The sequence below is a fragment of the Phycisphaerae bacterium genome (assembly GCA_035275405.1).
Taxonomy (GTDB): Bacteria; Planctomycetota; Phycisphaerae; order UBA1845; family UTPLA1; genus DATEMU01.
The window spans coordinates 288356-346026 of sequence record DATEMU010000007.1 but is presented as its reverse complement, the minus strand read 5'-3'; the positions used below and the strand labels follow the sequence as shown (position 1 = coordinate 346026).

47 protein-coding genes (2 of these 47 running past the window's edge) are annotated in these 57671 nt (G+C 62.8%); 24 read left to right on the top strand and 23 right to left on the bottom strand.

What is annotated here, in order from left to right; genetic code table 11:
• Window positions 1–922: the 5' portion of a nucleotide sugar dehydrogenase gene (locus VJZ71_10635; protein HKQ48516.1), read on the bottom strand. 425 nt of this gene lie to the left of the window's left edge; only the first 922 of its 1347 coding nucleotides appear in the window; the start codon lies at window positions 920–922; its stop codon lies off the left edge, out of view.
• A 99-nt stretch (window positions 923–1021) separates the two neighbouring features.
• Here VJZ71_10635 and VJZ71_10630 point away from each other — a divergent pair, with 99 nt between their 5' ends.
• Window positions 1022–1717 (top strand): MgtC/SapB family protein, encoded by a 696-nt coding sequence (locus VJZ71_10630; GenBank protein ID HKQ48515.1) that lies wholly within the window; start codon window positions 1022–1024, stop codon window positions 1715–1717.
• Window positions 1718–1880: 163 nt separating this feature from the next.
• Window positions 1881–2333, top strand: a complete 453-nt coding sequence (locus VJZ71_10625) for a hypothetical protein (GenBank protein ID HKQ48514.1) — start codon at window positions 1881–1883, stop codon at window positions 2331–2333.
• A 67-nt stretch (window positions 2334–2400) separates the two neighbouring features.
• Here the strand turns inward: VJZ71_10625 and VJZ71_10620 are convergent, their stop codons facing one another.
• Window positions 2401–3711 carry a DUF4198 domain-containing protein gene (locus tag VJZ71_10620; GenBank protein ID HKQ48513.1) on the bottom strand — a complete coding sequence of 437 codons (1311 nt, stop codon included), beginning with the start codon at window positions 3709–3711 and terminating at the stop codon, window positions 2401–2403.
• A 923-nt stretch (window positions 3712–4634) separates the two neighbouring features.
• Here VJZ71_10620 and VJZ71_10615 point away from each other — a divergent pair.
• A complete protein-coding gene (locus VJZ71_10615) occupies window positions 4635–5462 on the top strand; it encodes a protein kinase (GenBank protein ID HKQ48512.1) in 828 nt (275 codons plus the stop codon).
• Between the two features lie 215 nt (window positions 5463–5677).
• On the opposite strand, the gene VJZ71_10610 is transcribed toward VJZ71_10615, so the two are convergent.
• The 7 genes from VJZ71_10610 to VJZ71_10580 all read right to left on the bottom strand — a co-directional run bounded on the left by VJZ71_10610 (window position 5678) and on the right by VJZ71_10580 (window position 16728).
• Entirely contained in the window at window positions 5678–6700 is a 1023-nt protein-coding gene (locus tag VJZ71_10610; protein HKQ48511.1) for a type II secretion system protein, read from the bottom strand.
• Window positions 6701–6889: 189 nt separating this feature from the next.
• A complete protein-coding gene (locus tag VJZ71_10605) occupies window positions 6890–10903 on the bottom strand; it encodes a hypothetical protein (protein ID HKQ48510.1) in 4014 nt (1337 codons plus the stop codon).
• A gap of 170 nt (window positions 10904–11073) precedes the next feature.
• Complete coding sequence (locus VJZ71_10600) at window positions 11074–12471, bottom strand: hypothetical protein (GenBank protein HKQ48509.1); 1398 nt, start codon at window positions 12469–12471, stop codon at window positions 11074–11076.
• The gene (locus tag VJZ71_10595) at window positions 12468–13565 is read right to left on the bottom strand and encodes a prepilin-type N-terminal cleavage/methylation domain-containing protein (protein HKQ48508.1); all 1098 of its coding nucleotides are present in this window, start codon (window positions 13563–13565) and stop codon (window positions 12468–12470) included. Before VJZ71_10595 ends, VJZ71_10600 begins: the two co-directional genes overlap by 4 nt.
• A 1-nt stretch (window position 13566) precedes the next feature.
• Entirely contained in the window at window positions 13567–14529 is a 963-nt protein-coding gene (locus VJZ71_10590; protein ID HKQ48507.1) for a prepilin-type N-terminal cleavage/methylation domain-containing protein, read from the bottom strand.
• Window positions 14526–15374 (bottom strand): type II secretion system protein, encoded by an 849-nt coding sequence (locus tag VJZ71_10585; GenBank protein ID HKQ48506.1) that lies wholly within the window; start codon window positions 15372–15374, stop codon window positions 14526–14528. The genes VJZ71_10590 and VJZ71_10585 overlap by 4 nt, the downstream gene beginning before the upstream one ends.
• Window positions 15375–15414: 40 nt before the next feature.
• Window positions 15415–16728: a type II secretion system F family protein gene (locus tag VJZ71_10580; protein HKQ48505.1), complete on the bottom strand. Its 1314-nt coding sequence runs from the start codon at window positions 16726–16728 to the stop codon at window positions 15415–15417.
• A 357-nt stretch (window positions 16729–17085) separates the two neighbouring features.
• On the opposite strand from VJZ71_10580, the gene VJZ71_10575 reads away from it, so the two are divergent.
• The 11 genes from VJZ71_10575 (at window position 17086) to VJZ71_10525 (ending at window position 27397) form a co-directional block, all read left to right on the top strand.
• Window positions 17086–17940, top strand: a complete 855-nt coding sequence (locus tag VJZ71_10575; GenBank protein ID HKQ48504.1) for an NAD(+)/NADH kinase — start codon at window positions 17086–17088, stop codon at window positions 17938–17940.
• 42 nt (window positions 17941–17982) lie between these two features.
• Entirely contained in the window at window positions 17983–19671 is a 1689-nt protein-coding gene (locus tag VJZ71_10570; GenBank protein HKQ48503.1) for a hypothetical protein, read from the top strand.
• 32 nt (window positions 19672–19703) lie between these two features.
• On the top strand, window positions 19704–20807 hold the full coding sequence (locus VJZ71_10565) for a tetratricopeptide repeat protein (GenBank protein HKQ48502.1): 1104 nt from the start codon (window positions 19704–19706) through the stop codon (window positions 20805–20807).
• A gap of 32 nt (window positions 20808–20839) precedes the next feature.
• Window positions 20840–21340: a hypothetical protein gene (locus tag VJZ71_10560; protein HKQ48501.1), complete on the top strand. Its 501-nt coding sequence runs from the start codon at window positions 20840–20842 to the stop codon at window positions 21338–21340.
• 17 nt (window positions 21341–21357) lie between these two features.
• Window positions 21358–21780, top strand: coding sequence for a hypothetical protein (locus VJZ71_10555; protein HKQ48500.1), 423 nt, complete (start codon window positions 21358–21360; stop codon window positions 21778–21780).
• A 107-nt stretch (window positions 21781–21887) separates the two neighbouring features.
• A complete protein-coding gene (ndk, locus tag VJZ71_10550) occupies window positions 21888–22358 on the top strand; it encodes a nucleoside-diphosphate kinase (protein ID HKQ48499.1) in 471 nt (156 codons plus the stop codon).
• Between the two features lie 157 nt (window positions 22359–22515).
• Window positions 22516–23013: a transposase gene (locus VJZ71_10545; GenBank protein ID HKQ48498.1), complete on the top strand. Its 498-nt coding sequence runs from the start codon at window positions 22516–22518 to the stop codon at window positions 23011–23013.
• A 171-nt stretch (window positions 23014–23184) separates the two neighbouring features.
• Window positions 23185–24402 (top strand): threonine synthase, encoded by a 1218-nt coding sequence (gene thrC, locus VJZ71_10540; protein HKQ48497.1) that lies wholly within the window; start codon window positions 23185–23187, stop codon window positions 24400–24402.
• A 150-nt stretch (window positions 24403–24552) separates the two neighbouring features.
• Window positions 24553–24846: an endonuclease domain-containing protein gene (locus VJZ71_10535; GenBank protein ID HKQ48496.1), complete on the top strand. Its 294-nt coding sequence runs from the start codon at window positions 24553–24555 to the stop codon at window positions 24844–24846.
• A gap of 831 nt (window positions 24847–25677) precedes the next feature.
• A complete protein-coding gene (locus VJZ71_10530) occupies window positions 25678–27126 on the top strand; it encodes a pyridoxal-phosphate dependent enzyme (GenBank protein HKQ48495.1) in 1449 nt (482 codons plus the stop codon).
• A gap of 76 nt (window positions 27127–27202) precedes the next feature.
• Complete coding sequence (locus VJZ71_10525; protein ID HKQ48494.1) at window positions 27203–27397, top strand: hypothetical protein; 195 nt, start codon at window positions 27203–27205, stop codon at window positions 27395–27397.
• A gap of 234 nt (window positions 27398–27631) precedes the next feature.
• On the opposite strand, the gene VJZ71_10520 is transcribed toward VJZ71_10525, so the two are convergent.
• From VJZ71_10520 to VJZ71_10505, 4 genes are all read right to left on the bottom strand, one after another.
• A complete protein-coding gene (locus VJZ71_10520; protein ID HKQ48493.1) occupies window positions 27632–28213 on the bottom strand; it encodes a MarR family transcriptional regulator in 582 nt (193 codons plus the stop codon).
• A 96-nt stretch (window positions 28214–28309) separates the two neighbouring features.
• Window positions 28310–29047 (bottom strand): DedA family protein, encoded by a 738-nt coding sequence (locus VJZ71_10515; protein HKQ48492.1) that lies wholly within the window; start codon window positions 29045–29047, stop codon window positions 28310–28312.
• A 58-nt stretch (window positions 29048–29105) separates the two neighbouring features.
• The gene (locus VJZ71_10510; GenBank protein ID HKQ48491.1) at window positions 29106–29888 is read right to left on the bottom strand and encodes a hypothetical protein; all 783 of its coding nucleotides are present in this window, start codon (window positions 29886–29888) and stop codon (window positions 29106–29108) included.
• Window positions 29889–29929: 41 nt separating this feature from the next.
• Window positions 29930–30856, bottom strand: a complete 927-nt coding sequence (locus VJZ71_10505; GenBank protein HKQ48490.1) for a ParB/RepB/Spo0J family partition protein — start codon at window positions 30854–30856, stop codon at window positions 29930–29932.
• A gap of 247 nt (window positions 30857–31103) precedes the next feature.
• Between VJZ71_10505 and VJZ71_10500 the strand changes: the two genes are divergently transcribed.
• Together VJZ71_10500 and VJZ71_10495 are read left to right on the top strand one after the other, a co-directional pair.
• Window positions 31104–31568, top strand: coding sequence for a hypothetical protein (locus VJZ71_10500; GenBank protein HKQ48489.1), 465 nt, complete (start codon window positions 31104–31106; stop codon window positions 31566–31568).
• Between the two features lie 137 nt (window positions 31569–31705).
• Window positions 31706–32041: a hypothetical protein gene (locus VJZ71_10495; protein ID HKQ48488.1), complete on the top strand. Its 336-nt coding sequence runs from the start codon at window positions 31706–31708 to the stop codon at window positions 32039–32041.
• An 81-nt stretch (window positions 32042–32122) separates the two neighbouring features.
• Here VJZ71_10495 and VJZ71_10490 read toward each other — a convergent pair whose 3' ends face one another.
• Complete coding sequence (locus VJZ71_10490) at window positions 32123–34354, bottom strand: thiamine pyrophosphate-dependent enzyme (protein HKQ48487.1); 2232 nt, start codon at window positions 34352–34354, stop codon at window positions 32123–32125.
• A 58-nt stretch (window positions 34355–34412) separates the two neighbouring features.
• Window positions 34413–36947, bottom strand: coding sequence for a protein-disulfide reductase DsbD domain-containing protein (locus VJZ71_10485; GenBank protein ID HKQ48486.1), 2535 nt, complete (start codon window positions 36945–36947; stop codon window positions 34413–34415).
• A 665-nt stretch (window positions 36948–37612) separates the two neighbouring features.
• On the opposite strand from VJZ71_10485, the gene rny reads away from it, so the two are divergent.
• The 4 genes from rny to VJZ71_10465 all read left to right on the top strand — a co-directional run bounded on the left by rny (window position 37613) and on the right by VJZ71_10465 (window position 42279).
• Complete coding sequence (rny, locus tag VJZ71_10480) at window positions 37613–39199, top strand: ribonuclease Y (GenBank protein ID HKQ48485.1); 1587 nt, start codon at window positions 37613–37615, stop codon at window positions 39197–39199.
• A gap of 16 nt (window positions 39200–39215) precedes the next feature.
• Window positions 39216–40205, top strand: a complete 990-nt coding sequence (locus tag VJZ71_10475; protein HKQ48484.1) for a dienelactone hydrolase family protein — start codon at window positions 39216–39218, stop codon at window positions 40203–40205.
• A gap of 41 nt (window positions 40206–40246) precedes the next feature.
• Entirely contained in the window at window positions 40247–40810 is a 564-nt protein-coding gene (locus tag VJZ71_10470; protein HKQ48483.1) for a hypothetical protein, read from the top strand.
• 260 nt (window positions 40811–41070) lie between these two features.
• A complete protein-coding gene (locus tag VJZ71_10465; protein ID HKQ48482.1) occupies window positions 41071–42279 on the top strand; it encodes a right-handed parallel beta-helix repeat-containing protein in 1209 nt (402 codons plus the stop codon).
• 18 nt (window positions 42280–42297) lie between these two features.
• On the opposite strand, the gene VJZ71_10460 is transcribed toward VJZ71_10465, so the two are convergent.
• Window positions 42298–42630: a DUF935 family protein gene (locus tag VJZ71_10460; protein ID HKQ48481.1), complete on the bottom strand. Its 333-nt coding sequence runs from the start codon at window positions 42628–42630 to the stop codon at window positions 42298–42300.
• Between the two features lie 251 nt (window positions 42631–42881).
• Between VJZ71_10460 and VJZ71_10455 the strand changes: the two genes are divergently transcribed.
• Window positions 42882–45245 (top strand): FG-GAP repeat protein, encoded by a 2364-nt coding sequence (locus VJZ71_10455; GenBank protein HKQ48480.1) that lies wholly within the window; start codon window positions 42882–42884, stop codon window positions 45243–45245.
• Between the two features lie 29 nt (window positions 45246–45274).
• On the opposite strand, the gene VJZ71_10450 is transcribed toward VJZ71_10455, so the two are convergent.
• On the bottom strand, window positions 45275–46612 hold the full coding sequence (locus tag VJZ71_10450; GenBank protein ID HKQ48479.1) for a DUF935 family protein: 1338 nt from the start codon (window positions 46610–46612) through the stop codon (window positions 45275–45277).
• A gap of 213 nt (window positions 46613–46825) precedes the next feature.
• Window positions 46826–48130 carry a terminase family protein gene (locus VJZ71_10445; protein HKQ48478.1) on the bottom strand — a complete coding sequence of 435 codons (1305 nt, stop codon included), beginning with the start codon at window positions 48128–48130 and terminating at the stop codon, window positions 46826–46828.
• 375 nt (window positions 48131–48505) lie between these two features.
• On the opposite strand from VJZ71_10445, the gene VJZ71_10440 reads away from it, so the two are divergent.
• The 3 genes from VJZ71_10440 to VJZ71_10430 all read left to right on the top strand — a co-directional run bounded on the left by VJZ71_10440 (window position 48506) and on the right by VJZ71_10430 (window position 51567).
• Entirely contained in the window at window positions 48506–49774 is a 1269-nt protein-coding gene (locus tag VJZ71_10440; protein ID HKQ48477.1) for a hypothetical protein, read from the top strand.
• Window positions 49775–49871: 97 nt separating this feature from the next.
• Window positions 49872–50288, top strand: a complete 417-nt coding sequence (locus VJZ71_10435; GenBank protein HKQ48476.1) for a hypothetical protein — start codon at window positions 49872–49874, stop codon at window positions 50286–50288.
• A 133-nt stretch (window positions 50289–50421) separates the two neighbouring features.
• Entirely contained in the window at window positions 50422–51567 is a 1146-nt protein-coding gene (locus VJZ71_10430) for a dockerin type I domain-containing protein (GenBank protein ID HKQ48475.1), read from the top strand.
• Window positions 51568–51618: 51 nt separating this feature from the next.
• On the opposite strand, the gene VJZ71_10425 is transcribed toward VJZ71_10430, so the two are convergent.
• The 5 genes from VJZ71_10425 to VJZ71_10405 form a co-directional block, all read right to left on the bottom strand.
• Window positions 51619–53571, bottom strand: coding sequence for a hypothetical protein (locus VJZ71_10425; protein ID HKQ48474.1), 1953 nt, complete (start codon window positions 53569–53571; stop codon window positions 51619–51621).
• A gap of 54 nt (window positions 53572–53625) precedes the next feature.
• Window positions 53626–53982: a P-II family nitrogen regulator gene (locus VJZ71_10420; protein HKQ48473.1), complete on the bottom strand. Its 357-nt coding sequence runs from the start codon at window positions 53980–53982 to the stop codon at window positions 53626–53628.
• A gap of 78 nt (window positions 53983–54060) precedes the next feature.
• Window positions 54061–55308, bottom strand: a complete 1248-nt coding sequence (locus VJZ71_10415; GenBank protein HKQ48472.1) for an ammonium transporter — start codon at window positions 55306–55308, stop codon at window positions 54061–54063.
• A 33-nt stretch (window positions 55309–55341) separates the two neighbouring features.
• Entirely contained in the window at window positions 55342–56586 is a 1245-nt protein-coding gene (locus VJZ71_10410; GenBank protein ID HKQ48471.1) for a thrombospondin type 3 repeat-containing protein, read from the bottom strand.
• Window positions 56587–56625: 39 nt separating this feature from the next.
• On the bottom strand, window positions 56626–57671 hold the 3' portion of the coding sequence (locus VJZ71_10405; GenBank protein ID HKQ48470.1) for an SBBP repeat-containing protein. It continues 421 nt past the right edge of the window; the window shows 1046 of its 1467 coding nt (coding positions 422–1467); its start codon lies beyond the right edge, outside the window; the stop codon is at window positions 56626–56628.

Sequence of the window (57671 nt, the reverse complement as noted above, 5' to 3'; positions counted from 1 at the left end):
CCGCCAGCTCAATAAACCGTGTCGGCTCGCCGTACTGCCGGGCCTTCCATGTCAGGTAGAATGGATCGATCGGAATGCAGTGCCCGCCAAGACCGGGGCCGGGGTAGAAGGCCGAATACCCGAATGGCTTGGTCTTGGCCGCGTTAATGACCTCCCACACGTCAATGCCCATCTTGTCGAAGAGTACCTTCAGCTCGTTGACCATCGCGATGTTCACGCACCGGTAAACGTTTTCCACAATCTTCGCCGCCTCGGCGATCTCGCAGGTCGAGACCGGGACAACGCGGCTGATCGCGCCGGAGTAGAGCGCGACGGCCAACCGGCGACTCTTAGGTTCGAGCCCGCCGACGACCTTGGGGATCGTCTCCGTCGAATAGTCCTTGCGGCCGGGGTCTTCGCGCTCCGGGCTGAAGGCGAGAAAAAAATCGCGACCAGCCTTTAGTTTGCCGCCGCTTTCCAGAATCGGCTTGACGAGTTCGCGCGTCGTGCCGGGATAGGTCGTCGATTCGAGGACGACGAGCTGTCCGCGCCGCAATGTCTTCGCGACGGCCCGCGCGGTCGATTCGACGTAGCTCATGTCCGGATCGCGCGACTTGGAGAGCGGCGTCGGGACGCAGATGATGATCGCGTCGGGCTTGCGCAACTCCTTGAAGTTCGCCGTCGCGCGAAACCGCTTCGCCCGCAGGAGGCCTTCGATCATCGAGTTCGGGATGTGCTTGATATAGCTCTTGCCCGCATTGAGCATCCGCACCTTGGCGGGGTCGATGTCAAAGCCAAGGCAGCGGAAACCGGCGTTGGCGAATGTGCGGACGAGCGGAAGCCCGACGTAGCCCATGCCCATGATGCCGACGAGGGCCTTCTTGCTGCGAATCTTGCTTTCCAAGGCGGCGATATCCAATGGCGGCTCCTCCAATATCCTCATGTACGCGATGACGCGGGTGCAAGATTAGAAAGGACGCGCGAAGGGGAAGCAAGCGGCACGGAATCAAGTCGCCCTCGCCGCCCTGCCGACGATCCACGTATGTCCGATCGTCTCTGGCCCTATCTCGGCGACATCCATGAAGTCGTGCCCGCCCACTGGGCTGGCGTCATCGTCACGATCGCCTCCGTCATCTGCGGTGGGATCATCGGCGTCGAGCGCCAGCGTGCCCAAAAGCCGGCCGGCATGCGCACGCTCATCCTCATCTGCCTGGGGTCCGCGATTTTCACCCAGGCCTCCATCCTCCTGGGTGGCGACTGGCCCGGCGCCGACCGCACCCGCGTCGCCGCTCAGATCGTCACCGGCATCGGCTTTCTCGGCGCTGGCGCGATCATCCGCGAACGCGGCCTGGTCATCGGCGTCACGACCGGCGCCAGCATCTGGGCGACGTCGGCCGTCGGCGTCATCATCGGGAGCGGCCACGTCGCGGCGGGCGCTTTCTTCTCTCTGCTCATTTATTTCGTCCTCAGGGCGTCGAAGTTAATCGATCGCCTGGCGCTGGGCGCCTGTCAATTCGCGACGCTGCAACTGGAATATGAGCCGCACGGCTGCCGGACGCGACTGGCGATCGAGTCCGTCATGGAAGATCATCACCATTTTGTAAGGATGCGTTTCGATGAGCCCCCCAATGGACCGGGCCGGGCCTCAATCGAATACTGCACCGTTCACCCGGATCACCGCCCCTTCATCCCCAATCTCCTCGACTTGCCGGCCATCACGCGCATCTCGCAAGGCTGACGAGGGGCCTTGACCCCGTTTATTGAGGCTGATAACGGCGGTCGCCCTCACGAGCCGGCCGTCGCATCAACGGGTTGGACTCCGCCCGTCGGGCAAACTCCGCCGATGGATTATCCCGTGGGTGCACGGGCACGCCTTGAGCAGATCTTTCAGGAGCCGCGACATGTCAACGCCGAGATTCAACGGAGGCGAGCGGCATTCGGAGGGAATGGAGAGCCGTATTCGAAAAGTCCCGAGGTCGGCTGCTCTGGCTTTCTATGGGCGGCTCGCCGCGGCGCTGGCGGCGGGGTGCGTTTTCGCGATGCTGGCGTACCAATCGCCGGCCAGTGCGAAGCGCGAGGCAACGAATGTGATTCAAGCGGCCGACCGGCAGGATGCCGTCACGGAGGATGGCGTCCTGCCGCTACTGGATGAGCGCCGGGCGCGGGTTGCGACGGAGGATGCCGTCGGACTGGTGCGCCCAAAAAACCGGGATTCGTCACGGATGGCGAACGACGGCGCGGGCGATCTTCCCTCGGACGGCCGGGGGCGGAGCCTGACCCGCGCCGATCAGGATGACGAGCTGGGCCGCCACACGACCGCGGCTCCGCACTCGCGCGGACCGCCTGGAGAATGAGGAGGGAACGGGGAATGACGAATGACGGATTACGAAAGTGGGCCTGGCCGCCCCCCTTTGTAATTCGTCATTTCTTTTTTGGGATGCTCACGCCGTTATTCGCCAGTCTGAATTCCTCTCGAACGTCGATGTCGAACAGGTCGGTATCCGGAAGCGTCGCTAATCGCATTGCCTGCTCTTCGAGCGGTCCGGCTTCCGTGGAAACGATCATCCCCCGGCAATCCGCCGACAAGCGAAATACCAGACGCTGCCCCGTTGCTCGATTGGCCACGATCGTCTCAACGGCGTCGTCTTCGACTTCTTCCACACGCAGGTTGAGCCGCCCGATCGTCGCGCCGGTCGCAGCCTGAAGGCCGTCGAGCATGGCGGCGAGCTGCGGATGTCGCCCCGCACGATGCACCGCCAGCAATTCTTCGGCGCCGGCCGTCAAACCGAGTTCCGCCAGGGCTCGCTTTCCGATCCGATAGCCCGCGACGGCACCGGGGTCGATACGGCCGTGAACCGCGCGGATCGATTGCAGGCCGCGGTTCAATTCGACCTTACCGCCGACGCGAAACGTCAGGCTGGCCCAGAAGCTTTCCCATTTCACCTTGCCCAGACCGTCCGTCGGGCGGATGACGTGTGCTTTGATGAACCAATGACCGGGACGGGCCAGGGAGATCGACGCCATTCCTTTGGCGTCGGTCCGCGTCTCGGCGGTGTAGTCGTGCGCCTTGCGATCATCATGTCCGACAAAAACGCTGACATCCTTCCAGGCATAGCCGTCGAGCAGGACCTTCACCTGTACGGTCTGACCGGCCTTCCAGCGGCAGGGATTGGATTGCGGGATGATCTCGAGGCGATGGCCGAGCGGGACCGCATAACCATCATCGTCCTCGTCGGTCGGCGCAACTTCGACAATCGTTTTGGCGAACTTGGTGTACTCCTCGACGATTGGCTTATCCTTAAACGCATCGGCACGACTCGTCCTCTGAAATGCGGCGAGCGCGGTCTCCGCGCGTTCGGAGCGGAGATACTTTTCGAAATCCTCCGGCTTCATCTCGATCAGGTGCGGTGACAGCGCGCAGCCGATGACATGCAGGCCACCACCGGCGATCGGCCGTCGGACCGAGAGACCCTTATCCTCCGGCTTGAAGCCGGTGACGTCCGCGGATTTGTCGTCCAGGCGATCCACAAACTGCGCGACGCGGCCGGGCTCCGTCGCCTTTTCGCCGAAGGGAAAAACCTCACCGGTGACAAAGGACAGCCACACGACATCGCCGTCGTTGGCGGTGTTTTTGTCGGCAATCAGCCAGGTGTCGTGGGAGTGGGCCAAAGAGGGGGCGATCGTCCCGATGGACAATCCCCACAGGACGGCAAGTCGCGGTTTTCTCGGCATCGTGCGCGTCCCTCTCGTTCGCGGCCACGATGTATTTTACCGGCGCTTATCCCCCGGGTCGCACACCGGACGACCTGGACCCCTCCGGCCGGCCCGCGCCGGGTCGAAAGGAAGAACCAGAAATCTGCACTCTGTGCGGAAGTTCAAAAAATGGCGCTTACTGGCCCTGTCACTCCACGTGGTAACAGGCCGGGCAGGCGTAAGCAGCCCGATCCGATACACGAGAGGCCGGGCGGCTGTTTGGTCCGGCGGAGCGCCAGATCCAACGAAAATAGGCGACGGCCCGGCGGATCGTCCGCTTGGCGCCGTTTTGACGCTGTCTTACATGCGTAGTCATCGAAAAATCCCCCGGCCGGTGAACCCATGCACCGACCCAGCCGCGAGGCCAAACACCGCGTTGAGCAAGCCCTGTACCAGGGCGGAAAATTGCGGAAAACACGCCTTTCCAGACAGCTACGCGGCAACCCTGCCCAAAAGCCGCAATAGCGGGTGGGGGTAAATACCCATATCTCATAGCCCGAGCCCTACCGTCCGAATTGGTGGAAAGACACTTGGGGAATTGTTATTATTGAGAAGAAGTGGAGTGCGGGCACCTGAAGTTGCAACGGCTGGCGCCAAAGTTTGCCTTTTTCCCAAGTCCGTCATCAACGCCGCGCCGGCAACACGGCTGCCCATTTCAAGATAAACGCGGATTCGCTCGGCAGGTCGCCGGAGATATGAAGCCTCGCCCGGGAAATGGTAGATTGTTTCAGGGACAGGCTTGGCAGGCATTCTTGATTCAATGGGTGCCGATAAAATACTCGGCGTATCCGAATTCCGCCGCACCGGGATGGCGAGTGAGAATGGCAGACCGACCGGAACATCGGCACAAGTGCCGCCGCGGCCGCGTCCTCCCGGCGGCACGGTGATGGCAGACTGGCAACATGGCCAAGCGTCTTGAAAATCTGATGTTTGTTCGCGAGTTGGGGACCGGGGCGGGCACCAAGGTGGCCCTGATGCGCGACGCCCGCGACGGGACGCAGTACTGCAAGAAATACGTCTCGGTCAACGCCCCGAATTACCAATCCCAGATCCGCCAGCTCAAGAACGAGTTCGACGTCGGCGTGCAGAACACCCACCCCGTCCTGCGCAAGAGCGTCGAATACGGCATCGTCAAGCGCAAGCTCCGGGCGATCGAGGCCTACAACATCCTCCAGTTCGTCGAAGGCATCCCCCTCGACAAGTTTGCCGAGAGCAACCCGCTTTCGCTGATCATCAAGACCTTCTGGCATGTCGCCGATGGTCTGCACGACCTGCACCGCCGCGGCTTTATCCACGCCGACCTCAAGCCGCACAACATCCTCTGCGCCAAGAGCGGCCGGCCGACGATCATTGACTTCGGCCAGGCCTGCCCGATGCTCACGCGCAAGGAGCGGATCCAGGGAACGAAGGATTTCATCGCCAAGGAGCAGGTCGATCGCCAGGCCCTCGACCAGCGGACCGACATTTTCGGCCTCGGCGCGACGATGCACCGCATCTTCCTGGGCCGCTCCGTCGAGACGGAGTTGAACAGCGCGGCCGTCACCAAGGGCGGCATCAATCTCGACTTCTGGCGCGACCCCAACACGGATCAATCGCAAAAGCTTGATCCGGCCCTGCTCAAGCTCATCGAGGACTGCTGCCAGGCGGAACGGGCCGACCGGCCGGACACGATGCAGATTGTCAAGGACCGGCTGGAAGTGTCGTTCGATCGCGTGGCGAATACGGCGTAGCATCCGCCGTCCCGGCGGACGTCGGCGCGGGCCATCGTCTCGAGTCTCGCGGTGATCGCATTCAGTACGATGGCACTCGACAACGCGCTCCTCGGCCCCCGAGACGGGGGCCGCTACTCAGGGCGTTCTATCATCCAAAAAAATCGGGTAGGACGCGCCGTTGTGGCCAATCCTACCCGATGGTGTTTTGCACGAAATATATGGCGAGCCGTCGATTACCGCTCCGTCGACAATGCCGCGAAGTTGGCAATGTCGTCCAGAGTACCGTAAATGCCGTCCTGCCCCGCAGACAGCAGGATGAAGCGGTCGGATTTCACCGGGCGGGGCTTGAGAATCAAGTCGGGGTTCGTCGTGTCGTAGGTCGATGAACGAATCGAGCGGATGTACTCGGCAAACCGGTTGTTCAAAACAGAGCCGTAGTTACCGGCTGGAATCGGAAAGTCCAGGTGCGCATCGTTAATCCGATGGGCCGACGCGGGAGGAGGAGTTGCGTCATAGCTGGTGAATCCCGCGTTATCCATGCCGTCATACACACCGTTTCCATAGTTCGCCCCCGGCGGAGGAGTGCCATTGCCCGCCGTGATAATCGGAGTGTTCTGGTTCTTCGTGAGGCTGGCGCGATAGTAAAGGATTGGGAAACCGAACTTGTCGCGGAATACCCGACACAAAAGTTGCTCGCTACCACTGCCAGTGATCAGCGGCTGGGGTTCGAATGTGACGCCATTCACTGTGGCAGATTGAAGCGTGCCAAACCCATCCTCCGGCGGCTTTTGATCTGATGTAACGTCCACGCCGTCCACCGGGATATAAGGTTGTCGGCGATCGTTCGTATTCTTCCAACGGTCATAAACTACCCCGTTCGTCGGCTTGGGGTCATAGCCGAGGAAGTCGCGGCCCACTAACGCATCAACCAGGAGATGGGCACCCTGGAGAATATTGGTCGCGGTCGACCCAACCTCCCAATCCGTGACGCTGCCGGGAGAGTTCCCAGGATTATTGATGTCATTGGCGTAAAGCACGGCATTTGACGGCGGAAACTGGCCCTCCGCGTCGGGGGCAGAGAAGAGCTCCAGCCCGGCTTCCATCGCGTTAAGCTGTGCCCGGATCGTCGTCGCCTTCGCCCGGTTACGCGCGGCGCTCAGCGCCGGCGTCAGAATGCCGATGAGCAGCGTGATGATCGCCATCACGGTCAGCAGTTCGATCAACGTAAAGGCCGTTCGTGGCGAATGACGATTCATGATATTATTCCTCCGCTTTAAGCGTTGTGCGGCGTGGCCCTGACCGCGTTCTATTGTAGGGCCGGAAGGGGGTCGATCCCAACCCCTTTTCTTCTTAATTATTCGGCCCCACCACCTGTCCGGCGAGCCGTTTTCTGCATATCGAGACCAAGGCCTGACCGCTTCGCGACCAGACCGTGCCACCTGAGGTTAGTGGACCTCTTCCTCATAACTGCCGTCCGTCCGCGTCACGATCCGCGGTATGACCATCGATCCCGGGGCGGGCGGCAGGGGGGCTCCGGCCACAAACGGCCGCTCCGGCCGCTCGCGGAAGCACTCGCTGCGATCCAGGGTTACCTGGCTCCGCTGTACGTAATGCCCCTGGTCGTCGATCAGGGCGATGTACGCCGTGAACACATCCGAGCGCACGGTCAGCATGTTCGCCCACCGCGCGAGATAAATGTCGCGGGCGCGGATGCCCGGGTAGGTGTATTCGCATTCCTGGTCACCCAACGGGATGACGGGAACGCCGCCCGCCATCGGCATCACGGGAACGTAATCGGCGACGTAGTCGTCTACCGTGCCATCACCATCGGTATCTACGCGGCGATAGCGGAAGTCCGGCGAGAAGACCTCGGATGTGCCCAGGTCGGGATCACCGGCGATGAGCTTGTGGTTGTACACGGCCAGCGCGGAGTTGTTGGGCTGGAAACTAAGGCGATCCGCACGGAACAACTGATCGTTGCCGGCGACCGCATCGACGACATGCGTCAAGCGATCCAGATCGGAGACGGACGCGAAGTAGCCATTCAGCGCCGGCATCCCCTGCGCGAGGATGGCCGCGCGCTCGGCCGTCGCCACGTTCTGCAAGGCGCCCGAACCGTCGGGCAGTCGCACGGGCACGCGGCGGTTCTCCCGCGCCGCGACGATCGCGGAGGCCAGATCATAAAAGAGCCCTGTCCCGCCGGCGAAGTCACTGACGGGATTGCCCGACGGCGTGCCGAAGTCGAGAAACTCGACCGAATTGGGCAAAAGGCCCATGAACGGCACCGCGCGCAGCACCGAGACCGGCGCGGTGTTGATGTTGATCCGCCCGGCGACGCGGTTGAGCACGCGCACGCCTTCCGTCGGACCCAGAATCGGATCGGCAAGATCGGTCGAGCCGTCGCCGTCGTTGTCGATGCCGTCGAAGAGGGGGCTCGTCGTCGTGAACCACGAAAGCAGCTTCGTCGGCCACGGGCTGGCCGAGGGCGGGGGTTTCACAAAGTCTAGGCGGCCGGCGCTGATGCGTTCGGGCGTGATGCTGGTGAGGTCGCTAATCGAATTATTGGAGAGAATCTCGGCCAGGAGGAGCGTAACCGGAATATCCACGCCGACGCCGTAGGGCACGCCGCTGCGATTGAGCAGGTAGGGGGGCTCGGCGGCCAGCGCCCGGCGAATGGGTCCGAACATGTACAGGCGATTGATCTCCGCGGGCGAATCGAAGGCGTCGAACGGCTCGCCCGGGCCAAAGCTCTCCGGCGGATTGTTGCCGTTCAGGGCCACGCGGCCGGGCCAGACCGACGGCGGGATATTGTCGTCCAAACTGTCGCTCGTGTTGTTCGCCGCGCCGAGTGATTCCCGCACCGGCGGGGGCGTGGGGATGAGTGACGGAGCCTTGGAATAGACCTGCCATCCGGTCGTGAACCGCCAGCCCTTCGTGCTGCGAAGCAGCGAGAATTCGTGGTTGGAGCCGATTCCGAAGCCGTTGTTCTTACCGAATTTGCCCCCGCCCGACGTCGAGCCGCCGGCCAGCGTGCCTCCCGAATAGTCCGCACTCAGCACGTCAATCGTATGGGTAAAAGGATCCGCGACGGAGCCGGTTGCTGAAAAAACCAGTTCGATCTCCGCGTTGCCGGTGTCCGCGAACTTGAAAGACGGATGGCGGTAAAAGCCGTTGACGTTCATGCCGACCGGCGCGTCGCCCGTCGGGCCACAAAAGACGTAGTAGGTCCCGCCGGTCGCCGGATCGCCGTACAGCTCGTTCAGCGTCGCGCCGCCCGGAATCTGCTGGAACGTATTGATCGGGATCAGAACGTTCGGCGTAACGTTGCGCGAATGCAGATACAGGATCGGCTGGCCGGGGTTGTTGGGATCGACCGTCGGAATTCGCCAGTAAGGCGGCACATACAATTCCACCGCATGGAACCACTCATCTCCGGGCAGGCCGATCGGAGCGGGCCCCGGAGTATTGTCTCCCGCCGTGAGATAGGCGTAGGCCTCGGTAATGAACGGTTGTTTCTCCGTGCCGTACAGGTGGTGTCCGGAGCCGGCCGGCCATTCGAGAATCGTCGGAATGTTGTCGGCGTCGCGATAATCGGCGGCGTTGACGGCGAACTGCCAGGCGAAATACTCGCGGTTCAGCGTCTCATCATACGCCGTCGCGCCATTGCAATCGTCCTGGACACAGTTTCCCTGATAGGTCCCGACGCCTTCCAGCGCCCGAAAAACCGCCCCGGCGAGATAAGTGATGTAGGTTTCCTTCATCGCCTGGATATCGGCAAGGACCTGTGTCCGCATGTTCAGATCGATGGGCAATACGCGCATCCAATCGGGTACGGCCGGCCAAGTGACACGGTCTAGCACCGGCCAGTTCATGGTTGAGAGGTTATTTGAACCGCTGGCGAAGCGCGCCTGTGTCAGCGGCAGGCCGATGATGCGATCGCCCGGCGGAGACTGATCGAAGAGAATGCCGGGCGGCGGGGGGGAGGCCTCGCGGCTGATTGTCGTGAGCAGTTGGCGTCGGATGGCGTAGAGTTCGTCCTCGCGGAGCATCCAGCGCCAGCCTTTTTTGAAGGGAGGACCGGCGTCGTCGTACCCTTCGTCGACAGGCGCGCCCGCGACGAAATTCGAGTTCAACCGGGTCCACCGGGCGCTGGCCCCGATGTAATTGCCATTCGTGGTGTCAATCTCCCGCGACCACGCCAGTGTCCCGCGTAGCGCCCGGTCGATCGTACGCTTGTCGGTGGGCAGCGCGGCGGCCTCCAGTCGCCGGTCATACGGCGCCATCATGCCGCGATGTCGCAGTGAGGCCTCGTCCGACAGCCCGTACAGGAAGTAATCCGGCGGCCCGGCGTACGAGCCGCCCGCAAGCAAGCGCCGGATGATATTGGAGTCGTACACCACGGGATCATCGCCCGAGCGGGCGTTGACCATTTCGCGCGCCCGTGTGAACCGATCCGACGGATGCAGGACATCGTCGAGCAGCAGTTCGGTCATCCGCCGTCCGCGGCGCTGGAGGCCCGGTAGAAGTTCATCGAACATCGGTTCGGTGCCGGAGCCCGAGGGCAGGCGCATGCTGGAGGCGACGTTGACGTTGAGCATGCTCGCGTGATCGACGATGCGGATCGCGGCGTAGAGCTGCCGCGGCGAGTTCGGATCGGCCGTGTCCATCGGTACGATGAAGCTGATCGGCGAATCGGGCACGCCGTCGCCGTCCGCGTCGTAAAGATCGACCGCGCCGTCGGAGTTGGTGTCGAAGTAGGGGAAACGAGGCGACTGCCCCGCCAGCAGGGGTTGAAGCGCGGCGAGTTCCGTGTCCCATTGCAAGCGAGCGTTGGCAATCGTCACATTGGTCGTCGACCCGGGGATCAGGTCGCCGGTTATTCCAGGGGGCGGCGTCTGGAGTATTCTGACATTTTCGAGCGCCGCGGCCGTATAGCCCACCGGAGTGGGTATTGCCACTCGTGAATTCGCCAACCATGCAAACGGTTGCAAGTCATCGGGGCCGTTCGTGTCCAGCAGATCAATCCCAAGATACGAGACGTTTCTCCACACCAGCACGCCATTCTCCAGATCAAACCCTGGTGTGGTATTCCCTGTCGGTACCAGATCGGGATTTCCATCGCCATCCTCGTCAAACATGTACGGCGTCGTCGACGCCAGCCAGCGATCGGAGAGGCCCGGCGCATCCCACGGCTCGTTCGTCTCGCGGAGATTTCCTGCGGCTTGACTGTTGAGCGGGATTGGATAACCCTGAGTTGCGGGATCGTCGGGATCAGGATCAGGCCCCCAGATATCCTGACGCAGCCGCTCCTGCACCGTCTGGATGATGCCGTCCATCACCGAGCGCGAATTCGCCGCGACCGAGTCGATCTTCAACCGCCGCGATTCGCCGTGCGTGCGGGCGATCATTACGAGTCCCACGAGCGCGAGCAGCGTCAGCACGCCGAGGACGAAGACCATGATGGTGCCGCGGCGACGCGGAGGAATGACGAATGGCGAATAGCGAATAGCGAAACCAGAAGGGGACTTCGCGCACTGGGCTGCCTTTTGCTGGAAATCTGGCGAGCCCTCCGCCATAGAGGGGGGACGCCGACCACTTAATTCGCTATTCGCTATTCGCCATTCGCTATTCATGGCACTGGCACCACAATTGAGAATTCCTGCCCATACCGCGTCACGATAAACGGACTGGTAGGGTTCGCCGGATCGGGATCGGCCGTGCCGTCTTCGTCGAAATCAACGGACGTCGGCTGCTTCAGCCGCCGCGTCGCGTCGTAGATGCGATACGTGAACCGCAGGGCCTTGGGCCGGAACTGCCACGTGCCTCTCCGCCACACGGCGCGATAGTGCGCCCCGGGGTCGGCCGTGATGCCGGATTGAGACCACTCAATGGAGTCCCAGATTCCAGGTGATGGATTAGGATTGTCAATGTTACTAGGATTGGGGTTGGCGTGATTTGTTGCGCCCGGCCTTCCACGCATTTGCGCTAGATACCTCATCGAGTTTAGAGAGTTCAAATCGGGCAGTTCATCTCGATCGGGTACCAGGCCGAACCAGCGCGTGCGAAGGTCCTCGTCGCCCGTGCCCGGCAAATCGTCCGGTCCAAGCAGGTCAACGCTTCCTCCGTCCGTCCACTCGATGCGAAAATCCACCATCCGCGGCTGGAACGTGAAACCCGATCGCGTGAAATAGTCCGCATCCGCCGGATCAACCAGGCTCGTCGTGATCGGCGTCAGATTCGGCTGCCATAGGTCTGACAGTTGCACCGGCGGCGCGGCCAGGTTCGTCCAGACCACATCGAGCCAGTTGCCCAGCGCCGCGACCGGATTCATGCCGGTCACAATCGCATCCATCCGCGCTTCGAACATGCCCGTCGTATTCGGCATCAACAGTCCGGCGTCGAAGTCGGCCTTTGTCGCCGGAACCCAGCCCGCCACGCCCGGGTCCTCGACCATCAGAAGGATCGCCCGATGCGCGAACATCCACTCCGACGCCGTCAGGATCGCCGGGTCATCGAACGGCGTGCGGATTCCCGCCGCCGTGCCGTTGCCGGCGACGGGGATGCCCGGGCCGTAATAGATGAGCGCTTCGGGACTGCTCGCGGGTGTTCGGCGTGTCTCCGCGTCCGTCAGATCCGGCCTGGCCCGCGTCGGGTCGGTGAACGATTGGTACGCGCCCTCCGTCCCCTTCGAAGAAATGAAGACGAGCCGATCGTGGCGCAGGCGGAACACCCGTGGACCTTCGGACACCTCCGCGCGGACCAGCGTCGGCGGCGGACTCTCGATGATTAAGAGGCCGTCCGGAACGATCCGCGACAACTCGTCGGCGACGGTCTGCTGAAACGCAGCCGATGCTTCGAGGACTTCCGCGTGCGCCTCGGTGCGACCGGCGGCATCGGAGCTGATGCTGAACACCGTCGCGACGGCGATCATCGTGGCGGTCAGGATGCCCATCGAGACGATGAGTTCGACGATGGTGAAGGCTCGGGCCCGATCGCCAACAGGCTGAATTGCCCAGCGCTCGATCATTGCAGCACCTTCCAATCCAGCAGCGGAGATTCCCTGCCCCAGTCACCGTTCTCGACGCTCGGCGGAAAGACCCAGACGTCGAACGTGAAGTTCGGAGGCCCCGCCGGGGCTGTGTCGTAAAGCGGCAGACCGGCGCGATCGCCGACGACTTCGACGGTAAAGTCGTCGATAGAGTCCGAAACGGTCAGGATCGTCCCCGCGGGGACAATGGCGGGGCTTGCGCCGTCGGCATAGCTGCCGCCGCTGAGCATGATTTTGGTACCGACAGGCGCGAGCCGGGCCAGTCCCAGCGTCCCGCCCAGGAGCGGAGGCGCGGAAGCATTGGAAAGAATATTCCCACCGACATAACCGACGGAGACGCGCCAAGGGACGGGCAACCGGCGACGATTAGCCGCGTATGCCGGATTGGCGAACGGTGCACCGACGGTGAGATCCTGTTCGACAAAAAGCTGGTTCCGCCGCTGTTTGCAGATCGCCGTGGCAAATGTCGTCGTCCCCGCGGCCTCACGGCGATAGAAACCGTACCATACCGCCCGATTCGGCGCGGTCATGAGATCGCTATCTGTGGCCGGCGCAATTCGATCGCTGAGGATATCGGGAGGGAAGAGCACCAACGGATTCAGCGGGTTGTTGATCGGATCGGAGCCGGTGACTCCGTTGATGGCATCGGCATACCCCACCATGGGATCCCACACGCCCGTGACTGCGTTCATGTTCACCGTCGGGAGCAGATACCACGGCGAATCCAAGCCGGGTACTGACGAAACACCGGGATCGACCCATAGCGACGTCCGTTGGAAGCGGCTGTTCAGCAGCGCCTCCGCCTTCGAAACCAGTTCCGCCGCCCGGGCCTGCTCCACGCTCATGCGATGCTGCGTCAGCGCGGCGGGAAAGACCGCCGCGACCATGATCAGCCCGACGCCGAGGATGCCCACGGCGATCGTCGTCTCCAGCAGCGAAAAGCCGCGAGGTCGTCTGCGGGGTGGCACGGTCTGACCCGCTTCGGGGCAGGCCGTGGTCGAAGCTTGAGCCACGGCCTCGCCTGGGGCGAGACCGTGCCACACGACGCGCAAATTGTGATGAATGCGCGTCATGTCAGGACCCCTTCCTGGCCAGTTCGTGACCGGAGAATCGATTGAGGACCACCGTGTCGGCGAAGCCCGCGTAGGGTTGGCTGGGGCGCGTCTTGAGCAGCCACTCGGTCACCAGCACGGAGGGGTCGACGATCACCGCGCTGCCCAGCACCTGGTGCATCTTCGCAGCGTCGGAGATGACGAATCCGCGGGCGGAGGTGATGGCGGTGTCGCCGTCGGCGCCGTTGGTAACCATCAATCCCGGAGGATTGGTCAACACCGACAGGTCTGGCGATTCGTCGATGAGGCGGTTACGCCCGCCGGCGGAGTTGGGCAGCGGCCGCGCCGTCCCGTCGCGGCGCGTGTACGTCCGCGTGGCGATGCGCCGGGTGCGCGTGACGAGTTCGCCGTTCTTGTCAAAGCAGAAGGCGGCCCAGGTAAAGTTGTCGATGTTGCGCTCGGCGGCGTCAGCGCCCTGTGGCCGCGTCGGCGTCGGCGGTGCCGGCGGCGGCGGCACGGCGTCGTAGTCAATCGGGTGGACCGCGGCGAGCGGCCGGCCACGGGCATCCGTTGGCAACCGCGCGCCAGAATCGAGCACCGGCGCGTACGCGTAACCATCCGTCAGCGGCACCTCGGACAGCGGGTCCCACGCACCGCCGAGCGGCGCGGGATTGGCGTGCCAGATCTCGAAGCGGCCGTTGAACGGATTGACCACCATCATCGTTTCCACGTGATTGGCGACGGCGTAGCCGCGGGCGATCTTTGCATAGGTGAGCACGGCGTTCTTGGACTGCGCCAGCAGGTTACTCTCGGCGATCTTGCGAAAAGCCAGAGCGCTGATCGTCACCAGCACGGAGATGATGGCGACGGAGACGAGCATTTCGATGAGGGTAAAGGCGCGCCGCCACGTCTCCCTGTCCCCATTGGGGAGAGGGTCGGAGTGAGGGGTAGAACTGAGCAGCACAGCCTTCATTGCATCACTCACGGTGAAGTCACCATGTTGTCCTCGGCGTCCTCGATCTCAGTCGCGCTCGGATTCACCTTCCACACGTTGCCGAATTTCTTGTCATGACCGGCGGATTCCAGAACAAATCCGATCGCTATCTTCGGTATATAGCTCCCCCCTGAGGGATCGGCGTCGAAGGCCCCGTTGTCGCCGAAGTCGGCCGCAATTGGGGCAACGTCGACCGGCAAATACCCGCGATAGGCGTTCGGATCGCGATAGACCCAGAAATAACGCAGCGGCGTCCCCCATGGATCCGCACAGACTTCCGCCGCCCGGGCCGCGCCGCCCCCGCCGGGGACACAAGTGTTATCAAAGCCGGGATACATCACACGCGTGCCGCCGGAAAATTCCGCCCCGTCGCGAAGATTCGCCCCAGCGCGATCGCCAAGAAATGGGCCCTTGCCCGATGTCGACATCAGCTGATACGCGAGACAGGTATTGGCATTGAGCACATGGTTGTTCACGTCCAGCCAATTGACCGGCAATACCAACGTATCGTTGAAACTGGCGATCTCCTCGAAATCACCAATATTGTCCGGGCAGGAACCGAATACGCGCCCAGGGATGGCATCCGGCCAGCCCTTCTCCGCAACAACGACCGATCCGACCTGCCACTTCGGCCAGAAGCTCGCATACTGATTGATCGCCGCCCCCAACAGCGCAAGCTGCTGCGTGGCCGTCGCGCCGTTGCGGGCGTTGCGGACCGCCCGGCCGCCGAAGAGCAGTGCCCCGAACAGGATGGTGAAGATCCCGATCGCGGCCAGCAGCTCAATGAGCGTCCATGCCGATCGGCGCGCTGTCAATCTGAAATGACCCTGGGTCATGGCCATCTTCGCACCTGTCGTCGCCGCCGACGAAAAGGACTTACTCCATGCCGCCGGCGTCGCCGCCGCCGCCCGTCAAGGCGTTGACCAGACTCACCATCGGCAGGAACAGCGAGATCACGATGAAGCCGACAATGCCGCCCAGCACGATGACCATTACCGGCTCCAGCAGGCTGACCAGACCGGCGACGAGCGTCTCCACCTCGTCGTCGTAGTTGTCGGCGACCTTGATAAGCATCTTGTCCAGATCGCCGGTCTCTTCACCGACGTCCACCATGTTGACGACGAGGTTGTCCACGACTTTGGTGGCCTTGAGCGGGGCGGCAAAGGACTCGCCCTCGCGGATAGAGTCATGCACTTTGCCGAGCGCCTTGGCGTACACCTCGTTGCCCGATGTGTCTTTCGTAATCGTGAGCGCTTCAAGAATGGGAACGCCCGCGGCGACAAGGGTGCCCAGCGTTCGAGTGAAACGGGCGACGCCGGATTTACTGAGGATCGTGCCCAGAATCGGAATCTTCAGCTTGACGATGTCCAGGAACATGCGTCCGCCCTGGAATTTTCGAATCGTCTTGTAGGCGACGATGAAGACGACTGGCGAGAACATGATGAACGCCCAGCCGGGGATCAGCATGCTCGCCTCTTTGCCCTGGGCGTCGGTCGTGGTGCCGATCATCCAATCGGAAAGCCCGAGCAGCATCACGGTCATGCCGGGCAACTCCGTGTCAAAGTCGGCGAAGATCGTCTTGAACTTCGGCACGACGAAATACATGATGCCGGACACGATGAGCAGGGCGAAGCTGATGACGCAGACGGGGTAGATCATCGCACCGACGACCTTGCGCTTGAGCTTCTGGGCTTTTTCCATGAAGTCCGCCAGGCGCTGCAAGATAACGTCGAGCACACCGCCCGCCTCTCCCGCGGCGATCATGTTCGAATACAAGCGGTCGAAGACCTTGGGGTGCCGGGCCATCGCCTCGGAAAGCGTCGCGCCGCCTTCGACATCCTCGCTGACATGGCGCAGGGCGACGCGAAGTACGCCCGGTTTTTGCTGCTGCTCAAGGATGCGCAGCGATCGAAGAATCGGCAGGCCGGCATCCATGAGCGTCGAGAGTTGACGCGTGAACGACGTAAGCTGCTTCGTCGAGACGCCGCCCAGGCCGCCCGCGCCTTTTCGCTTGGCGCCGGTCGCCGCGGCCGGGGCCGCCTTCTTGGCGCCGCCCTTTTGCCGGACCTTGGTCGGGAAATAGCCGAGGCCGCGGATCTTGGCGATCGCCTCTTCCGAATTCGGCGCATCAACCTCGTCTTTGACTTCCTGGCCGGCGGCGTTCATCGCCTCGTATTGAAATTTTGGCATCGCGACACTCCATCCAAACAGACGGCAAAAGCGGCGTCGTCAGGGTCGTCGCTCGACCCCCTCCGCCGTTCCAAGCCGTCGATGTCGTCCTAATCCGCCGAATTATTCGCGCAGGCAAGGTGTCCGCCCAGCCCCACCTTTGGTTATCCGGGCCAGGCGAAGTTTCTGCACGAATACCATAAATCATTAACTGACAATAGTTTATGTATTGCAAAGACCTTGACCCGGCTCAGGTAAGAGCAAACGGAGACGGGAGCGCCTTGAGGGTCTTGCTGGGTCCACGCAGGGCCTTCGGGGATTCGCACTTATAATGCCTGCCGACCGAATCACGTTCGATCCGTTCAACAAAAGGCCTCCATGCCCCCAGCCAACACCAAGCCGCGGGTCTTTCTCATCGGCAACGCAGAGAAGTCTGAAGTCCCCGAGCCCTTTCGCCGCCTCTCGGATCTGCTTTCCTCCCGCGGCCTGCTCGCCGGATCCGACCTGCAATGCCAACCGGAGAACATCAATCCCGCCGAACCGGATTATGTCGTGGCGCTCGGCGGCGATGGCACGATCCTCGCCGTCGGTCAGGCCATGCAGCATCGCCAGGTGCCGATCGTCGGGGTCAACCTCGGCAAGCTTGGCTACCTCGCCGATTTTTCCGTCGATGAGTTGGAACGCGATTTCGGCCGGATCCTCGGCGATCCCGACCTCGTCAGCCGCCGCATGATGCTCGACGTTCGCCTCGACGCCGCGGCAGGCGACAAGCCCTATGACGGCATCGCCCTCAACGACTGCGTCATTCGCGTCGCGCAGCCATTCCGCACCGTCGGCCTGGCCGTCGATATCGATGGCGACCCCGTAACGACGATCATCAGCGACGGTCTCATCGTCTCCACGCCGACCGGCTCGACCGCGCATAATATGTCGTGCGGCGGGCCGATCGTGCAGCCCGACGTGGACGCGATCATTCTCACGCCGCTCTGCCCGCACTCGCTGACGCACCGGCCCGTGGTCGTCGGGCCGCAGGCCAAGCTGGGCATCACGGTCCGCGCGACCAGCACCGGCGCAGCGCTCGTCCTGGACGGTCAGTTCATCCGCGCACTGCCCGGCGGTTCGCGTCTGGTCATCACGCGCTCAAAGCAGAGTTTCCAACTGGTGCGCAACCCGGCGCGTAAAGGCTGGGATACGCTTGTGCAGAAACTCAAGTGGGGCCAGGGCCTGACTTAGTGGGGCGGGCGTCCCTGCCCGCCATCGGTTAACTTTCTCTGCGTGTCCTCGCCACTGCGTCTCAATCTCCTCGTCTCGTTTCCTTTTTTTTCGCTGATAGTCGTATTCGGCCTGCTCTCCAACGGCGTTTATCACGACGACGATCTGACCCACTACCTCATGGCTCGATGGGCGGGCTGGTATCCCTCCTATCTGCTGCACATCTGGGGACGTCCGGGGCTGACACTACCACTCGCCGCGGTTGCCTGGATCGGTGACCGCGAGATCGGCTGGCACGCGGCACGCCTGCTTTCCGCCATCGTCACCACCGCATCAGCGCTACTGGCCGCCCATGTCGCGCGCCGATTTGAAATTCGTCCGGCATGGCTGGTCGTCGTTTTTCTTTTTTTGCAGCCGCTCGCCACTCTGCTTGGCTTTACGACGCTCACCGAGAACTTCGCAGCGCTGTATCTCATCGCCGCCGTCGCGCTCTTGCAGGGCGGTCGGCCGCTATTCGCCTCGGCCGTCTTCTCGCTCGTCTTGGTCACGCGCCACGAAACCGCCGCCTTCCTGCCAGTCTGGTGCATGGCGCTATTTCGAAGTGGGGCGGGCGTCCCTGCCCGCCGTGATCGCATCACGGCGCTCGTCCTCTCCCTCTGGGCGCCCGTCGCGCACAACATCGCGTATTACGCCGTCTTCGACTCCTGGCCGCTGCGCATCTTTTTCCAGGCGCGCGGCTCGACGCAGTACACGCCGCAGGCCCTCTGGTCCTACCTCCCCGACGCGCTCTACGCCGTCCCACCGGCTATCGCCGGTCTGGCCATCGTCGGCACAGCCGTCATGCTGCGCCGAAGAGCATGGCTGGTCCCCGCCATCGCCGCGACCTTTTTTCTTACGCAAGTCGCCATCAAGGCCCTCGGCGTCTACGGGAGCGGCGGCTATGGGCGATTCCTGGTCGTCATTGCGCCGTTCATCGCCATTCTCGCGGTCGCAGGCGTCGCCGAACTCATCGCGCGCCTGCGGGAGCGCCGACCGATCGACTTGTTGACACTGATCCTCGCGATCGTCTGGCTGGTGGGGTTGATCGCGTTCGAACTCGAGCGAATTGAGCGGCGTCAGGAATGGCGGGAAGATACGCTCTGGTTGATGCGCGGAACCGTCGTTGCGATTCTCTTTCTCTTGCTCGCATGGGCCGTCTTCGGCCGCCGGGGCGGCAATCGATATGCCTCGCCCATCATCGCCGGGCTTTTGATGGCCACCTGTCTCATTCAGTGCGCGGCCATTTTGCGCCCGCTCCGATTGCGGCCCTCGCAGGAACTCGCCCGGCAAGCCGTCCATTGGCTGGGGGAGCGCGGCCTCGCCGATTCGCCGATCTTCGCGACCGATCCATGGTTCGCATATTTCCTCGACCTGGTGGAGAACCCGCGGGCCCATAAGGGCGCCATGCTTCTGGCCTCGATGCCCGTCGGCACGGTGTTCATCTGGGATTCGATCTACAGCCCGAGCGACTTTCATCGCCTCCCCGCGGAGGAGTTCGATCGCGACTCTCATTACGAGTTGTTGAGGATTCTCAGCCTCACTGAAAAATCCCGATACGAGCTGCGCCTCTACCGCAAGACGAGTCCCACGCCGCTCCCCACGACGCGCGAGGTCTATTACCCGCCTGTGCCCGAAGACCCCGAACCGGTACGGGGTTCGTACTACATTCGACCGTACCCGCACAAGAAACCCGGCGCCCCTTCGCCGCGTTGACACGCCCGCGCGCGGCACCCACGATATCGCCGATGTCCTCGCGCTGGTTTATCCCCGCCTCCCTCGCCATCTTCAGCGGGTTTGTCGCCCTCCTCTGGTTCTATCTCGCCGCAACCCAGCCGCCGACCACCGTATCTAGCGCGCCGGAAAAGGAATCCGCCATTGATCGGGAACTGGATGCGCTGACGAGCCGATCGCGGCCAGATCCTCCCACCGAAGCGCCGCCCCCCATTTATAGTGAGCCCGTCGTCCTTGCCCGCCATTCGCGCCCACCCGCCCCGTTGCTGCGCCAAATCGGTGCGCGATGGGCCGAGCAACTGGACGAAGCCAGCGTAACGCTCCGCAACGATGTGAGCCATACCGGCATCGCACTGGAAGCCAAAGCGCGCCACGCGGCCGCCGCCGGCGATCATGAAGCCGCTCTCCGCCACCTCGAGGAGACTCTGGCGAAAAACCCGCGCGACACCGCCGCATTGTCCGCCAAGGCCGCTTCGCTGGTCGCCCTGGAACGATTCGCCGAAGCCGCCGAGGTCTACGAAACAACGGTCCGTCTCGCTCCGATCGATTCGATCGCGCGCTACAACTACGCCGTCGTACTCTGGCGACTGTCGCGCTTCGACGCCGCCGCCCGCGAACTTCGCGAAGTCGTGCGGCTCGCCCCCGATCACGCCGACGCGCAGTACAACCTCGCCAGCCTCGCCCAGCGCGACGGTCGCCTGACCGAGGCCCGCACGGCTTGGGAGGCGTTCACTCGCCTCCGCCCCGAAGCCCCCAGCGGCTGGTTCAATCTCGGCGTCGTGTACATGGACTTCGACGAGCCGGAGTCGGCGGCCAATGCCTTCGCGCGATTCACCCAGCTCGCCCCATCCGATCCCGACGGCTGGATCAATCTCGCCCTCGCCGAGGCCGCGGCCGATCACTTGGACGCCGCGCTGTACGCCCTGACCATCGCCGACGAACTCGCCCCGTGCGAAGCCCTGACGCTCGACCTGCTCGCACAGATTCACGAATTGCTGGCCGAGCGCGTAGCCTCATCCGCCGAAACGCATCGTGTCGCCGCGGATGAGCTACGCGCGCTCCTGGAATGGCCCGACCCGCCGCCGGTGGAATCCGTCGCCGGCGGCGAGAACAATTGATCGATTCGCTTCGCTCCCGTAAGGGCCGAATCATGGACAATCTCGCCGGCCAGCCCTGGCTCGTCTGCAAGAAATGCGGCTATGACCTCCGCGGTCTGGTGGACCACCGCTGTCCGGAGTGCGGGCAGTCGTTTGATCCGCAACGGATGGAGTCGGACTATTTCTTGGAGACGAAAAAGTGGCCGATCGCGGGCGTCGTCACCAAATACTTCAGCCTGCTCTTCACGGCCTTCGTCGGCTGCCTCTTCCTTGCCTTCGGCGTGCGCCAAGCCTTCGCCATGCTGCGGCCCAAAGGGACCAGCATGTACTACTATACCAATCACGGCGATCGCCTTTATGACCTGCTCGTCCAGAAGGCGCCGTCACTGGTTTTCCTGACCGCCGCCATCTACCTGACGTTCTGGCTGAACCGCCGGCTGCGCCTGGCCAGCGTCCCCAACCACGCCGACATCCTCTTCGCCGTCGCCTTCTTCGCGCTGCCCCTCGTCATCTTCGCTTACATTTGTTCCGGCGGCATCGGGTTCCTTGATTGACGACCGAGGACGGAAACATGAACCCCATCAAAGGCGAACCGTGGCTCAAGTGCCCGACCTGCAGCTACGACCTGCGCGGGCTATCGGAGAATCGCTGCCCGGAGTGTGGAGCCACATTTGAGCCGATGTCGTTGCTTTCCCGCCATCTACTAGAACCGTCGCCTCGTTATTTGATAAACAAATATGCATGGAAGGCAATCCTGTTATGTCTCATTTTTTTCGCATTGTGGATAGAAGCCCCCATCACCCTGAAGCGGCGAGTATCCCTACTTACTATCGCAGCATTGCTTGGATTTACCGGCTTCTGGCTGGCGTTTCTTCGGGGGCTCCTGAAACAGGTGCGCGACAAAAAAGCACGAAGCCGCATCGTGCTCATTGCAATGGCGATTTACATCGCATTAGTTTCCAGCCCATTCATTCTCATGTATGTAGGTCCGTGAGGACGCGAATGTCCAGGGCCATCTCTTTGTTCGACTTTTCATATTAGTTCGCGGCGGTTAGATTCGTTTCCTGATGCAACGTTCACTTATTTGATGGAGTATAGACTGTGGAAAAAACCCTCATTATCCTCAAACCCGACGCCCTCCAGCGCGGTCTCGCCGGTCGCATCCTCACCCGCTTCGAAGAAAAGGGCTTCACCGTCGTCGCCCTGAAGGCCATGCAGGTCTCGCGGTCCCTCGCCGAGAAGCACTACGCCGTCCACAAGGGCAAGCCCTTCTACGACCGGCTCATCCAATACATCACCAGCAGCCCCGTCGTCGTCATGGTGCTCGAGGCGGTCGGGGCGATCGCCGTCGCGCGGAAGATGATGGGCGCGACCTTCGGCTCCAAGGCCGAGCCCGGCACGATCCGCGGCGACTTCGGCCTGTCCAACAGCTTCAACCTCATCCACGGCAGCGACTCGCCCGAGGCCGCCGCCTTCGAGATCGGTCTCTACTTCAAACCCGACGAATTGCTCAAGCCTGATCGTGCGATCGAGCGCTGGGTGTTCGACACCTCCGGCGGCGCGCCGGAGTAGTGTCCGCCGTCCCGGCGGACGCCGACGGCGAAGGTGCTTCTGAATAAGGGAATCGTATCGAGCGCAAGGTGATGGGGCCGCGTCTTGTTCGGCCCCCGGGACGGGGGTCGCTACCGCTCTGCGGCGCCAGCCGCTAATATCATAAGGAGGCCGTTACTTGGAGCGCCAAGACCGTCGGAAGATCGAAGACCTCCGCACTCACGGTCGTTCCCGCGCCGTCCGATGGGACCGATACAACTATCGCGACGACGCTGTCATCCACATTACGAACTGCGCCGATCGCGGCGCGCCCTTCTCAGACGCCGGTGTCGCGAAAATGACCGCCGACAGCGTGATCCGATGCTGTGAGCTGCGCATGTACAGATTGTTCGGATTCTGCCTGATGCCGGATCATTTGCACACGCTGTTATCGCCCGGCGATTCGGGCTGTCCGCTGGCCCAATGGTTAGACGCGTTCAAGAGCTTCACCGGCCATGAATTCGTCAAACTGGGCGGAGTGCCACCATTATGGCAGCGATCCTGTTACGATCATGTCTGTCGGGACGGCGAGACCGCAGAGAATGTGATGCGCTATATTGTCAATAACCCCGTTCGCAAGGGCCTTGTCGAAGATTGGCGCGATTGGCCTTGGACGCGGGTCTTTATCGAGATTTGAGTAGCGTCCGCCGTCCCGGCGGACGCCGACGGCGAAGGTGCTCACGAACATGAACTGGCGTCGAGCGCATCGTCATGACGCCGCCGCCCTCTTCGGCCCCCGGGACGGGGGCCGCTACGAAGCCGAGACGGGACCGCGACATCAATCCGTACTCGCGCGTATCATGTTCCTATGTCCTACGTCTCCCGCCTCACCTGCATCGTCTGCGGCAAGGAAAGTCCGCCGCCCAAATCCGCCGGCACCTGCCCGGCCTGTAACGACGCCTTCGCCATTCTCGACATCGAATACGACATGGCCCGCGTCGCCAAGAGCCTGACGCCCGCGGCGATGGAAAACCGCCCGCGGAATCACTGGCGGTACTACGAGCTGCTACCGATCGAGCCGAACGAGGAGGCCTTCGCCTGGCCGGTCGGCTGGACGCCGATCATGGAGACGCCGCGCCTCGCCGACTGGGCCGGCTGCAAACGCCTTCGCGTCAAGGACGATGGCAAGAACCCCACGTCCAGCTTCAAGGACCGCGCGTCCTCCGTCGGCGTCCTCCACGCCCTGCAGGCCAAGGCGACGCGGATCGCCTGCGCCTCCACCGGCAACGCCGCCAGCAGCCTCGCCGGTTACGCCGCCATGGCCGGCATGCCCGCGACGATCTTCGTGCCACAGCGCGCCCCCGAGCCGAAGGTCGCGCAGCTTCTCATCTACGGCGCCGATGTCCGCCGCGTCCGCGGCACCTACGCCCAGGCCTACGACCTGTGCAGCGCTGAGTGCGCGAAAAATGGCTGGTACAACCGCAACTGCGCGATCAATCCGTACCTCGTCGAAGGCAAAAAAACCTGCGGTCTGGAGATCGCCGAGCAGACTGCCGGCAACGAACCCGACTGGGTCGCCATCGGCGTCGGCGATGGCTGCACCATCGCCGGTCTCGCCAAGGGGCTGATGCAAATGAAGCAGCTCGGCTTTATCACGCGCGTACCGCGCGTCCTCGGCGTGCAGGCGGCGGGAATGGACCCGGTCGCGCGGGCCTTCGAAACCGGCGAGCTGCCGAAGGACTTCACTGGCCAGACCATCGCCGACAGCATCGACGTCCCCGTCCCGCGCAACTGGCGCAAGGCGGTCAAGTTTGTAAAGGAAACGAACGGCGCTTACGTCCGCGTGACCGACGAGCAGATCACCGACGCCATGAAATCCGCCGGTCGCCTCGCGGGCATCTTCGCCGAACCCGCCGCCGCCGCCGCCATCGCCGGCGTAAAGCAGGCCGTCGCCCAGGGCGTAATCCCCCGCACCGCCGACGTCCTCGCCGTCGTGACCGGCAATGGTCTGAAAGACATCAAAACGGCTATGTCGATCGCGGGCTCGCCGACGGAAGTCGAGCCGCTCGCCCCCTCTCCCTCTTAGGGAGAGGGCCGGGGTGAGGGTTTGATTACGAGTGGTGCAAGAAAATGGAACGACGCATCCCTATACACATGACGAACCGAGCCCGCAATCTTCGAAAGGAAGGCCACGTATTGTGAGCGTTTACTGTGGAAACACCTTCGCTCACGCGAAATGGACGGTTTGAAGTTCCGGCGACAGCACGTCATCGACTTCTTCGTCGTGGACTTCTATTGCGCCGAGGCGAAACTGGTCGTCGAAGTGGACGGGCCGACGCACGAACGCACTGAGGACGCCGAACGAGACGCGTACCTCCGAGCGCTGGGCTACCAGGTAATTCGGTTCATGAATGATGATGTATTGAAAGGAAAGAGATACGTAATCGACCGGATTTGGGACTGCGCGATGAAGCGCCGCGCTTGTTCCAACCCTCACCCTAGCCCTCTCCCTCGAAGGGAGAGGGAATAGCCCGTCAGGTCGTCTTACTTCGCCCAAAAATCCGGCATGCTCCTGACGGCGCGCTGCCCGCGAAGGCGAAAAACATTACGCACCAGAGCACGAAAAACCCGTTCTTCACCCAATCCGAATAGGGCGTCCCCTTAAGGAGACATGACGATAGGATCATCATCGCACCCAGGAGGGCCGATGAGATCAGCAAACCCGCGGTCCAGCTTCTCGTCGTCTTAAACATGGCGTCGTACCGACTTTCTTCGTAGAATAACAAGTCTATTTCGATGTAGCCGAGGCTACGCCTATCATTCTGAAACGGAGTGAGCTTGCGGCGCTTTCGTTTCGACCAGATCAATATCTGCTGGCGGAACTCTGATCAATGAGCAATTGGCTGCCAACGAAAGAGACTGTTTGCCCGTCATGCGGCGGAAAGAACAACGCATTTCACAAATCCAAGGGTACGCTCGAAGACAAACTCACGCTCTGCGCCGTACGGGTTTGCCGAGATTGCGGAACCATCTTCGAGCCCCCTGCCCATCCGGGATGGGCGATCACCGCCTTAGTGCTGGGTGCCGGGATGCTCGTGATCGTGCTATCCGATAAGGTGCCGACGATTTATCGCGCACTCGCTCCGCTCTCTCTCGGCCGCCTCTTGAGAGAATGCTTCTTTATGATGTGTTTGCTTGTGTTCGGGATCCAGATATTCATTATTGGGTGGAGAGGATTTCGACGCAAAGTAGCAAGGATCGTTCGGTAGCATCCAGCAATCACGGGCCCCGGATTTCGCTCGTCCCTTTTCAAGTCACCCCAATCCCGGTCTAATCGTGGGGTTAGCCTAGGATCAACCGTATGCAAATCAACGAAACCATCCTCAAAAAAACCATCGCCCGCTGCAAAGAGCGCGGCGTCATCATCCCCACCTTCGCCCAGATGCGCGACTCCGCCAAGGTCCCGCAGAAGATCAAGGACCGCCTCAAGTCCGTCGGCCTCTGGGACATCGACCCCGTCAACCTCTTCCGCATCACCTGGAAAAACGAGCCCGTCGAAAAGGGGGGCCTCTTTAACAACGGCAACTGGATCGAGTTCCCCTCGTCGCTGACCGGCGTGCCCGCGCGGATCGTCGGCATCGTCGGCAAGTGGTTTCCCACCGGCGCGCACAAAGTCGGCGCGGCCTTCGGCTGCATCGTCCCCCGCCTCGTCTCCGGTCAGTTCGACATCACGTCGCAAAAGGCTGTCTGGCCGAGCACGGGCAACTACTGTCGCGGCGGAGCATTCGACTGCGCCCTGCTCGGCTGCCACGCCGTCGGCATCCTGCCCGAGGAAATGAGCCGCGAGCGCTTCGACTGGCTGCACCAGATCGGCGCGGAAGTGATTGCCACGCCCGGCTGCGAATCCAACGTCAAGGAAATCTACGACAAGTGCTGGGAGATCCGCCGCACGCGGCCCGACTGTGTCATCTTCAACCAGTTCGAGGAGTTCGGCAACGCCTGTTGGCACTACCACGTGACGGGAGCTATCGTCGAAGAGATCTTCCGCAAACTCGCCGCCCCGAACGGCCGCCTCGCCGCCTACATCTCCGCGACCGGCTCGGCCGGCACGATCGCCGCCGGCGATTACTTGCGCACCAAGTTCCCGCACCTCCGCGTCGTCGCCACCGAGGCCCTGCAATGCCCGACGCTCCTGCAATGCGGATTCGGCGGACATCGCATCGAAGGCATCGGCGACAAGCACATCCCCTGGGTACACAACGTCCGCAACACCGACGTCGTCGCCGCGATCGACGACGAGGCCTGCATCAGCCTGATGCGGCTCTTCAACGAACCCGCCGGTCAGGCCCTGCTTGCCAGCGAAGGTGTCCCTGACACGACGATCAAACAACTGCCCCTCGTTGGCATCTCCGGCATCTGCAACGTCATCGCCGCGATCAAGACGGCCAAGATGTTCGATCTGGACGGCCGCGACGTGATCGTGACACCGCTGACTGACTCGATGGATCTTTATAAGAGTCGCATCGAGGAACAGCAATCCGCCCACGGGAAATACACGGAACTCCTCGCCGCGAAGCACTTCGCCCGCTACCTGCAAGGCGCCGCCGTCGAGTACATCCGCGAGCTGACGTACAACGATCGCAAGACGCTGCACAACTTCAAGTACTTCACGTGGGTCGAGCAGCAGCAAAAAAGCGTGGACGACCTCCGCCGCCTCTGGGATCCCGACTTCTGGACCGAGCAGTTTTCGCAGGTTGCCGAATGGGACCGGCAGATCGAGCAATTTAACAAGGAGACCGGCCTCGCGTAGGGCGGGCTCCGCCCGCCGTCCATTGTCACCGCGCCGAATCGGCGGGCAGAACCCGCCCTACAACAAGGAAGACATCATGCAAGTACGATTCGATTGCCCCGCCTGCAAAAAATCGCACGTCCTCGACATGCCGGAGACGACGATCCACATGACCTGTTCGCAAACCGGTAAGCACCTGAAGCTCCGCCTGGGCCTCGGCGGCGACGTCAAAGCCCAGATCGTCAGCGAATCCGGCGCGGAAGAGGAAAAAGAGGAAGAGGCCCCCGCCTGATTCCGGAGGTGAGTCACTGATACGCCTCGGTGACAGGAAGTCCGCACTCCGGACATCGAGCGCTGACATTGCCGGTGAGATTGTATCCGCACTTGCGGCAGGTCCCGGGATCACGTCGCGCGTTTCGATCCTGCAAAACCGCAACCAATAGTAATACGACCGCCACGGCGAGAATCGTGAAAGCGGGTCCTATTCCGAATAGAAAAAAGCTCTGGACCCAGTTCATTAGCCCAATTACCCCGCGATCTTCATCATCAATCCACTGATCCGGTCCATGCCCCGCGGTCCGACCTTGAGCAGCAAGTCCACCGTCCGCGCGATCACGAGCAGAAAGTCATTCATCGCATCCAGCCGTTCAATGTACGCCCGGGCTTGCGGCGACTTCGCGCCCTTCGTCGCCGAAAACTCCTTCGCCGCAAGTTCCCGGCAGCGGCGGATTGTCTCGACGATCGGCTCCACTTCGCGGCGCTTGCGCTGCCGAATGATCGTCTCGAACATCTGCCACACGTCCGTCAGCGCCGTGAAATACTCCTTTCGATCGCCGCGGATGTGGATGCGCTGGATCAGCCCCCAATCCACCAGCGAACGCAGGTTCATCGACGCGTTGCCCCGCGAGACCTGCAACAGCGCCATGACGTCGTCCGTACAGACCGGCTCGGTTGAGACGTACATCAGGGCATGGATCTCCGCCATCGTGCGGTTGATCCCCCAGTAGCTGGACATCTCGCCCCAGCGGCGGATGAACAGGGCCTGCGACTCCTCCAGCTTCCGCAGCGGGGTGGGGGCAGCCGGTCGTTCCAGGGTCCGGGCGGCCATGGGGCGCACCTCCTATCGAAGTTTCAATTATCTCTGAAAATAATATATCATCGGAAGTGATGAAATGCAAGCCGGCGCCGCGTTCCGGCTCGGCGATCAGCTAACGATGTGCGTCGTTTTCGGGCGCTCGGCCGCCTCCGGCGCCGGTCCCGCCGCAGGCCCTTCAGGACGCAGCGGCGCGGAGTGGATCAATCCCGAGAGCGCCTCGGGTGTCAGGTCGGCCTCGGCCTCATGACCCTTCTTGCTCAGGTTGTGCCGCCACTCGTAGATTCCCCATACCACCATCGCCAATACCAGCAGTCCCACGACGCCGGCCGTCCCGAAGCGCGTCGCCAGGAAAATCTCCTCCAGGTGCTTGCTGAACTTCGCGCCCACCCACACCCACACGGGGACGGAAATCAGCGCCGCCGTGCCGTCCATCAGCGCAAACTTCCAATACGGTACGCGAAACACTCCCGCGATCAGGAACAAGACCGCGCGAATTCCCGGCATGAACCGCGCCGCGAAAATCACCTTGGCGCCGTGATTCACAAAGAGCCGCCGCGCCTTCTCAATCAGCCACGGCTTGGCGATCCGCCGCAACCAGCGATGCTCGACGATGTGATCGCCGTATCGACGCCCCATCGAAAAAAGCAGCGAGTCCCCGACCATCACGCCCACCAGGCCGGTCAGGATCATCAGCCACAGATCAGCCTTGCCCTTGTAAACGAGCCAGCCGGAGGCAATGAGCGGGATATCCTCGGGAAGCGGGATGCCCAGACCGGCGGCGATCAGAATGAGAAAGAGGCCGAGATAGGACCACTTGCCGAGAAAAGTTACGAAGAATCCATCCACAAGAAACCCCGGCCGTTAACCTATTCTGCTCATATTTCGCGATGGTCAATGCTGCGAATCATTCACGCCCAGCCGCCATCGCCTTCAACGATCCGCCGGATTCGCTCTTCGACAGCGCGGCGGTCGCCCGCGCGCGAACCGTCGCATTGGGGTCTTGCTGCAGCAACTCCAACCAATTTACTCGATAAGGTCCGCCGACGGTATTGACGTAACCCACCAGCCAGACGCGCCGTTCGGGCGGTAGACTCGCCAGCCGTTCGCGCATGCGCTGGAGCCCCGGCTCACCCAGTAAGAACAGCCCAGCACACACTTGATCGATAACGGCTTCCACGACCTGACCAGACTCCGCGCCTTCAAGACATTTTCCAAGAACGTCCGCGGCATGTTCCGGCGGCTGAAGACCGGCCAAAGCGCGCACGGCATCGCCGGCCACGCTTTCCCGGCCGTCGCGCCGCAATTCAAACAGCGCCCGGCTGATCCGCGGATTGTCCAGGAACGCGCGCGACACTTCGATCGCCGCGCACAGTTGCCGTTCGGAGGTCGCGCTGGCCAGGGTTCGACGAAGTTCCGGCAAAACGTACTCCGCGAGCTTCGGCCGCTCCTTCAACTGCGTGCAACGGTCTTCGAGTTCTTCCGGCGTGCGGTTTTCGAGCGACTCAATGAACGCGCGGACCTTGCTCTTCGTTTCATAGCGCTGATACGCCTTGTAAATAAGAAAGACGCCGGACCCCGCGATCGAAACCGTAAGCAGGCACGCCGACGCAGAAACTAAAAGGTGTCCCCAAATTCCCCCTGGCCGGCCGCTCGCCTGGCCCGGATCCTTCGAACCTGAATTGACCAAGGCGAATTTCTCCGTGAGGGCTTGTCACCCCCTGCCCGTCGTCAGGCGGATTCCTGCGAAACGCCCAACAACGCCACCAGCCGATCGAAGTCTTCCAAGCCGTAGTATTCTAACGTCAGACGGCCGGTGTGCCGTTTCCGGCCCTCCTTGATGGTAACGCGCCGTGCTAACACCTTAGTAAGTCGTTCCTCCATATCCCGCACCGTCGGCCGAGCGTCACTACTTGAGACGGCGGGCGGTTTCGCGCCACTGCTGCGCTTGCCGCTGATCGCCGTCTCCACCTGCCGGACGGACCAGCCCTCGCGACAGCATTGTTGAGCGAGCCGTCTGCGGATATTAGGGTCTTTTGATCCAAGCAATGCCTTGGCGTGGCCTATTCCGAGATCACCGGAGGCCACCAAGGTCAAGATGTCTTCTCCTAACTCTAGTATTCGTATATAGTTAGAAACTGTCGCCCGATCCTCACCCATGCGCTCGCCGATGGCCTCGTGCGACAGACCGTAACGATCCTGCATGGTTCGGTAGGCCTTGGCGCGATCCACTGCATTAAGGTCAGCGCGGTGGATGTTCTCAATCAATGCCAGTTCCAGTAGGTCCTCATCGCGAACACCGCGGACGATGGCCGGAATAGTCTCCAGCCCAGCGATTGCCGCTGCCCGAAGGCGCCGCTCCCCAGCAACCAACTCGTACCCACCTTCCGCAGGTCGAACTACCACAGGCTGGAGCGCGCCGCGAGACTTTATTGAGGCCGCCAGCGAGGCCAAGGCTCCATCGTCGAACGAACGACGAGGTTGCATGGGGTTCGGTCGGATCTGATCAACTCGCAAGGACGCCAGGCGGTGATGTTGCTGTTGATCGATAGGCGCGATCGGCGGAGTAATCGTCCGTGCTTCCTGGGTTGGTTGCTGCTCCATTGGCGCAACAAGCGAAGCCAGTCCTCTCCCTAATCGTTTGATCTCTTTGGACATTATGACCATCCTTGGCAGAAAGTGACGCGGTCTGGGACTCCTGATGCAATGCATATTACCGCTAGCTAAATCAGCGATCAAGCAAGCAACTGTTCCACGTGGAACATGCTCAATTCAGTTCAGTAGGAGATCGCGTTCCACGTGGAACAATACATGTATATTATAATCAGACTCTTTTTATCTGTTTTCCGGCCTCCGTTGATGGAAAGTTATACGTCGATATCCCCTTAGTGACGCTCTGCCATCAATGGCCGTTGGTAATTGCTGCGGCCAATCTCGCTACTTGGGGAGTGACTATCGCCTCAACCGGAACCGCCTGGCAGACGGCTGGTACAAGCTGTGGAGGAATATCCCGTTGAGCGAGATCTGCACGATGTCAGCCAAAAAGCCCGGGGAAGGGGCCACGGTCATTAAACCAAGCCGCCGTCCGAGCCGGATGCCCGTCTTCACGCCTGGACGGGCAGCGTTGTGGCCCGCGTCCCTCTCGATTCTGGCGGCCCTTCTTTTCGGAGGCTGCAACGACCCCTATTCGCAGCGACGAATCGCCATGCGGCGCGAACACCTCCATCAGACCGCGACGGACGTTGCCGACCGGGAACGCGACGGCGTCCGCCGCGTCCGCGAGGCCGACGAGACGCTGAAAAAGTGGTGGAAGCGGGACGTGGAGGATTTCGAGCGCCGCGCGCCGACCGTCGGCGATTATTTCTGGTAGGCGACTTGGTGCCACGATAGTGGCACTCAATGATCGCCCACGGTTTCCAGGGGCCCTTGTCATTCCGGCCCTCCGTGGTCTGGACGCGTGGCGGCTCTTCCCCTATCATTCCGCCGTAGTCCTCCGGAGGGCGGCCCATGCTTCAGTGCAGCGAATGCGAATTCTTCGAACGCGGCCCCAACGGTCAGCTCACCTTCAAGTGCGATCCCTTCAGCACGATCAAGGAGCCCGAGTGCCTCGCCAAGTGGCAGCTCCTCCGCTCCGCCGAACTCGGCCAGAAGGTCGACCGCATGATCGCGGCGTACGAAGCCACACTGGCGATCTACAAGCGCTTGCAACCGCTGCAGGAAAAGATGTTCCGCCACATGGAGCGGGAGATCGACGAGGTGGAAGAGGGCGACGCGTGGAAGTATGACGAGGATGATGAGGACGAGGCGGCAGATGGGCCGGAAGATCCGGACAAACCTTTTTAGTAGGCAGACTTCAATACGTCATCGTAGCCGCTGATTTCGTTGGGACGCTCGAATCGGGGAGGGGGCGGATTCTCGAGTTCTCTACGCAAGCCCGCGAGCCGCTTCGACAATGTCCGCATCCTGCGGCAGGACCAGATTCGCCGCGGGGCCGAGGGGGATGTACGTATCCTCGCCGACGACGCGGGCGATTTGAACATCGCCCCCGCATCGCTCAACGATGATCGTCACAATGCCTTCGCCCACGCCGCCGGAGCGGCGGCCTTCGTCGACGACCAGCACCTTGCCGCACTCGCGCGCATGTTTCGTAATGAGGTCCGCATTCAGTGGGCTCAGCCATCTCAGATCAACCACGCGGGCGGCCATATTGTGCTTTTCGCGCAATGTTTTCGCGGCCCGCAGCGACATCAATACGCCGTTGCCGAACGTGATAATCGCCAGATCGCGGGCGTCCTCGTGATAGACGCGGCCCTCTCCGAGCGCGATGGACTGGTCGGGCGAAGGATAGGGAAATTGCCATTGACCGTCGCCGTCGGCATACAAGTCCTTGGTCATGTACAGGGCGATCGGTTCCAGAAACGCGACCACTCGGCCGTCGATTTTCGCCAGTGCAGCGCAAGTGCGGATCATCATCGCCGCATCATCTCCGCGTGATGGGCAGGCGAGGATCAGTCCCGGAATATCGCGCAGCGCCGCGATGCTGTTGTCGTTGTGAAAGTGCCCGCCGAAGCCTTTTTGATAAGAGAGCGACGCAATCCGCACGACCATCGGGTTGCGGTACTGGTTATTCGAGAAGAATTGCAGCGAACACGCCTCACCGCGAATCTGATCGCAGGCGTTGTGAAAGTACGCCAGGTACTGAATCTCCGGAAACGGCAGCAGCCCCATGTTGGCAAAACCCTGGGCCAGCCCGAAGATCGTCTGCTCGTCGAGCAGTGTGTTGAAACACCGCGCCGCCTTGAACTTTTTGAACAGCCCCGCCGTGACGTAATAAACGCCGCCCTTGTAGCCCACATCCTCGCCGAAGACGACCATCTCCGGATACTTGAGCATGAGGTCAAAGAGCGCCGCGTTGATCTGCACAGCCAGGTGCCGCGGCTCCAGCTTCTCCGGCAATTTGTCCTCGCCGCCGAAACACTCGACGCGCCGGGCATGTTCCACCGTTCGCGCCGCCTCGCGTTTCACCTCGTCCGCGTGATACGGCGCGAGCGGCGCCATGATCTCCTCGGCGCTCGACAGCCGTGGTCGCGTGACGACCTTATCGGCCGCCGCCTTGACCCGCGCCCGCAGCTTTTCGTACTGGTCGAGGATGTCATTCGGCCGCATCAGACCGGCATGCAGGACCAGCTTGGCCGATTGAAGCAGCGGATCAAGCGCCTCGGCGGCGGCGATCTCTTCAAGCGTGTGATAGGCCGGTTCAAAATCCGTCCCCGCATGGCCCAGCATCCGCACGACCTTCAGGTGCAGGAAGACCGGCGCGCGATAAGCGCGGCAATACTCGACGGCCTTCGCGACGACGGCGTGACCCTCGACCAGATCGAGCCCGTTCGCCTGAAAATACGTCAGCCCAGGTCGCTTCGAGAAATTCGCCTCCACCCAGCCCGTCGGCGAGCGGACGGAAATGCCGATCCCGTTGTCTTCGCAGACCAGCAGGACCGGACAGGGCAGCTTTTGAAACGCCGCCCAGGCCGCCGCATTGAACGCCCCCAAGGCCGTGGAGTGGTTCGTGCTCGCATCGCCGAAACTGCACACCACGATGCTGTCGTCCGGTATCGGCAGCGTCACGCCCAGGTGCCGCGCGCGGTGTATCGCGACCGCCGTGCCGACCGCCTTCGGAATCTGGCTGGCGATGGTGCTCGTCTGCGGAAGCACCCACAGCGGCACGCTGCCCCAGACCTTGTGCCGGCCGCCGGCGATGGGGTCCTCGGCGCTGGCCGCCTGCGACAGCACGGTGTCATAGATCATGTCGATCTCGGGCACCTTCCGGGCCCGCTCGACCATGAACGCGCCGCTGCGGTAGTGCAGGAACGCCGGGTCGGTGTGCCGCGTCAGCCGCGCGACCAGGGCATTCCCCTCGTGACCCGCCGAACCGATCGTGTAGAAGGCGGCGTTTCGAGCGCGCAGCTCCCGCGCAATCAAGTCCAAATGCCGCGCGGCCATCTGCGATTCAAAGAGTTCGACCAGATCGCGGCCGGTCAGCGCCGCGCCCGGAGCGAGCAGGTCGTTCGGCCCCATCGGCTCGGCCGGCGATTCCTTCCAGCCGCTGACAAAGGCAGCGAAGTTCTTGTCGACAATCTCGGCGCGGTTGAAGGACATACTCCGCGCAAGTAAACGCCAAAATGTAAAAAAGTCAAAACGGCGAAATGAAGATGTGTTATGGCTTGACCGCCACTTGCACGCGACTCCGGCCTGCACGGCGGAGGGCCTCAATCAGGTCCGTCTGCGTGATCACCTCCGGCAGGATCTCGGGCTTGTCCACGTCGTTCGGGCGATAGACGACGAAGACCGGCACGCCGCCGCGCTGAAAGCGCTCCAGGTCCTCCTTGATCTCCTTGACGGGCAGCGTGTAGTCGGCCGTATAGGGGATCACATTCAATTCCTTCATGACCGCCATCACGTCCGGCCGTTCGATCGCCGTCTTGAGCATCACCTTGCAGTTCGCGCACCAGTCGGCGGTATAGTCGATGAAAACCGTATAGCCGTTGCGCACGTCCTCCAGGGCGCGGTCGCGCTTGTAATGCTGCCAGGGAATGCCCTTCGACCAATCCAGATTTCGCTGGGTCAGGTTGAGCCCCTTCTGGCCCGCTTGGCGATAGAGTTGACCGTCGGCCATCAATTCCCTGTTCTCTATCTGCTGCGCAATCAGGTCATCGATGCTGTGGAAAATTCGAAACGGCAGTAGCCAACCCAATAGCACAATCGTCAGCGCCAATCCGTAGAGCTTGACTCTCTTCGCCGTCGGAGCGCCGAATTCGATCTTCCCCTTGATCCACGCCGCCATGGCCACGGTCAACAGGAAGATCATCGCAAGCAGGACGCCTTCGCCGCCGATCTGGCCGCGGAGGGGATTGAGCAACCAAATGACCGTGCCCAGGAGTAGAAATCCCATCAGGTATTCAAACGTGGTCATCCACGGCCCGGCCCTGGGAACAAAGCGCAACCAGCCGGGATTGGCGGCCAGCACCATGAACGGCAGCGCCATGCCGACGCCGACCGCGACAAAGATGAACCCGCCCTGCGTTGGCGAAAATTTGCTCGCCGCGCCGATGGCGGCACTGAGAAAAGGCGCAGTGCAGGCCGTGCCCAGAAACGTCGCGAGAAGACCCGTAACAAATGCGGACAGAAAGCCCTCGCCTTCGGCTTTTTCGTCCAGCTTGTTGATGATCTTTGGCGGGAAAATCATAAAGACTTCAAACAAGCTCAATGCGAAAGCCGTGACAATCGCGGCGAGTCCGATGACTACCTGCGGCTTCTGAAACTGCTCGCCCCAGCCAAGCTGCTTGTTGGTCTGCCAAAACAGAAGGCCGATGACGCTAAAGAAAACCATGATGCCCGCGGAGTACGTCATGCCGAGCCAGAATACTCGCGCGCGATGTTCGTGCGCCTGCCGGACGAACGACAGAATCTTGAGCGAGATCACCGGCAGCACGCACGGCATGAGATTGAGCACGAACCCGCCGATGACCGCTACCAAGAGCGCACCCAAATAGCCGAATCCGAGCAGCCAGTTCTGCGCGCGAGTCAGGATATTCTGCGAGGGCAGTACCGCGTCGGCGCCATTGGAAACGGGCTCCGGTTCCAGTTGATCGGTCACCGCAATCGGAACGGGCGGGGCCACGATCACCGCGGCCGTCGGCGCCGGCCCTCCCTCCATCTGCACCGGGATCGCGATCTCGATATGCTGCGGCGGGAAGCAAGTGCCCGACTCGTTGCAAATCTGGTATTGAAAAACCCCGCGAATCCAGCGCGGCGCCGTGTTCGCGTCCTCCGCGACGGTGACGGGAATCGTCAGCTTCACCTCCCCGTCATATTCGCTGAGCTTGCCCAGTCCCGGCGCGCCGGGATCGGTTCGCTCGCGCCCCGGCGGGTACACTACCTCGCCGATCTCCAGCCCGTCCGTCGGTTCCAGAAACAACACCGCCGGAATCAATTCCTTGCTCAAAGGCTTGTTCGATTGCATGTGATGACCGGCCGCCACCTCGGCGACCAGGCTCGCGGTGAACGTGTCGCCCGGCTTGACGCGCGGCTTGTCCGTTCGATCGGACAGCTTGACGTGTTTCGCCTTCTCGATCGGAAGTGGAAAGCGCCGCGCCGCGCGTCCAAACATCTCCGCATTCGCCGACTCGATCTTCGAGCCCGTAGAAACGACGGGCAACACCAACGAGACCTCCACGTCTCCCGGGATACACTCCTTCTTGCACGCCAGATAGGACACCTTCGCCTTGAACAGCGCGTCCTTGCCGGGCGCCGCAGACGTCGGCACTCGAACGGGCGTCACCAGCAAGGCTTCGCCTTCGAGGATGAAGGACGTCTCGTTCAACTCGGAGTCGAAGGATCGCTTCGGAACAGGAAACTGCGTCCGACCGAAGCTAAAACCCGCCGGGCCGGACCAATCGATGGTCGTGGGCAGGCCGGTCAGCCCCCCCGGCCCCCGCCAGTAAACGTGCCAGTCCTTGTCCGGGGTCAGCGAAATCAACAGGTTGACGACCTCACCCGGGGCCGCCGCCGTTCGATCCGCGAACGCCTGGACCGCGACATTGGCGTCTTTCTTGATGGCGCTGGTAGGCCCCGCTGCAGCCGATTCGCCTGAGGCCGCGGCGACCATCACTAGCGCTGAAACGAGTGCGTGCCTGAGCCGCCGACCGCACAGGTCCCCTCTCCGCCGTTCCTTTTTTCCCGAAAAAGTCACTGCCTCATCCACATAACCAGGTCCGGGCATTCCTTGACGAGTTTTGATGCCCGCTTATACTCCAACGTAACAGGGGCGTATTGGTACGCTCCCTTTAAGATAAATGGCTTGTCCGGCTTTGTCGCGGGCCTGAATCCCTTGATTTCGGCCATCCGCCCGAAGGACGGTGCGACCTTGATCCGGCGGCACAAAAGGGTATTTGGCATTCTGGCGAATCGACCGCGAATCGAGGTCAACGGGATCCCTCGGCCATCCGGCCTTGGACAATCCCGACTCCTCTTGTCGCGAGGATTATGACCGCGGGCCGGTCGTCGTCGTGTCGGCGAAGTAACAGTTGTCGTCGTTTCAGCCTGCGGCATAAACCCGCTGCTCAAACGATCTTATATGCAGGATTCCTGGTTTTCCGTTGAACATCTTCATTATCTTCCGGATCGCTGGGATCATTCGTTGACACGGGTCTAGACGACGCAAGCGGGCCTCCACCGGTCACCTGACCGGCTTCGTATACGCCATCTCCCTATATCCGCCGCCGCTCATACGGTTCTCGGACGAGCAAATCTGTGTGACCCCGCGCCTATCGACCCCCCGGACAATAGTCCGGCTCGGGCCGAAGCGCTTCGTGTGAGTGTTCGTAGTGATGAACGCGTTACGAAAGGATATGAATCATGGGACCTGTCATTGTCGCACAGGTCTCGACCGGGCTGACCTTCGTCTTCGTCATCTTGGCATTGGCGGCAGGGGCCGGGGCCGTTTACGCGGCGCTGGCGCTGACCGCCAAGGGCAAGAAATCGACCGCCGAGCAAGAGGCGGCGAGGATCAAGCAGCTAGCCCAGGACGAGGCCAATCGCATCAAATTGAAGGCCGAGATGGACGCCAAGGCCACGTTCCTGGCGCGGCAGGAAGAGTTCGACAAGCAGTCGGCCGTCACGCGCAATGAGATTCGCGAGGCGGAGAAGCGCCTCGACAAGCGCGAGGACCAGCTCGAACGCAAGCTGGAGACCTTGGGCATCAAAGAACGCAACATCGAAAAAGGCGAGGCCGCCATCCGGGAGCGCCAGGCCCAGATCGACAAAAAGACCCAGGAAGTCGAAGAGCTGGTGACAAAGCGGCGCAACGAATTGCTCCGCGTCGCGCAGCTCTCGATGGATGAGGCGAAAAAGCAGCTCTTCGACCGGCTCGAAAACGACCTCGAGCACGAGTGCGCCCAGATCATCGACAAGCGCGTCTCTGACGCGCAGGACGAGGCCGAGAACCGCTCCCGCGAGGTCGTCGTCACCGCCATCCAGCGCTACGCCGCCGCGCACACCTCCGCCTCGACCGTCAGCACCATCGACATCCCCTCCGACGAGATGAAGGGCCGCGTCATCGGCCGCGAAGGTCGCAACATCCGCGCCTTCGAAAAAGCGACCGGCGTGGACATCATCGTCGACGACACTCCCGGCGTGATCGAGGTGACCAGCTTCGACCCCGTCAAGCGCGAGATCGCCAAGCAGGCCATGAACAAGCTCCTCCACGACGGCCGCATCCACCCGACTCGGATCGAGGAAGTCGTCCTCGAAATCCAGGGCAACATGGAGAAGGAACTCGTCGAGCTGGGCAAGAAGGCCTCCATCGAAGCCAACGTCCCCGGTCTCAACAAAAAGATCATCGACCTGCTCGGCCGACTGCAATTCCGCACCAGCTACGGTCAGAACGTCCTGCGCCATTCCATCGAAGTCGCCTACCTCTGCCAGGTCATGGCCGACGAACTCGGCCTCGACGGCGCGCTGGCCCGCCGCTGCGGCCTCCTCCACGACATCGGCAAGGCCGTGGACCACGAAGTCGAGGGCGGTCACCCCGCCATCGGCGAGGAAATCTGCCGCAAGTTCAACGAACGGCCCGAAGTCCTCAACGCCATCGCCGGTCACCACGGCGACGTGCCCTCGACGAGCCCCTACACGCCGCTCGTCGCCGCCGCCGACGCCATCAGCGCCGCCCGCCCCGGCAGCCGCCGCGAGTCCATGGAGCGCTACATCAAGCGCCTGGAGCAGCTCGAAGGCATCGCCACCGGTTTCAACGGCGTGCGGCAGGCCTACGCGATCCAAGCCGGCCGCGAGGTCCGCGTCATCGTCGACGCCGACAACGTCGACGACGCCAACGCCATGCGCATCGCCCGCGAAATCGCCCAGAAGGTCGAATCCGACATGACCTACCCCGGCGAGGTGAAAGTCACCGTCCTCCGCGAAGTCCGCGCGGTCGAATACGCGCGCTGATCTTCGCAGGTGTCCAATGCATCGGCGATGGCCTGGATTACGCTCGATCGGGTGCGCACTGCCCCTGATCCTCACGGCGCAATGCGACCAGCCATTACCTTGTCAGAATGGTGCTGCCGAATCGTCGGGCAATCTCTCGCCGGGGCCCGTCTTTCAGGATTCGACGGACCCGTTCACGATCGGCGACCGAACTGTACGTTGCATCGACGTGCAACGATGTCAGGATGGCGCACCGGTGCCGCTGCTCATCCACACGCCGCAGGAGCCCGGCGACTATCCCGTCGTCGTCTTTCAGCACGGTTTCCTGGCCCGCAACTCGCAATATGATGTGATCCTCACCCATCTGGCCAGTCACGGTTTCGTCGTGATCGCGGCGCAAATGTACGAACCGGGACTGAGCCCGCTGATCGGCCAGCCCAGCGCGGCACAGGAAGCGGAATTGGCGGCGAGCGTCCTCGATTGGCTTCCGGCGAACCTGAGCAGGCTCGCCGGCGTTTCGGCACGGACCGATCTCCTCGGCCTGGCCGGTCATTCGCGCGGCGGTCGCGTCGTCTGGCGCGTGTTGGCGACGGACTCTTCCCGCGCGAAGGCCGTCGCCGGAGTGGATCCGGCGGATGGAGATCCGCTCCCCTTTGGCGATCCGACGCGGGTCATTCACGGCCCATTCCATTTCAGTCTACCGTCGCTGATCATCGGGGCGGGCGTGACCGGGGCATGTGCCCGCACGGAAATCAATCATGAGCAGTTTTACGCCGCCAGCGCATCGCCGGCATGGCACGTCGTGGCCACGGACTACGGGCACGTGGACATGCTCGACGAGGACGCGGTCGAGACCAATGCCCTCTACTGCGGCGCCGGCAGCACCCGGCGCGAGCCGATGCGCCGGCTCGTCGCCGGTCTCCTGACGGCGTTCTTTCGCGGCGCGTTGCAGGATGATCCGGGCGCGTTCTCAATTCTGACCGCCGCCGACGCCGCACCCGCGCGAATCACGACGGAATCGAAGTAATCCCTCCCGCTCGCGAGTTCATCAAGAGTGACGGCGCGGCGATGACCCATTTTCCCTGTTCCCTGTTCCCTTCTTTCACCGACAACAGCGAGGGCGTCTTTGTGACCATCGCCTCGGACGCCGACGCAGACGGCATCAACAACGACTTCGAAAATTGCGTGAGCGCGGCCAACTTCGACCAGACCGACACCGATGGCGACGGCGATGGCGACGCGTGCGACAACTGCCCGCCCGTCGCCAATGCGAATCAAGAGAACGGCGATGGCGACACCGCGGGCGACGCTTGCGACGAATGTCTCAGCGATCCCGACAAGTCGGCCCCCGGTCAGTGCGGCTGCGGCATCGCGGACACTGACACCGACTCCGACGCCACGGCCGACTGCAACGACGGTTGTTCCGATGATCCCGCCAAGATCGCACCGGGCGAATGCGGTTGTGGCGTCCCGGACGCCGATGCGAACGCCAACGGAACGCCGGACTGCAACGACCCCCCGCCCCCGCCGGCCGCGTGCGGAACATGCGCCGCAGGCGTCCTGCCGGGTACGCTGCTGAGCTTCTCGCTCATGCTGTGGACCCGCCGCCGACATTCAGCGCCTCGTCGATGATATGCCCCATCTAATCCGCGCTATTTGCGAAGAAGAACGTAAATCGCTTCAGGTTCGAGACTTGGGGGCAAGGAATGGCGGTTCGATTTACCCGACGACCGCAGGACCCGCCTACCAGGCTTTTCCAGCAACCTCCGGCAAGCAAATAAAAGCCGGAAATCAGAAAGGCGACCAATAAAGTCAAGTACAATCGCATGAAAGGGCCAGGGGTTGAGACGATCGATCGGAGGAGTCCCGGCTTTGGAAAAAAGGAGCAATTCATGTCATCCAGAAATCGAGTGTTTGCAATAGTCAATGTCCCGATCTGCGCCGCCATTCTTCTCACCGGTGCGTGGTTCGCCGGTGCCGGCGATCTGAACCCGCCAGCGGGCGCGGTCGCGCCGACTCACAAGACGCTGACCGAGGTGGAGCCGCGGACCGCGATCAACGCGACCAATACCGCCGGCGACGCCGACAGCCTCTACAAGATCACCGCGCCCGGCTCGTACTACATCACCGGCAACATCACGGGCGTTGCCTCCAAGCACGGCATCGAGATCGCCGCCAGCGGCGTCACCCTCGACCTCAACGGGTTTGATCTCGTGGGCGTCCCCGCGATGGGCGCGTTCGACGGCGTGAGCGCCACCGTGCCCAACCTGACCAACATCGCGGTGGTCAACGGTTCGGTCCGCTCCTGGGGCGGCGGCGGCGTTGACCTGGGGCCTCTTTCGACCAACTGCCGCGTGGCCGAGGTGCTCGCCAGCGGCAACACCGTCGATGGCATCCGCACCGGCAGCGACTGTACGATCACCAACTGCTCGGCGTCCTCCAACACGGCCGACGGCGTCACCACCGGCGACGGCTGCACGGTCTCGAACTGCTCGGTGTACCAGAACGCCGGCACCGGAATCTTCACCGGCGCCGGCTGCACGGTCTCGAACTGCTCGGCGTACCAGAACACCGGCGACGGCATCCGCACCTCCATCTCCAGCACGGTCTCGAGCTGCTCGGCGCACCGCAACACCGGCACCGGCATCAGCGTCAGCACCAGCAGCACGATCGCCAGCTGCTCGGCGGTTCAGAACACCGGCAGCGGCATCAGCGTCAGCACCGGCTCCACGGTCGCCGACTGCACCGCCCGAATCAACACCCTCGACGGCATCGTGTGCAATATCGCTTGCGTGATCCGCGGCAACACCTGCAGGGACAACGGCTTCAACGGGGACGGCGCGGGCATCCACGCCACCGGCGCCGACAACCGCATCGAGGGCAACAACTGCACCACCGCCGACCGCGGCATCGATGTGGACTTCGCCGGCAACATCATTGTCAAGAATACCTGCTCGGGGAACACCACGAACTGGGACATCGCCATCGGAAACGCCTTGGCGCCCATTGTTTCGGCAACGACCAATGCCGCGGCCGTCGCGGGTGACACGTACGCCGGCAGTCTCGGCTCAACCGACCCCAATGCAAACTTCACGTATTAGCCATAAAGAGTAAGATTCTCACTGGTGAGTCGCCTTACCGCGAAGAACCGCCTCCTCGCCGCCCGCCTCCGGGATCCCCAGCGTCGCATGGACCCAGCGCGCCGGAATGCGCGCCCCGAGTTGATTGACCGCCACGTCCAGCACCCGCGCCAGCTTCTCCGGCTCGAAGCGTTGATCCACGATCCGCCGGAAGTGCGGCACGGGCGCATCGGCGCCGAACTGCATCCGCACCATCGGCCCGAGCAAATCCCGCCGGATCGTCCGCGACTCCTTGGAGAGGTCGTCGTCGCGCAGGTCGCGCCGCACCTGGTCGTGCACCTTCGCCGCTCCCGCCGGCCGCATGCGGAACATGCGCAGCAGGCGTCTTGCCCGGTACGCTGCTGAGCCTTTCGCTCATGGTGTGGGGCCGCCGACGACGTTTAACGCCGCGTCGATGAGATGCACAATCAATAGCGGCCGACCTGCCGGTACTGCGCTGCCCGCGAGTCCCAATTTCAGCAAAAATAAGAGCCCAGGGGCCTTGAAACACTAGGCGCGGAGGGGGTGCGAACCGGTATAATGGACTTGCCGCTGGATTGCCTATTGGTGCGGGAGGACTCGTAATGAAATTGGCCGTTCTAATTGCCGTCGTGGACACTGCGCTCTTGGTTTGCTCCGCCGGCGCTCGGGCCCAAGCCCGCGCTGCCGAATCCGTCCCCGACGGTCTCTCGGCCACGGACTGGTCCTCCATCCGCGCGACGTACGACGCGAATCGTCACGCCGCCTTCCCCGTTGACGGCGGCTATCAGGCCCGCAATCCCGGTCAGCAGTGGCGGACGCGGTTCGATGGCCGCGGCTTAATCACCGCGCCCGATGCCGGCGGCTGGTCATGGGGATTGGAACTGGTGACTTACGGGCGCGAAGGGATCGAGCAGGCAGTCACGACTCCAGCCTCCGTCGAAGCCAAAGGTGGCCGCGTCGAGTACCAGTGGGATGCGTCATTGACCGAGTGGTACCTCAACGACCCGCGCGGCCTGGAGCACGGCTACACGGTGCATCAGCGCCCGGACGGCGGCGCGGGGGCGCTGCGCTTCACCCTGGCCGTGCGCGGCGGCCTCGATCCGCGCCTCAGCGTGGACGGTCGCAGCGTGACGTTCGTCGACACCGGCGGCGCAGCGGTCGTGAACTACACCGGCCTGACCGTCTTCGACGCCAGCGGTGCAATGCTGCCTGCGTGGTTCGAAGTCGGCGATTTCAATTCTCCATTCTCAATTCTTCATTCTCAATTCGTCCGAATCATTGTTGACGATTCGGACGCGATCTACCCCCTCACCATCGACCCCGTCGCCCAGCAGGCCTACCTCAAGGCCTCGAACACCGAGACATTCGACGGTTTCGGCGTCTCGGTGGCCGCATCGGGCGATACAGTGGTGGTCGGGGCGGATGGCGAAGACAGCAGCGCCACAGGCGTGAACGGCAACCAGGCGGACAACGGCGCGCTCGGTGCCGGCGCCGCCTACGTCTTCGTCCGCGACGCTGTTGGCGTATGGACCCAGCAGGCCTACCTCAAGGCATCCAACGCGGGGAACGGCGATCAATTTGGCTTTTCCGTGGCTGCGAGCGGCGACACGGTGGTGGTCGGGGCCATTCGGGAGGACAGCAACGCTACCGGCGTGAACGGCAATCAGGCCAACGAGAGCGCATCAACGTCTGGTGCGGCGTATGTCTTTGTCCGCAGCGGCACGTCCTGGAGCCAGCAGGCCTACCTCAAGGCATCGAACACGAATGCAATAGACTTCTTTGGCATTTTCGTGGCGGCGTTTGGCGACACCGTGTTGGTCGGGGCGGTTGGCGAAGACAGCAACGCCACGGGCGTGAACGGCAACCAGGCCGACAACAGCGCCACCGATTCCGGCGCGGCCTACGTCTTCGTCCGTAGCGGCACGACGTGGAGCCAGCAGGCGTACCTCAAGGCGTCGAACACGGAAGCAAGCGACCAATTTGGCGGTGTCGCCGCATCGGGCGATACGGTGGTGGTCACGGCGGGAACAGAGGACAGTAACGCCACGGGCATCAACGGCAATCAAGCCGATAACAGTGCAACGGATTCCGGCGCGGCCTATGTCTTTGTCCGCAACGTCACGACCTGGAGCCAGCAGGCCTACCTCAAGGCGTCGAATACTGATGCGAACGACCGATTCGGCGGCCGGATGGCTGTATCCGGTGACACGGTCGTAATCGGAGCGGACGCGGAGGACAGCAGCGCCACGGGCGTAAATGGAAATCAGTCGGACAACAGCGCAAGCGATGCCGGCGCCGCTTACGTTTTCGTCCGCGACTCTTTTGGCGTGTGGAGCCAGCAGGCCTATCTCAAGGCCTCGAACACTGGAGCGGGCGACCGATTCGGCATATCCTTCGGCGTGTCGGGCGATACGCTCGTCGTCGCGGCGCATCTCGAGGACAGTAGCTCCACAGGCATTGGGGGCAACCAGTCCAACAACAGTGCCACAGATTCCGGCGCGGCCTACCTCTTCGTCCGGAGCGGCACGACTTGGAGCCAGCAGGCCTATCTCAAGGCGCCGAACACGGGAGCGAACGACAGGTTTGGCAACTCGGTGGCGGTGTCGGGCAATACAGCGGTCATCGGAGCAAGTGCCGAGGACGGTGGCGCCCTGGGCCTGAACGGCGATTCGTGCGACAACAGTGCCGCGGACTCCGGCGCGGCCTACGTTTTCACAGGCCTCGGACCGCCGGACCTCGATGGCGACAGCGTGCCCGACGAGACGGACAACTGCGCGCTCGCTGCGAATTCCGACCAGACCGACGCCGACGGCGACGGGCTCGGCGACGTCTGCGACGTCTGCCCGGGCACGGAGGCCGGCCTGCCCGTCGACTCCTCCGGCCGCCCGCTCCGCGACTGCAACACCGACTGCCTGTACAACGCGGACGACATCCAGTGCCTCGTCGACGAGATGCTCAATCCATAGAGCCCTTCGCGTCGGCGCTTTTCGGCATTTCATTTCCCATCTGTGTCCATCTGCGCCATCTGCGGATTCGTCTTTGCCTTTTCCCCCGGCAGCACCGCCTCCTCCCCCGCCGCCTCCGGAATCCCCAGTGTCGCATGCACCCACCGCGCCGGGACCCGCGCCCCTAATTGATTCACCGCCACATCCAGCACCCGCGCCAGCTTCTCCGGCTCGAACCGCTGATCCACGATCCGCCGGAAGTGCGGCACCGGCGCGTCAGCCCCGAACTGCATCCGCACCATCGGCCCGAGCAAATCCCGCCGGATCGTCCGCGACTCCTTGGCCAGATCGTCGTCGCGCAGGTCGCGCCGCACCTGGTCGTGGACCTTCGCCGCCCCCGCGCTGGCCAGCATCCGCGCCGTGTCCGTCGTCAGCGTCTGGCCCAGCCACGCCTTGCTGATCTCGCGATCAAAATACAGGCACAGGTTCTCGTACAGGTTCACCTCCCCCGGCGTCCGCGACTGGATGATCTCCAGCTCGACCGCCTTCGAAAACACGCCGGTCGCATCCGCCCCGAGGCTCTTGAGCATCTCCAGGAGTTCGCGCTTCTCCTCCGGCGTCGCGTTCGGCGCATACCGCGCGATCCGCACGGGCATCCCGAAGACCTCCGCGAAGATCAGCCAGTCCTTGATGGCGAAGTGCTTGGCCAGATACGCCAGCGCCGTCACGCGCAGGAGACCTCCGCGCAGCGGATGGCCACTGGCCGCGTGCGGCGCATGCACGACGAACTTGTCCGGCGGCAGGGGCACCCCTTCGAACTTCGCCTCATCTGTCAGGATCCGCACCTCGCCGAAGTCGCCGACCGCCAGCCGCCCGAAGTCCACCGGTTGCAACGCGGCGAGTTGCAGCCCCGCGCTTGTCGCCTCCCAGACGAGTTCGACGAGCGCGATGTTCCGTCCGACGGCCAGCGACAGGTGCGCGAGCGATTCCTCAAAACCGGGCAGCGATCGCAGGATTTCATCGCAATACGCCGCCGCCGCATCGGCCAACCCGCGATCGCCCGCCACGCTCCGCGCCGCGCCCCAGCCGGGCATCTGCGTCGCTGAGACGATCTCCCACGGCAACCCGGTCACCGCCAAGCGCCGCGTATTCGCCACGCTGAACAGGTGCGCATCCTTCTCCTCCATCTGCTCGAAGAGCGCCATCTGCGCCGACAGCGACCCCGCATCCGCCTCGCGAAAGATCGCCACCAGCCGCTGCGGCGTCAGCCCATCCGCCGGATACTCCCGCCAGACATCCTCCCGCCGCCGCTTGAGCAACACGCCCGTCTGCGGCTTCTTCCCACTCGCCCGCCGTACCGCATTCACAATCCTGTCGAGTACTTTCATCGCATATCACTCCACGAATTAATCTCACTAAAGTTCACCACAGAGGCACCGAGACACAGAGAAACGACAAACGGGTGGGTCTCTTATCAACAAGCCTATATTCCGTACTTCCAGTCCTCTCTGTGTCTCTGCGCCTCTGTGGTGAATCTTCCTTTGCCAACCCAGCGTTTTGACTTTTCCCTTTCCATCTGCGCCATCTGTGGATTCGTCCTCTCAAAACACTCCGGCGCGCGCAAACCTCAGTCGCCCCGCCGAAACATACCCAACCTCCCCGCCCGCCCCATCCGCCGCGTGCAATCCCAGCGCCGCCGCCCAGAACCGATCCGCATGACCGCCCGGCGTCCGATCCGCGTCGAAGCGCACATTCCCGCCGGTCACAATCCGCGACATCGAGTGCCAGTCGTTCACGATCGCGTCATCGACGGGGATGGAGAGGTGCCCGCGCTCCGCCAGGACCCGCAAGCGGCCCGCCAGTTCGCTCTTGAGCGCCGCCGTGAACGACACACCCTCGACGCGATGCTCGCCGAACGAGGCCGCCAGGCGCTCGGCAAGCTGCATTCCCAGCCCCGTCGCATCGATGCAGCAGCGGCGCAGCCCGCGCGACTTGAGCAACTCGGCCAGCACCGCCTCCTGCTCCGCGAACGGCGCCGCCTGCATCACAATGACGCCGCGCGTAAAGAAGGACTCGACCTGCCGCTCCCAAAGCCAGATGACCGTCAAATCGCGATGCCGGCCAACATCGACGCCCGCATAGATCGCCGCCCCGCGCCGCGCGAGCGCCCGCGCATCCACCTCCGTCGACAGCCGCACGTCGTGGCACTTGCGGATGAGTTCGTACGTCATGAAGCTCGTCGCCTCGTCCGCGAACTCGCAGCAGAACTCCTGCCGCCACGTCAGATCGTCCGCGATCCCCTTGCGCAGCGCGGCGATATCGACCTCCAGCCCACCCGCGACCGCCGCCTCCAGCGTCATCGTCCCGCGCTCGAAGGCGTCGTTCTCCGCCAGCCGATGGAACATGTTCTTCTGCCCGCGCGGCGTGGACGCAACATCCAGCTCGCCCTTGGCCCGCAGCACGCTCGGATACAGCGCCGCCCAGATCGCCTCGTCGTCCCGGTGCATCGCGAACTCGTCGAGAAAAATGTCGCCCGAGTATCCCCGCGCCGTCAGCGGATTGGCCGGCAGACCGATGATCCGCACCTTGCCCGGCAGGCGGATCTCCAGCTGGCGAAACCGCGTCCCCCGGAAGTAGCCGCGATCGTGCCACTCGTGCCAGATCTTGAGCGTGACACAGTGCAAGCGCGTCTTCTCCATCACTTCCCGGCTCTGCCGCTCGCCAGCCGAGAGAAAGATTTGCGTCCGCTTCCGCGCCAACCCGCGCACCAACCGCCGCAGGCTGAACGTAAAGCTCTTGCCGGTCTGCCGCGCCCAGCAGTTCCAGGTAAAACGCGCCGGGCAATTCACCGCGGCATCCTGATACGCAAGCAGATTGAGCGCCGCGAGTTCCGTCTTATTCCGCATTCCGAATTCCGCATTCCGCATTGGGCGAGGGTCCGATCGCGCGTAGGCTTCAGTAGCCCGACGGCACAACCGCGCCTTCTCCCCCTTTCCTTTTTTCACCCCCTACTCGTGCTCAGCGCTCCCTCTAATCCACGATTCCAGCACAAAGGAAACCTAACCCGCTTATCTGCCCCCACTTGGAGTCGAAGGTCCGCCCAGGCAAGCCCTTATCGATGCTCTCTTCCAGATTCCGGTCGTGTATCCCGGCGTTCAAAAAACGCATGGAAACAGGCGGCCCAAAGGCGGGTGCCGACCGTTGGCCGAACCCGTCCCAGCGGCCGAGTCGGGCAAACCCATTTGGGGACAGGTCGACGAACCGCGACCGGAGTACGAAAGATGAATCAGTTTTCAACACGACGAAGTCATTGTGCGCTACGCTGTGGACTGGCGGCGGCGTTGATCGCCGCGACGGCCGAGGGCGTCAGCGCCCAGTGGACGGTCACCAACCTCCACCCTGCTGGGACATTGCGGTCCGGAGGCTTCGGCGTGGGCAGCGGCCAGCAGGTGGGCTATGCCCAAGTGGGTCCCACGGTTGGGCATTCTCGCGCCAGCCTGTGGAGCGGGTCGGCCGCATCGTGGGTGAATCTGCACCCCACCGGAATGGGTTACTCGCTCGGTCGCGGCGCGGACGGCGGCCAGCAGGTCGGTGAATACTATCCGGCCGGCTTTCCGCGCGCCGCCATGTGGACCGGCACCGCAGCCTCGTACGTGGACCTGCACCCCGCCGGGCCGAGTCAGTCGAGTGCTTTCGGCGTGGGCGGCGGCCAGCAAGTCGGAAGGACCTACGCAGGCTATTATCGCGCCGCACTGTGGAGCGGCTCCGCCGCCTCGTGGGTAGACCTGAACCCTCCTCCCACCGGGGGATATACACATGTGTCGGAAGCCTACGCCGTGAGTGGTGGCCAGCAGGTGGGGTATGTCATCAACGTGGGCGGCGTTCAAAGCGCCAGCCTGTGGAGTGGCTCGGCGGCCTCTTGGGTAAATCTGCACCCGACCGCAGTGGTGTCGGACACTTCGCAGGCCTTCGGCACCGACGGGCTGCAGCAGGTGGGCATCGCCCGAACCAACGCGACCACCGTCGTCAACGCCAGCCTGTGGAGCGGCACGGCCGCCTCGTGGGTGAGCCTGAACCCCGCCGGAGTGACCGCAGGGAGCGCCAACGCCGTGCATGACGGTCAGCAAGTGGGCCGGGTAACTGTGGACGGAGCTTCGCATGCCAGCTTCTGGTCCGGCACCGCCGCTTCGTGGGTGGATCTACACACCTTCCTTCCAGCGGGAGGATTCGCATACTCCGAGGCAACTGGCATCTCCCACGTTGGCGGCATCACCTACGTGGTCGGCTTCGGGTTCAATGGCGCGACCCAGCGCGAAGAAGCGCTGATGTGGGTCGCGGAGGCGCCTGAATGCTGCACCGGAGATTTCGACGGCAACAACGCCGTCACGGATGCAGACACATCCGACTTTGTCGATGCGCTTCTGGTCGGCGACCCCTGCCCGGCCCCGCCCGCCTGTTGCCCGAGCGACTTCAACTCCGACGGACTGATCGACGGCTCCGACATGCCCGGCTTCCTCACCAAACTACTCGGCGGCGGCGCATGCCCCTGACCGTTCCTTCGCTCATCCTTCACACGCACTCCGCCGCGCTTTAGACTGGCTCCTCGCCGCCCGTGGCCCATTTGACTACATCGAGGAGAAACCCCTTATGAAAACCGCCCGATTGATTCGAGCGTCCGCCGTCCTAAGCGTGCTTCTGATCGCCGGGTGCGATACCGTCGTCATCATGCTTAACAGCAGTTCCAGTGGCGTTTTCCTCCTGGCCCCCGGCGAAGAGGCGGGCTTCGTCGACTTGTTGGAGCCCGGCAACAGAAGAGAGGCCGAGGTGGCCCCGGGCCTGACGACCTTCACGGCGCTCAACGAAGATGGACAGGTCCTCGACACGCAGGAATGCACCGTCCCCCCGGCCGACGAGGGCCCCACGGTCTCTCCTGAAACCCTCGTCGTCACTTGGACCGGAAGCGAGATCACCTGCGAACTCGTCTCCATCGATCCCGAATCCGCCGGTGGCGGCACCGCAGGCCGCTTCATCCCGCGCGGCATCTTCTGGCCGCCTTCGCCATGACGAACCGACGCCTTTCGCGCAAAGCTCGGCCGCGCCCAGGAAGTTCGCAGACTGCTCCAGAATATGGCCCGGAAACGGATACTAGACGACGAAATTCGCCCGCCGCTATACTGCCCGCCCGGGAGACGGAAGCATGCTCGGGCGACTCCTCGGGGCCATATTCATACTGGCATCGATTGCACCCGCCGGGGCGCAGGAGGGCCCCCTCTACGCCAGCCGCCCGACGCAAATCCTCAAGCTGACCGACCTCAACGCCGACGGGGACTTTCTCGATTTCGCCGAGATCGCAGAGTACGCCGCCGGTCTGCCCGCGGGCTTGGGGGCAATCGTCAACAGCGGAGACGACCTGTATGTCGTCGACGGTCCCACGGCATCCATCTATCGTCTTCGCGATCTGAACGCCGACGGCGACGCCTTGGACTTCGCCGAGGTTCTCCTCTACGCGCAGCTCGTCGTCCAACCAACGCCGTCGCTCGTGGGCCTGGCCCTCGACACCGAAGGTGGACTTTTCACTCTGGACTCGGCCAGCGCCTCGCTCTATCGCGCCGCGGACCTGAACGCCGACGGCGACGCCCTCGACGCGAACGAGTTCATGCAGATTGCGACCGGTTTGAGCAGTCCCGCCGCGATTGCCCTGCGACCTGATGGCCGCTTCCTCGCCGCCCTCAACAACGCCACGACTCCCATTCGCATCCTTCGCGACCTCACCGCGGACGGCGATTACTTCGACTTCGCCGAGAACATCAGCTACGCCGAGGATGTCCCGGCCGGCAGCGACCTCGTCGCCGTCGACGATCATCTCGCGTACTTCTCGCGAACAACTGAAGGCCGCCTAATGAAGCTTCACGATTGGACCGGCGACGATGACGTACTCGACTTCGCCGAAATCCTCCCGTTCGCCGAGGGGTTGCCCTCCCCCGCGCGGCTCGCCCTGGAAGGCGCAAACGGTCTCTTCGTCGCCTGCCAGAACCCGGGCGGTTCACTTTATCTTCTTCGCGATCTCAACGCCGACGGAGACGCCCTCGATTTTGCCGAAGCGATCATCGTGGCGGAGAGCCTGACCCAAGTTGGGGGTCTCACCTACGTTTCCCCGCCCATCGCCGCCTGTCTCAAAGGCGACGCGGACGGTAACGACGCCGTCAACACCGCAGACATCACTCCAATGGTCAACATCCTTCTCGGAACCGTCGTCCCCGCCGACCCCTGCCCCGCCGACACGAATAGCGACGGCCAACTGAATGGCCTCGACGTCCGCGCCTTCGTCGACATTATTCTGTAACTGGGTGGCACGGTCTGACAGCAGTCAGGCCGTGGCTACTGCCGCGCCACGCTAATCCTCTGATTTTGGAGTCGGACCGCACGGATACCCAATGCGAGTAATCGTCACGATCTTGCTGGGATCCCTGCGGAGATCAAGTTCCAAGCCGTGAACAACTGTAGTTCCCGGCTCCACACACGCCATTTCGACGTCCACCAATTCGGGGCCTTCCGACGTACACTCAAATTGGAACTTAGTGTCACCGCGCGCAACTTCGGAGGAGTCCTCAGACGCCCGAACAACGATGTGGACAGGACGATTAGCACAGACATGAAGATGCCATCCACCCGGCAAAAGTGTTAAACCGCGAACGACCGCCGGCGACGTCGGCGTGATGTCCACCACCACTTCTCCGGGCTTCCATACATACGCGACCGCTTCGGCTCCGACGTCAAACAAGTACGATGGAACATAAATGAAGTTGTCTCGCGCGATCATCCCAATCCCAAGCGGATCGCCATGCTTGCGCACCCAAATCTTCGAACGCACCGTGTACGGTCGTCGCCCTTCGAAGGTCACGAGCTTGTATTGCTCCGCGAACTCCGGCAGCGCTTGCATCTGCCGCCCGCTCAAATAAACCGCCTTCTCCCGACCGTGCGGACTCCAGAAGATGACCAGATCAGGCCTTCGCCCCAGAACATACGCGCCGTCGCCCAGTTCATGTCCGATGTACCCCTTTCCAACATCCTCCGGGCGATGCCGCGCAATGTGCGCATCATTCAGCCCGAGCATGTCAATCGCCGGAAGCTGCGACCAATACGGCACCGACCCCGCGGCATCGACCGCCAGGAGCGGCCGCCGAGTGCCGAAAGAATCCTTCAGCATCCAGCCGACCACCTGCCCGTCCCACTCGCTCTGATTGACGAGCACGCTTCGGTTGCGCTCGTCGCGGTTCTGATGATAAAGAAACAACGCGAACACAGCGGTCGCGCCAAGCGCCAGCAGGCCGCGCCCTCGAACCGTCGGAAATCGCCGTTCAATCTCCGCAAGCCCCTCGGCAATGACTATCACCATCACGACGATGATGGGAATCCATCCGCGCCACGACCGAAAAATGTCCCCCCCAACGGCTACGAGATAAAGCGCCCACGCCGCGCCCGCCAGACACGGAACGACAAACCGCGGTCGCGTCGCCGTTCGCCAAAGTCCCCACCCCGCCGCCGCCACCACGAGTAACGACACCGGCATCAGCGCCCAGAATCCCGCGGTCACGTAATCCAGCCCCTCCCGGATGTGTCGGGCGGAGAATGTAATCTTGACGAGCGCCGGGTTGGGAACCCAGTTGCCGTAATAAGCAACGCGAAAAATCTGCTGTCCGACGACGCAGACCGCGGCCCCCGCAACCAGAATCGTCGCCGCTTTCAGTTCCGCCCGTCCAACGCCACGCACCAGGAAGAATCCGGCGACAATGGCCGCCACCAAAACCGGCGAGTCCGGTCGCGTCAGGCAGAGCAGCCCCAGGAGAATAGCCGGAACGAACATCGAGCGCGGCGTAACGTGCGGCCGTGTCACTCGGTGACTGACGAGCACTAGCGACCACGCCAGCAAAAACGCGACGAGCGGCTGCTCCAGTCCGCCGATCGACCACGCCGCGACCGGCACGGCCAAAGCCAGCGTCAGCGCGCCGATCAGGTTCGCAATAGGAAAGGGCCGCCTTGACTTACCAAAAAAGAAAACAGCCGCCGCCGCGCCGAGCGTCAACAGAAAACCAAGCGCCCGCGCCGCCGTGACTAGATCGACACCGAGGAATCCAAGCGCGGAAATGAGCAGTATCCACAGCAGATTGGAATACCCTTCGACCGGCGGCTCGCCCCAGGTCAATCCCTCGCCGTTGAGGAAGCGCTGTGCATAGCGTAAGGAAATGAACGCGTCATCCTGAAAAAGCGGAAGGTATCGCCGGCAGTGCAGCCACAGGACCACGGTGACCAGTATCAACGCCGCAGCCCGTTGGACGCTGTTTTTCATTTTGAGATTTTGACTTGCAGTTTACCCGCCTGGGCGGAACGTTTTGACTTTTTCCTAGATCGCCTTCCCCCCGCGCTCGCCCGTCCGAATGCGCACGCACTCCTCCAGCGGCACGACGAAGATCTTCCCGTCGCCCACTTCGCCTTTGCCGCTCCGCGCCCCCATCACGATCGCATCGATGGTCCGTTCCACGTAGGCGTCGTTCACCCCGATCGTGATCTGCGTCTTGCGCACCATCGGCGCCCGCACCTCCTGCCCCCGAAAGTACTCCACTTCCCCCTGCTGCTGCCCGTGACCCTCCACCGGCGTGATCGTCATCCGATAGTTGTCCCCCTCATCCAGCGCCGCGCGCAATGCCGCCTGCACCGACTCCAACTGCTCCGGTCGTATGATGGCAATGATCAGTTTCATACAGTGTGGTACCGGCTAATAGGCTAATATTCTCGGCTCCCGTTCTTTACTTCGCTATTCGCCATTCGCTATTCGCAATTAATAATGATATCCCCGCTCACCATGAACCATGATATCCAGTCCATCCCGCTCCTGTTGATCCGTGCACCTCAGCCCTATCGTCGCCTTGAGCGCGCCGCCGATGATGAGTGTCCCCACAAATGCATACGCCGCCGCCGCGACCACCCCCAGCGCCTGTAATCCGAATTGCCCCGCATTGCCGTCGATGAGCCCCTTCACCGGAATCGTGCAGAAAATCCCTGTCGCCAGCGCGCCCCAAATGCCGCCCACTCCGTGCACGCCAAACGCATCGAGTGAGTCATCGTAACCCAGCCGTCCTTTGAGTTGCACGGCCCCGTAGCACAACAGCGAAGCGACCGCCCCAATCACCAGCGCCGCCACCGGCTCCACGTGCCCCGCCGCCGGCGTAATCGCCACCAGCCCCGCAATGATCCCCGAAGCCACGCCCAGGCTCGTCGCCTTCCCCCGATGCCACCACTCAATCACCAGCCACGCCAGCGCCGCCGCCGCCGCCGCCGTCTGCGTCGTCGTGAACGCCAGCGTCGCGACATCCCCCGCCGCCACCGCGCTGCCCGCGTTGAACCCGAACCAGCCAAACCACAGCAGCCCCGCCCCGGTCAGCGTCAACACCAGGCTGTTGGGCAGAATCGCCCCGCGCGGATAGTCACGCCGGTTGCCCATGAGCAGAATCAACGCCAGCGCCGACACCCCGGCGGTGATATGCACGACCGTCCCGCCCGCGAAATCCAGCACGCCCTTTTGAAAGAGCCACCCGCCCGGCGCCCAAACCCAATGCGCCACCGGATCATAAATGAGCGTTGACCAGAGCAGGATGAACACAATGTAGCTGGAAAACTTCACCCGCTCGGCGACCGCCCCGCTGATCAGCGCCGGCGTGATGATCGCGAATTTCCCCTGGAACATAACGAACAGCAGCGTTGGGATGCCCTTGTCCGCGTACAGGTCCGTATGCGAAATACCGCGCAGGAATAAGGCGTCGCGATCCCATCCCCAAACCCCGCCAATATCCTGGCCGAACGAAATGGCATAGCCGAACGCGATCCACTGCACCCCGATGACCGCCATGGCCACGAAGCTGTGCATCATCGTGGTCAGGACATTCTTCTGCCGGACCATGCCCCCGTAAAAGAGCGCCAGCCCCGGCACCATCAAGAGCACCAGCGCCGAGCTGCACAACATCCACGCCGTGCTGCCGGAATCCAACGCCGGCGGACTCGTTTGAGCCAGGAAATTCGACCACGCCATGGCGCGGACTATACCGAACTCGCCGCGTCGAGGCTATCGCCGTAGGGCAGGTCGAGTCTTCGAGACCCGCCGCCGCATCCCTCGTAGCGCCAATGGCACAAAAAGAACCGAGAGCATCACCCCCGGCGCGCAAATCCCGCACGCAGGCTCCCCCATCTCGCAGACATCCCCGATCCCATCCGCATCAGAATCCGCCTGGTCGGCATTGAACGTAGCCGTACAGTTGTCGCACGCATCGCCCTTCCCGTCCCCATCGCCATCCGTTTGATCGGCGTTGAACACGCTCGGACAATTGTCGCAGGCGTCACCCTTGCCATCGCCATCGGTATCCGCCTGGTCCGAATTGAAAACGATGGGGCAATTGTCGGCGCCGTTGGGTGTGCCGTCGCCGTCGTTATCGAAGGCGAGGTTATCGCACACGCTTCCCACGCCATTGCCGTCGCTGTCGATCTGATCGGTATTGGGGACGAAGCGGCAGTTGTCGGCGCTGTCGGGCACGCCGTCGCCGTCTCCGTCATTGTCGAAGATCAGGAATCTCGGCCCATTCAGCCCGCCGCTGCCGGTCGGGACAAACGCGTCGATGAATGTGCCGGTCGCGCCGTTGTAGCGCAGGACGCTGACGGTGTCCGCACTGACGACGTACAGGTTGCCGTCCGGGCCGAAGACCAGGCCGCGGGGCGAATCCAGCCCGCCGGAGGCGGCCGGCACGAAGGCGTCGATGAGGGCACCGCTCACGCCGTTGTAGCGCAGGACATTGTTGCTGTTTTGACTCCCGACGTATAGGTTGCCGTCCGGGCCGAAGACCAGGCCGTAGGGCCCTTTCAGCCCGCCGGAGCCGGCCAACACGAAGGCGTCGATGAAGGCGCTGGTTGCGCCGTTATAGCGCAGGATGCTGTCGGTACCGGCACTGCTGACGTAAAGGTTGCCGTCCGGGCCGAAGACCAGGCCGATGGGCACATTCAGCCCACCGCCGCCGGCCGGCACGAAGGCGTCGATGAAGGCGCCGGTCGCGCCGTCGTAACGCAGGACGCTGTCCGTAATTATACTGCTGACATACAGGTTGCCGTCCGGGCCGAAGACCAGGCCGAAGGGCCCATTCAGCCCGCCGGAGGCGGTGGGGACAAGGGCGTCGCTGAATGCGCCGGTCGCGCCGTCGTAGCGCAGGACCTGGTCAGTGTTGTTACTGCTGACGAGCAGCCGGACCGGCTGGGCCGTGACGCCGGACCCTGCGCTGAACACCAGAACTGCCGCCCACGCGAGGGCACGTCTGCTACGCATTCCAGAAACGCGATTCTTCGTCATCATGTGATTGGCTCGCTACAGGGTTCGCTTGGTCCGCCTCCGCCGCAGACGCCAACCAATTATGCACGCCGGCAGAAGCAACCCCGCGACCGGGAACACGCCCGGCGCACAGGTACCGCAGGCGCCGTCAGGTGGTGGCGGCGGTTCGCATGCATCGCCCACGCCATCCGCATCGCTATCCGCCTGATCCGCATTGAACACCGCCGGGCAGTTGTCGCACACGTCTCCCTTCCCATCCCCGTCCTCATCGGCCTGGTCCGCGTTGAACACGCTCGGACAATTGTCACAAGCGTCGGCCTTTCCATCGCCATCCGTCTCCGCCTGGTCGGGATTCGACGTGCCGATACAGTTGTCCACGGCGTCGGCCACACCGTCTCCGTCTGTATCCGGCGCGAGCTTAAAAGCATTGTCGCTGATGACCCCAACCACATAGACGTTGCCCGCCCCATCCACCGCAACATCCAGCGGACTATTGAGAACATTGCCTGCGCCGTCGCCGGTCGCGCCCATAATCTCGCTAATGACCCCCGCGGGCGTGATCCGGAACAGGTTGGAACTGTTGGCCCCCGTCACATACACATGGCCCGACGAATCCACGGCGACGCCGCGCGCCGTCTCCAGTACATTCCCCGCGCCGTCCCCCGTCGCATCGATGATCTCCGTAATCACCCCCGCCGGCGTGATCTTGAAGACGTTGTCACTGTTCACACCCGCCACATAAACGTTGCCGGCGGCGTCCGCCGCGACGCCCACGGGACTATCGAGGACATTCCCCGCCCCGTCGCCCGTCGCATCGATGATCTCGCTGACCACAAAACCAGGAGTGATCTTGAACACATTGTGGCTGGCAAAGCCCGTCACGTAGGCATTGCCCGCATCATCCACGGCCACGCCGAAGGGATCGTCAAGGGCGCTCATCCCGTCGCCCGCGAAGCTGATGACCCGCGTGATGCCGCCGGCGGGAAAGATCCGAAAGGCATTGTCGCTAAACCGCCCGGTCACAAAGACATTACCCGACGCATGCACCGCGATAGCGCCGGGATGATTGAACATGCTGATTC

Bases quoted from the DNA above. Each gene is read 5' to 3' on its own strand.
- VJZ71_10630 (HKQ48515.1), top strand. From the start codon at position 1,022: ATGTCCGATCGTCTCTGGCCCTATCTCGGCGACATCCATGAAGTCGTG.
- VJZ71_10625 (HKQ48514.1), top strand. From the start codon at position 1,881: ATGTCAACGCCGAGATTCAACGGAGGCGAGCGGCATTCGGAGGGAATG.
- VJZ71_10620 (HKQ48513.1), bottom strand. From the start codon at position 3,711: ATGCCGAGAAAACCGCGACTTGCCGTCCTGTGGGGATTGTCCATCGGG.
- VJZ71_10615 (HKQ48512.1), top strand. From the start codon at position 4,635: ATGGCCAAGCGTCTTGAAAATCTGATGTTTGTTCGCGAGTTGGGGACC.
- VJZ71_10610 (HKQ48511.1), bottom strand. From the start codon at position 6,700: ATGAATCGTCATTCGCCACGAACGGCCTTTACGTTGATCGAACTGCTG.
- VJZ71_10605 (HKQ48510.1), bottom strand. From the start codon at position 10,903: ATGGTCTTCGTCCTCGGCGTGCTGACGCTGCTCGCGCTCGTGGGACTC.
- VJZ71_10600 (HKQ48509.1), bottom strand. From the start codon at position 12,471: ATGATCGAGCGCTGGGCAATTCAGCCTGTTGGCGATCGGGCCCGAGCC.
- VJZ71_10595 (HKQ48508.1), bottom strand. From the start codon at position 13,565: ATGACGCGCATTCATCACAATTTGCGCGTCGTGTGGCACGGTCTCGCC.
- VJZ71_10585 (HKQ48506.1), bottom strand. From the start codon at position 15,374: ATGACCCAGGGTCATTTCAGATTGACAGCGCGCCGATCGGCATGGACG.
- VJZ71_10580 (HKQ48505.1), bottom strand. From the start codon at position 16,728: ATGCCAAAATTTCAATACGAGGCGATGAACGCCGCCGGCCAGGAAGTC.
- VJZ71_10575 (HKQ48504.1), top strand. From the start codon at position 17,086: ATGCCCCCAGCCAACACCAAGCCGCGGGTCTTTCTCATCGGCAACGCA.
- VJZ71_10565 (HKQ48502.1), top strand. From the start codon at position 19,704: ATGTCCTCGCGCTGGTTTATCCCCGCCTCCCTCGCCATCTTCAGCGGG.
- VJZ71_10560 (HKQ48501.1), top strand. From the start codon at position 20,840: ATGGACAATCTCGCCGGCCAGCCCTGGCTCGTCTGCAAGAAATGCGGC.
- VJZ71_10555 (HKQ48500.1), top strand. From the start codon at position 21,358: ATGAACCCCATCAAAGGCGAACCGTGGCTCAAGTGCCCGACCTGCAGC.
- thrC (HKQ48497.1), top strand. From the start codon at position 23,185: ATGTCCTACGTCTCCCGCCTCACCTGCATCGTCTGCGGCAAGGAAAGT.
- VJZ71_10535 (HKQ48496.1), top strand. From the start codon at position 24,553: ATGGACGGTTTGAAGTTCCGGCGACAGCACGTCATCGACTTCTTCGTC.
- VJZ71_10530 (HKQ48495.1), top strand. From the start codon at position 25,678: ATGCAAATCAACGAAACCATCCTCAAAAAAACCATCGCCCGCTGCAAA.
- VJZ71_10525 (HKQ48494.1), top strand. From the start codon at position 27,203: ATGCAAGTACGATTCGATTGCCCCGCCTGCAAAAAATCGCACGTCCTC.
- VJZ71_10520 (HKQ48493.1), bottom strand. From the start codon at position 28,213: ATGGCCGCCCGGACCCTGGAACGACCGGCTGCCCCCACCCCGCTGCGG.
- VJZ71_10505 (HKQ48490.1), bottom strand. From the start codon at position 30,856: ATGTCCAAAGAGATCAAACGATTAGGGAGAGGACTGGCTTCGCTTGTT.
- VJZ71_10500 (HKQ48489.1), top strand. From the start codon at position 31,104: ATGGCCGTTGGTAATTGCTGCGGCCAATCTCGCTACTTGGGGAGTGAC.
- VJZ71_10495 (HKQ48488.1), top strand. From the start codon at position 31,706: ATGCTTCAGTGCAGCGAATGCGAATTCTTCGAACGCGGCCCCAACGGT.
- VJZ71_10490 (HKQ48487.1), bottom strand. From the start codon at position 34,354: ATGTCCTTCAACCGCGCCGAGATTGTCGACAAGAACTTCGCTGCCTTT.
- rny (HKQ48485.1), top strand. From the start codon at position 37,613: ATGGGACCTGTCATTGTCGCACAGGTCTCGACCGGGCTGACCTTCGTC.
- VJZ71_10475 (HKQ48484.1), top strand. From the start codon at position 39,216: ATGCATCGGCGATGGCCTGGATTACGCTCGATCGGGTGCGCACTGCCC.
- VJZ71_10470 (HKQ48483.1), top strand. From the start codon at position 40,247: ATGACCCATTTTCCCTGTTCCCTGTTCCCTTCTTTCACCGACAACAGC.
- VJZ71_10465 (HKQ48482.1), top strand. From the start codon at position 41,071: ATGTCATCCAGAAATCGAGTGTTTGCAATAGTCAATGTCCCGATCTGC.
- VJZ71_10460 (HKQ48481.1), bottom strand. From the start codon at position 42,630: ATGTTCCGCATGCGGCCGGCGGGAGCGGCGAAGGTGCACGACCAGGTG.
- VJZ71_10455 (HKQ48480.1), top strand. From the start codon at position 42,882: ATGAAATTGGCCGTTCTAATTGCCGTCGTGGACACTGCGCTCTTGGTT.
- VJZ71_10450 (HKQ48479.1), bottom strand. From the start codon at position 46,612: ATGAAAGTACTCGACAGGATTGTGAATGCGGTACGGCGGGCGAGTGGG.
- VJZ71_10445 (HKQ48478.1), bottom strand. From the start codon at position 48,130: ATGCGGAATAAGACGGAACTCGCGGCGCTCAATCTGCTTGCGTATCAG.
- VJZ71_10440 (HKQ48477.1), top strand. From the start codon at position 48,506: ATGAATCAGTTTTCAACACGACGAAGTCATTGTGCGCTACGCTGTGGA.
- VJZ71_10435 (HKQ48476.1), top strand. From the start codon at position 49,872: ATGAAAACCGCCCGATTGATTCGAGCGTCCGCCGTCCTAAGCGTGCTT.
- VJZ71_10430 (HKQ48475.1), top strand. From the start codon at position 50,422: ATGCTCGGGCGACTCCTCGGGGCCATATTCATACTGGCATCGATTGCA.
- VJZ71_10425 (HKQ48474.1), bottom strand. From the start codon at position 53,571: ATGAAAAACAGCGTCCAACGGGCTGCGGCGTTGATACTGGTCACCGTG.
- VJZ71_10420 (HKQ48473.1), bottom strand. From the start codon at position 53,982: ATGAAACTGATCATTGCCATCATACGACCGGAGCAGTTGGAGTCGGTG.
- VJZ71_10415 (HKQ48472.1), bottom strand. From the start codon at position 55,308: ATGGCGTGGTCGAATTTCCTGGCTCAAACGAGTCCGCCGGCGTTGGAT.
- VJZ71_10410 (HKQ48471.1), bottom strand. From the start codon at position 56,586: ATGCGTAGCAGACGTGCCCTCGCGTGGGCGGCAGTTCTGGTGTTCAGC.